The organism is Desulfofundulus thermobenzoicus, assembly GCF_009428905.1.
GTDB classification, from domain to species: Bacteria; Bacillota; Desulfotomaculia; order Desulfotomaculales; family Desulfovirgulaceae; genus Desulfofundulus_A; species Desulfofundulus_A thermobenzoicus.
In genome coordinates this window covers 57,672-113,588 of record NZ_WHYR01000002.1, presented here as the reverse complement: position 1 = coordinate 113,588, position 55,917 = coordinate 57,672, and the positions used below count along the sequence as shown (strand labels likewise).

66 protein-coding genes and 5 tRNA genes (2 of these 71 running past the window's edge) are annotated in these 55,917 nt (G+C 57.1%); 7 read left to right on the top strand and 64 right to left on the bottom strand.

Annotation, left to right across the window (positions count from 1 at the left end; genetic code table 11):
* Positions 1-4,436, bottom strand: the 5' portion of a protein-coding gene (locus tag GFC01_RS01445) for a 5'-nucleotidase C-terminal domain-containing protein (protein ID WP_152944855.1). The gene continues 7,246 nt to the left of window position 1, outside the view; only the first 4,436 of its 11,682 coding nucleotides appear in the window; its start codon is at positions 4,434-4,436; its stop codon lies off the left edge, out of view.
* A gap of 669 nt (positions 4,437-5,105) precedes the next feature.
* Here GFC01_RS01445 and GFC01_RS01440 point away from each other — a divergent pair.
* From GFC01_RS01440 to GFC01_RS18670, 3 genes are all read left to right on the top strand, one after another.
* On the top strand, positions 5,106-6,677 hold the full coding sequence (locus GFC01_RS01440; protein WP_207707566.1) for an SLC13 family permease: 1,572 nt from the start codon (positions 5,106-5,108) through the stop codon (positions 6,675-6,677).
* Positions 6,678-6,816: 139 nt separating this feature from the next.
* Positions 6,817-7,305, top strand: a complete 489-nt coding sequence (locus tag GFC01_RS01435) for a DUF1640 domain-containing protein (protein ID WP_152944854.1) — start codon at positions 6,817-6,819, stop codon at positions 7,303-7,305.
* Positions 7,306-7,446: 141 nt separating this feature from the next.
* Positions 7,447-7,614: a hypothetical protein gene (locus GFC01_RS18670; RefSeq protein ID WP_194174741.1), complete on the top strand. Its 168-nt coding sequence runs from the start codon at positions 7,447-7,449 to the stop codon at positions 7,612-7,614.
* Positions 7,615-7,699: 85 nt separating this feature from the next.
* Here GFC01_RS18670 and rpsI read toward each other — a convergent pair whose 3' ends face one another.
* From rpsI to GFC01_RS01150, 57 genes are all read right to left on the bottom strand, one after another.
* Positions 7,700-8,092 (bottom strand): 30S ribosomal protein S9, encoded by a 393-nt coding sequence (gene rpsI, locus GFC01_RS01430; protein WP_152944853.1) that lies wholly within the window; start codon positions 8,090-8,092, stop codon positions 7,700-7,702.
* A 20-nt stretch (positions 8,093-8,112) separates the two neighbouring features.
* A complete protein-coding gene (gene rplM / locus GFC01_RS01425) occupies positions 8,113-8,544 on the bottom strand; it encodes a 50S ribosomal protein L13 (protein ID WP_152944852.1) in 432 nt (143 codons plus the stop codon).
* A gap of 304 nt (positions 8,545-8,848) precedes the next feature.
* Positions 8,849-9,595 carry a tRNA pseudouridine(38-40) synthase TruA gene (gene truA / locus GFC01_RS01420; RefSeq protein ID WP_152944851.1) on the bottom strand — a complete coding sequence of 249 codons (747 nt, stop codon included), beginning with the start codon at positions 9,593-9,595 and terminating at the stop codon, positions 8,849-8,851.
* A 78-nt stretch (positions 9,596-9,673) separates the two neighbouring features.
* A complete protein-coding gene (locus GFC01_RS01415; protein ID WP_152944850.1) occupies positions 9,674-10,474 on the bottom strand; it encodes an energy-coupling factor transporter transmembrane component T family protein in 801 nt (266 codons plus the stop codon).
* A gap of 194 nt (positions 10,475-10,668) precedes the next feature.
* Positions 10,669-11,622: an energy-coupling factor transporter ATPase gene (locus GFC01_RS01410; protein ID WP_152944849.1), complete on the bottom strand. Its 954-nt coding sequence runs from the start codon at positions 11,620-11,622 to the stop codon at positions 10,669-10,671.
* Between the two features lie 136 nt (positions 11,623-11,758).
* Positions 11,759-12,607, bottom strand: a complete 849-nt coding sequence (locus GFC01_RS01405) for an energy-coupling factor transporter ATPase (RefSeq protein WP_152944848.1) — start codon at positions 12,605-12,607, stop codon at positions 11,759-11,761.
* Positions 12,600-12,938: a 50S ribosomal protein L17 gene (gene rplQ, locus GFC01_RS01400; protein WP_152944847.1), complete on the bottom strand. Its 339-nt coding sequence runs from the start codon at positions 12,936-12,938 to the stop codon at positions 12,600-12,602. The genes GFC01_RS01405 and rplQ overlap by 8 nt, the downstream gene beginning before the upstream one ends.
* 12 nt (positions 12,939-12,950) lie before the next feature.
* A complete protein-coding gene (locus GFC01_RS01395; RefSeq protein ID WP_152944846.1) occupies positions 12,951-13,901 on the bottom strand; it encodes a DNA-directed RNA polymerase subunit alpha in 951 nt (316 codons plus the stop codon).
* Between the two features lie 58 nt (positions 13,902-13,959).
* A complete protein-coding gene (rpsD, locus tag GFC01_RS01390; RefSeq protein WP_152944845.1) occupies positions 13,960-14,586 on the bottom strand; it encodes a 30S ribosomal protein S4 in 627 nt (208 codons plus the stop codon).
* Positions 14,587-14,604: 18 nt separating this feature from the next.
* On the bottom strand, positions 14,605-14,994 hold the full coding sequence (gene rpsK / locus GFC01_RS01385; RefSeq protein WP_152944844.1) for a 30S ribosomal protein S11: 390 nt from the start codon (positions 14,992-14,994) through the stop codon (positions 14,605-14,607).
* A 17-nt stretch (positions 14,995-15,011) separates the two neighbouring features.
* Entirely contained in the window at positions 15,012-15,383 is a 372-nt protein-coding gene (gene rpsM / locus GFC01_RS01380; protein WP_152944843.1) for a 30S ribosomal protein S13, read from the bottom strand.
* Between the two features lie 118 nt (positions 15,384-15,501).
* On the bottom strand, positions 15,502-15,615 hold the full coding sequence (gene rpmJ, locus GFC01_RS01375) for a 50S ribosomal protein L36 (protein ID WP_073164650.1): 114 nt from the start codon (positions 15,613-15,615) through the stop codon (positions 15,502-15,504).
* A gap of 242 nt (positions 15,616-15,857) precedes the next feature.
* Entirely contained in the window at positions 15,858-16,076 is a 219-nt protein-coding gene (gene infA / locus GFC01_RS01370; protein ID WP_152944841.1) for a translation initiation factor IF-1, read from the bottom strand.
* 11 nt (positions 16,077-16,087) lie between these two features.
* Positions 16,088-16,450: a KOW domain-containing RNA-binding protein gene (locus GFC01_RS01365; RefSeq protein WP_194174740.1), complete on the bottom strand. Its 363-nt coding sequence runs from the start codon at positions 16,448-16,450 to the stop codon at positions 16,088-16,090.
* Between the two features lie 15 nt (positions 16,451-16,465).
* A complete protein-coding gene (gene map, locus GFC01_RS01360; RefSeq protein WP_152944840.1) occupies positions 16,466-17,212 on the bottom strand; it encodes a type I methionyl aminopeptidase in 747 nt (248 codons plus the stop codon).
* A 15-nt stretch (positions 17,213-17,227) separates the two neighbouring features.
* Positions 17,228-18,493, bottom strand: a complete 1,266-nt coding sequence (gene secY, locus GFC01_RS01355) for a preprotein translocase subunit SecY (protein ID WP_341473691.1) — start codon at positions 18,491-18,493, stop codon at positions 17,228-17,230.
* Positions 18,494-18,937, bottom strand: coding sequence for a 50S ribosomal protein L15 (gene rplO / locus GFC01_RS01350; protein WP_341473690.1), 444 nt, complete (start codon positions 18,935-18,937; stop codon positions 18,494-18,496).
* 194 nt (positions 18,938-19,131) lie between these two features.
* Positions 19,132-19,311, bottom strand: coding sequence for a 50S ribosomal protein L30 (rpmD, locus tag GFC01_RS01345; RefSeq protein WP_341473689.1), 180 nt, complete (start codon positions 19,309-19,311; stop codon positions 19,132-19,134).
* 29 nt (positions 19,312-19,340) lie between these two features.
* The gene (rpsE, locus tag GFC01_RS01340) at positions 19,341-19,841 is read right to left on the bottom strand and encodes a 30S ribosomal protein S5 (RefSeq protein ID WP_341473688.1); all 501 of its coding nucleotides are present in this window, start codon (positions 19,839-19,841) and stop codon (positions 19,341-19,343) included.
* A gap of 18 nt (positions 19,842-19,859) precedes the next feature.
* Positions 19,860-20,228, bottom strand: a complete 369-nt coding sequence (gene rplR / locus GFC01_RS01335) for a 50S ribosomal protein L18 (protein ID WP_152944838.1) — start codon at positions 20,226-20,228, stop codon at positions 19,860-19,862.
* 17 nt (positions 20,229-20,245) lie between these two features.
* The gene (gene rplF / locus GFC01_RS01330) at positions 20,246-20,794 is read right to left on the bottom strand and encodes a 50S ribosomal protein L6 (protein WP_152944837.1); all 549 of its coding nucleotides are present in this window, start codon (positions 20,792-20,794) and stop codon (positions 20,246-20,248) included.
* A 13-nt stretch (positions 20,795-20,807) separates the two neighbouring features.
* A complete protein-coding gene (gene rpsH, locus GFC01_RS01325) occupies positions 20,808-21,206 on the bottom strand; it encodes a 30S ribosomal protein S8 (RefSeq protein WP_152944836.1) in 399 nt (132 codons plus the stop codon).
* Positions 21,207-21,225: 19 nt separating this feature from the next.
* On the bottom strand, positions 21,226-21,411 hold the full coding sequence (locus tag GFC01_RS01320; RefSeq protein ID WP_341473687.1) for a type Z 30S ribosomal protein S14: 186 nt from the start codon (positions 21,409-21,411) through the stop codon (positions 21,226-21,228).
* 31 nt (positions 21,412-21,442) lie between these two features.
* A complete protein-coding gene (gene rplE, locus GFC01_RS01315) occupies positions 21,443-21,985 on the bottom strand; it encodes a 50S ribosomal protein L5 (RefSeq protein ID WP_152944835.1) in 543 nt (180 codons plus the stop codon).
* A gap of 18 nt (positions 21,986-22,003) precedes the next feature.
* Entirely contained in the window at positions 22,004-22,324 is a 321-nt protein-coding gene (gene rplX, locus GFC01_RS01310; RefSeq protein WP_152944834.1) for a 50S ribosomal protein L24, read from the bottom strand.
* A gap of 25 nt (positions 22,325-22,349) precedes the next feature.
* A complete protein-coding gene (gene rplN / locus GFC01_RS01305; RefSeq protein WP_152944833.1) occupies positions 22,350-22,718 on the bottom strand; it encodes a 50S ribosomal protein L14 in 369 nt (122 codons plus the stop codon).
* A gap of 36 nt (positions 22,719-22,754) precedes the next feature.
* On the bottom strand, positions 22,755-23,018 hold the full coding sequence (rpsQ, locus tag GFC01_RS01300) for a 30S ribosomal protein S17 (RefSeq protein ID WP_341473686.1): 264 nt from the start codon (positions 23,016-23,018) through the stop codon (positions 22,755-22,757).
* 27 nt (positions 23,019-23,045) lie between these two features.
* Positions 23,046-23,249, bottom strand: coding sequence for a 50S ribosomal protein L29 (gene rpmC / locus GFC01_RS01295; RefSeq protein ID WP_152944832.1), 204 nt, complete (start codon positions 23,247-23,249; stop codon positions 23,046-23,048).
* Positions 23,239-23,673, bottom strand: a complete 435-nt coding sequence (gene rplP, locus GFC01_RS01290; protein ID WP_152944831.1) for a 50S ribosomal protein L16 — start codon at positions 23,671-23,673, stop codon at positions 23,239-23,241. Before rplP ends, rpmC begins: the two co-directional genes overlap by 11 nt.
* A 5-nt stretch (positions 23,674-23,678) precedes the next feature.
* A complete protein-coding gene (gene rpsC, locus GFC01_RS01285; RefSeq protein ID WP_341473685.1) occupies positions 23,679-24,341 on the bottom strand; it encodes a 30S ribosomal protein S3 in 663 nt (220 codons plus the stop codon).
* A 12-nt stretch (positions 24,342-24,353) separates the two neighbouring features.
* Complete coding sequence (rplV, locus tag GFC01_RS01280; RefSeq protein WP_152944830.1) at positions 24,354-24,692, bottom strand: 50S ribosomal protein L22; 339 nt, start codon at positions 24,690-24,692, stop codon at positions 24,354-24,356.
* A gap of 70 nt (positions 24,693-24,762) precedes the next feature.
* On the bottom strand, positions 24,763-25,047 hold the full coding sequence (gene rpsS, locus GFC01_RS01275) for a 30S ribosomal protein S19 (RefSeq protein WP_152944829.1): 285 nt from the start codon (positions 25,045-25,047) through the stop codon (positions 24,763-24,765).
* A gap of 104 nt (positions 25,048-25,151) precedes the next feature.
* The gene (gene rplB / locus GFC01_RS01270) at positions 25,152-25,976 is read right to left on the bottom strand and encodes a 50S ribosomal protein L2 (protein WP_152944828.1); all 825 of its coding nucleotides are present in this window, start codon (positions 25,974-25,976) and stop codon (positions 25,152-25,154) included.
* 37 nt (positions 25,977-26,013) lie between these two features.
* A complete protein-coding gene (gene rplW / locus GFC01_RS01265) occupies positions 26,014-26,301 on the bottom strand; it encodes a 50S ribosomal protein L23 (RefSeq protein WP_341473684.1) in 288 nt (95 codons plus the stop codon).
* The gene (rplD, locus tag GFC01_RS01260) at positions 26,298-26,924 is read right to left on the bottom strand and encodes a 50S ribosomal protein L4 (protein ID WP_152944827.1); all 627 of its coding nucleotides are present in this window, start codon (positions 26,922-26,924) and stop codon (positions 26,298-26,300) included. The genes rplW and rplD overlap by 4 nt, the downstream gene beginning before the upstream one ends.
* A 25-nt stretch (positions 26,925-26,949) precedes the next feature.
* A complete protein-coding gene (rplC, locus tag GFC01_RS01255) occupies positions 26,950-27,588 on the bottom strand; it encodes a 50S ribosomal protein L3 (protein ID WP_152944826.1) in 639 nt (212 codons plus the stop codon).
* Positions 27,589-27,622: 34 nt separating this feature from the next.
* Positions 27,623-27,931, bottom strand: a complete 309-nt coding sequence (gene rpsJ / locus GFC01_RS01250; protein WP_152944825.1) for a 30S ribosomal protein S10 — start codon at positions 27,929-27,931, stop codon at positions 27,623-27,625.
* Positions 27,932-28,247: 316 nt separating this feature from the next.
* Entirely contained in the window at positions 28,248-29,450 is a 1,203-nt protein-coding gene (gene tuf, locus GFC01_RS01245; RefSeq protein ID WP_152944815.1) for an elongation factor Tu, read from the bottom strand.
* A gap of 53 nt (positions 29,451-29,503) precedes the next feature.
* On the bottom strand, positions 29,504-31,579 hold the full coding sequence (gene fusA, locus GFC01_RS01240) for an elongation factor G (RefSeq protein WP_152944824.1): 2,076 nt from the start codon (positions 31,577-31,579) through the stop codon (positions 29,504-29,506).
* 15 nt (positions 31,580-31,594) lie between these two features.
* Positions 31,595-32,065, bottom strand: a complete 471-nt coding sequence (gene rpsG / locus GFC01_RS01235; RefSeq protein WP_152944823.1) for a 30S ribosomal protein S7 — start codon at positions 32,063-32,065, stop codon at positions 31,595-31,597.
* A gap of 82 nt (positions 32,066-32,147) precedes the next feature.
* Entirely contained in the window at positions 32,148-32,522 is a 375-nt protein-coding gene (rpsL, locus tag GFC01_RS01230; RefSeq protein WP_341473683.1) for a 30S ribosomal protein S12, read from the bottom strand.
* Positions 32,523-32,713: 191 nt separating this feature from the next.
* On the bottom strand, positions 32,714-32,965 hold the full coding sequence (locus tag GFC01_RS01225) for a L7Ae/L30e/S12e/Gadd45 family ribosomal protein (RefSeq protein WP_152944822.1): 252 nt from the start codon (positions 32,963-32,965) through the stop codon (positions 32,714-32,716).
* 44 nt (positions 32,966-33,009) lie between these two features.
* Positions 33,010-36,534, bottom strand: a complete 3,525-nt coding sequence (rpoC, locus tag GFC01_RS01220; protein ID WP_279233416.1) for a DNA-directed RNA polymerase subunit beta' — start codon at positions 36,532-36,534, stop codon at positions 33,010-33,012.
* 32 nt (positions 36,535-36,566) lie between these two features.
* Positions 36,567-40,040, bottom strand: coding sequence for a DNA-directed RNA polymerase subunit beta (gene rpoB, locus GFC01_RS01215; RefSeq protein WP_152944880.1), 3,474 nt, complete (start codon positions 40,038-40,040; stop codon positions 36,567-36,569).
* A 311-nt stretch (positions 40,041-40,351) separates the two neighbouring features.
* Positions 40,352-40,741, bottom strand: a complete 390-nt coding sequence (gene rplL, locus GFC01_RS01210) for a 50S ribosomal protein L7/L12 (RefSeq protein ID WP_152944821.1) — start codon at positions 40,739-40,741, stop codon at positions 40,352-40,354.
* A gap of 139 nt (positions 40,742-40,880) precedes the next feature.
* Entirely contained in the window at positions 40,881-41,414 is a 534-nt protein-coding gene (gene rplJ / locus GFC01_RS01205) for a 50S ribosomal protein L10 (RefSeq protein ID WP_341473681.1), read from the bottom strand.
* A gap of 364 nt (positions 41,415-41,778) precedes the next feature.
* Positions 41,779-42,477: a 50S ribosomal protein L1 gene (rplA, locus tag GFC01_RS01200; RefSeq protein WP_152944820.1), complete on the bottom strand. Its 699-nt coding sequence runs from the start codon at positions 42,475-42,477 to the stop codon at positions 41,779-41,781.
* Positions 42,478-42,528: 51 nt separating this feature from the next.
* On the bottom strand, positions 42,529-42,957 hold the full coding sequence (gene rplK / locus GFC01_RS01195) for a 50S ribosomal protein L11 (RefSeq protein ID WP_152944819.1): 429 nt from the start codon (positions 42,955-42,957) through the stop codon (positions 42,529-42,531).
* Positions 42,958-42,979: 22 nt separating this feature from the next.
* Complete coding sequence (nusG, locus tag GFC01_RS01190; protein ID WP_152944818.1) at positions 42,980-43,510, bottom strand: transcription termination/antitermination protein NusG; 531 nt, start codon at positions 43,508-43,510, stop codon at positions 42,980-42,982.
* A 50-nt stretch (positions 43,511-43,560) separates the two neighbouring features.
* Positions 43,561-43,890, bottom strand: coding sequence for a preprotein translocase subunit SecE (gene secE / locus GFC01_RS01185; protein ID WP_152944817.1), 330 nt, complete (start codon positions 43,888-43,890; stop codon positions 43,561-43,563).
* A gap of 93 nt (positions 43,891-43,983) precedes the next feature.
* A complete protein-coding gene (rpmG, locus tag GFC01_RS01180) occupies positions 43,984-44,133 on the bottom strand; it encodes a 50S ribosomal protein L33 (RefSeq protein ID WP_152944816.1) in 150 nt (49 codons plus the stop codon).
* Positions 44,134-44,390: 257 nt separating this feature from the next.
* On the bottom strand, positions 44,391-45,593 hold the full coding sequence (tuf, locus tag GFC01_RS01175; protein WP_152944815.1) for an elongation factor Tu: 1,203 nt from the start codon (positions 45,591-45,593) through the stop codon (positions 44,391-44,393).
* 179 nt (positions 45,594-45,772) lie between these two features.
* Positions 45,773-45,849, bottom strand: a tRNA-Met gene (locus GFC01_RS01170).
* Positions 45,850-45,965: 116 nt separating this feature from the next.
* Positions 45,966-46,041 (bottom strand) — tRNA-Thr (locus tag GFC01_RS01165).
* A 1-nt stretch (position 46,042) separates the two neighbouring features.
* Positions 46,043-46,118, bottom strand: a tRNA-Met gene (locus GFC01_RS01160).
* 54 nt (positions 46,119-46,172) lie between these two features.
* A tRNA-Tyr gene (locus tag GFC01_RS01155) sits at positions 46,173-46,258 on the bottom strand.
* 19 nt (positions 46,259-46,277) lie between these two features.
* A tRNA-Thr gene (locus GFC01_RS01150) sits at positions 46,278-46,353 on the bottom strand.
* Positions 46,354-46,903: 550 nt separating this feature from the next.
* Here GFC01_RS01150 and pdaA point away from each other — a divergent pair.
* The 4 genes from pdaA (at position 46,904) to GFC01_RS01130 (ending at position 51,340) form a co-directional block, all read left to right on the top strand.
* The gene (gene pdaA / locus GFC01_RS01145; protein WP_152944814.1) at positions 46,904-47,839 is read left to right on the top strand and encodes a delta-lactam-biosynthetic de-N-acetylase; all 936 of its coding nucleotides are present in this window, start codon (positions 46,904-46,906) and stop codon (positions 47,837-47,839) included.
* A gap of 345 nt (positions 47,840-48,184) precedes the next feature.
* Positions 48,185-48,634, top strand: a complete 450-nt coding sequence (locus GFC01_RS01140; protein ID WP_152944813.1) for an RrF2 family transcriptional regulator — start codon at positions 48,185-48,187, stop codon at positions 48,632-48,634.
* A gap of 220 nt (positions 48,635-48,854) precedes the next feature.
* Complete coding sequence (locus GFC01_RS01135) at positions 48,855-50,264, top strand: MFS transporter (protein ID WP_152944812.1); 1,410 nt, start codon at positions 48,855-48,857, stop codon at positions 50,262-50,264.
* A gap of 293 nt (positions 50,265-50,557) precedes the next feature.
* Positions 50,558-51,340, top strand: coding sequence for a DUF169 domain-containing protein (locus GFC01_RS01130; protein WP_194174739.1), 783 nt, complete (start codon positions 50,558-50,560; stop codon positions 51,338-51,340).
* Here GFC01_RS01130 and GFC01_RS01125 read toward each other — a convergent pair.
* The 6 genes from GFC01_RS01125 to GFC01_RS01105 form a co-directional block, all read right to left on the bottom strand.
* On the bottom strand, positions 51,333-51,533 hold the full coding sequence (locus GFC01_RS01125) for a 3-keto-5-aminohexanoate cleavage protein (protein WP_279233417.1): 201 nt from the start codon (positions 51,531-51,533) through the stop codon (positions 51,333-51,335). The two genes, GFC01_RS01130 and GFC01_RS01125, sit on opposite strands and share 8 nt — an antisense overlap.
* 98 nt (positions 51,534-51,631) lie before the next feature.
* On the bottom strand, positions 51,632-53,035 hold the full coding sequence (locus tag GFC01_RS01120) for an MFS transporter (protein ID WP_152944809.1): 1,404 nt from the start codon (positions 53,033-53,035) through the stop codon (positions 51,632-51,634).
* Positions 53,036-53,323: 288 nt separating this feature from the next.
* A complete protein-coding gene (locus GFC01_RS01115; protein WP_152944808.1) occupies positions 53,324-53,680 on the bottom strand; it encodes a DUF5320 domain-containing protein in 357 nt (118 codons plus the stop codon).
* A gap of 150 nt (positions 53,681-53,830) precedes the next feature.
* A complete protein-coding gene (locus GFC01_RS20110; protein WP_194174738.1) occupies positions 53,831-54,037 on the bottom strand; it encodes a DUF5320 domain-containing protein in 207 nt (68 codons plus the stop codon).
* 15 nt (positions 54,038-54,052) lie between these two features.
* Positions 54,053-54,433: a NifB/NifX family molybdenum-iron cluster-binding protein gene (locus GFC01_RS01110; RefSeq protein ID WP_152944807.1), complete on the bottom strand. Its 381-nt coding sequence runs from the start codon at positions 54,431-54,433 to the stop codon at positions 54,053-54,055.
* Positions 54,434-54,709: 276 nt separating this feature from the next.
* A protein-coding gene (locus GFC01_RS01105) for a sigma-54 interaction domain-containing protein (RefSeq protein WP_152944806.1) crosses the window boundary here: on the bottom strand, positions 54,710-55,917 show its 3' portion. 160 nt of this gene lie beyond the right edge of the window; 1,208 of the gene's 1,368 nt are visible here — the last part of the coding sequence; its start codon lies off the right edge, out of view; the stop codon is at positions 54,710-54,712.

Genomic DNA, 55,917 nt, shown 5'->3' with positions numbered 1-55,917 from the left:
GCCACCACCAGCCGGCCGGAGCCGATATTTTCTTTCGCAATTAGCGGTATTTGATCACCGTTGGGGCCGGCGGTCTGGCTGGGGTCGTTTTCGTCGCCAATGGCACTGTTATAGGTGTAATAACCCGGCTGCACATTGAAATTATAGGATGTCTTGTTCCCGGCCACCAGGACCTCCAGACCGCTGGCCGGGTCGTTGGTCAGGGCCTGCAGGTTCTCGTCCACCAGGGAGCAGCCGCTGAAGTAGCGGATGGCCTCCAGGTTGGCGTTCAAGCCGCCGGGCGCCGGCGGTATGGTGCGGGCGTAGACCGACCATTTCATGCCGCCGCTGTAGTTTTTGGAACTGTTGGGTTCGTAAACGTTATCGTTGTTGAACCGGATGCCCGAGCCCAGCCTGGCCAGCAGGGGGTTGAGCATGGTGCAGCCGTCATTGTAATTATTCCCGGCCGTTCCTGCAAACTGGTAGTTGGACTTGCTGGCCAGGAGCAGGGATCCTCCGTTCTTCACCCAGGCGGCCACGGCATCCATCTCGGCTTCCGTCAGATTTTTGCTGTAATCGGTGGGTGTATTGAGAATCAGCACATCCACGCCGTTCAGCAGGTCCGCGGTAATTGGCTGCGTATTAAATGAAGCTTCATAACCATAGCGCCGCAGCAGTTCCATCAGGTTGTTGTGGGTGCCGGGCACCTCGGCATTGCCGTGACCCTGGTCAATGAGCACCTTTTTGCTGTTGGAAGATACCACCTTCACCGCTTTGGACAGTTCGGTGACGGTGGTCACACCGGGAATGGGCGTCAATACGGCATATATGCGGGTCTGGCCGGCCGCCGCAGGCCGCCAGGTTACCTCCACATCCTGCTTGCCCCCGGCCGCCAGGTGGGCAATGCTGCCGCTGCCGATGAGATTGCCGTCGCTGACACTGTCATGATAAAATTTCACTTCCAGGTTATCCACCGGCCGCACGCCCATATTGGACACCGCGGCGGTCAGTTTCGTGGCATATCCCGGCAGGGTGGGCTCGGGATTGATCTTCAGCTCCACCAGCTTGACATCGTTTTCCCCGCCGGCCACAAAGATGGGGCTGGAAAAGCCCAGTTTACCCGTCTTATGGTAAACCTTCACCACATACCAGTGGGAGCCGGAACCGGGGGTGACGCTGGGGTTCCAGGTCACACTGGCCTGGCCGCTGCCGGGCTGGCTGGCGATCACTTTGCCCCCGTTGGTGACCAGTTCCAGCTTGTCTATGGGCTGGGCATCATCACTGGCGGTGATTGCAAAGTTCAACCTGCCGTCCGGGAGATCCTGCGGATCCAGGACGCTGCCCATCCAGTAGCCATTGGCCTTGACGGTCAGCTCCAGGGTACGGGTTTCGGTGGAGTACACCCGCCGCTCCCGCAGGGCTTCAATGAATTCGTCTTTAGTTAACTGATCGGCCACCACAACGGTCAGGTTGTCCGGATCGCCCCAGTTCCAGGAGTGGTTGTCCTGGGCGTTTACCGCCCCCACATGCCAGCCGTTGTCCAGGGCACGATAATACCACTCCTCGGCCCGGGTGTAACTGTAAGGCGGTGACCCGTTGCCCACTTCAATCAGGTTGACGATGCGGTCCACTTCCGGCACATAGGCCAGGTTGTTGAAGGAGTCGCTGGGCCAGTTGGGGTGGTTGAACTCGGCCACGGCGTTGGGCTGCTTCTCCAGCCACTGATAGAACTCGGAAAGGGCCGTCATGGTCTTTTTGGCTTCCACATACTTATCCGTGTTGTGGACGTTGATGTGGCCCCAGTCGCCGGAAGTCATCTCAAAGCCCCGCAGGGCCAGGAACTTGCCCGGGTGCTGCCGGTTGAACTCTTCGGCCATTTCATTGGTCCTGGTCCACTCGGAGCCGGGCTGGGCCAGGAACTCTCTGGTCGACTCCAGGTACTGATCCCCTTCGAGCCAGTTGGAGTGGTCGGTGACCACCAGGAAGTCCAGCCCCTTTTCAAAGGCGTGCCGGTAGGCGTCCGCCGGGGTACCCTGGCCGTCGGAGAAGGAAGTGTGGGAGTGGGGCACACCGAAGTAGAAGTGGGGCGTGGCCACACCGTCGTCCACCACGAAATACCAGGCGTACTCCTTTGTTTTATAGGCGGCGTCGGTCACCGAAACCTTCACGTCGTGCTCGCCGAAGGCCAGGTTCTGCGCCGGGGTGTAGGTTACGGTGCCCCTCTGCGTTACAGCGTCAAAGTATACGGCTGCATTCACGGTGACATCCTGGTTGTCCAGGTAAATCTTTACGCTTAACGGATCGATGTCCGCCCCGCCCTTTTCAAAGGAAGCGGAGATGACCGGCTTCCGGTTGTAGGTAAAGGCCATGTTCGCCGGGTGGGCATTGTAGACCACCGGTGCATCGTCTGCCACAGCCTGCTTTTCCACAATGTCGGTAGCGGCGCGGGGGAAGATCTGGTAGCCGCTGGTGTACGGGCTGGTACTATCGTACTGGCCCACAATGCCGGTGATGATGCAGGTCTTGCCCACCTGTAAAGCGCTGGCCGGATCAATGCCGGTGGTGGTCATCACCCGCAGGATGATCTCATTGCCGCCATTGGCGTCGGTAATCTTTACATTATACCCGCCGCCGCTGTCCGGACTGGAAGGGATACTGCTCACTTTGGCCTCTACCCTCACCAGGGTTCCTTCCAGGGGCTCGGCGGTATCAAAGGCGGCTAATTTGGAAAGGGCTGTATCCCGGGCGGGCGGTAACGCATTGCCATTGCTGACAATAGTAAGGTAGTTTGGATTGCTGCCGGGGCTCAGTTCGGTCAGACCTTTGTAAAAGGCCACCTTCCCGGTCACCCGCACCCGGTCGCCCTGGGCCACGTCCGGCAGGCCGCCGGCGGCATAAATGGCAATGCCGCCCGTTTCATCCTGGACGTAGATGGTCCTGCCGGCATCCAGCACTCCTTTGCCCACCAGGGCAATTCCTTCGATAGTAATATTATCTTCATTTAACCGAATGGGCTGGCCGCTGGCGTCAACCGCATCCACCTGGTTGATGGGCGTAACCCCCGGGGCGGGACTGCCGTCGCCGGTGGTGAAGCTCCAGGTAATATCACCGGTCGTCTCGTTCCCGGCGGCGTCCTTCACCGCCCCGGCCGGTACGGTCACGGTGTACTTGGTGCCGGGGGCAAAATCAGGGTGGTTGATGATCAGCTTCGCCCCGCTGACGGCATAGGTCACACCGCTGACCGACTGGTTGCTGGCGTCTTTGATGGTGACGGACCCGGCATTACTGCCCGCAAAAATACTTTCATTAAAGGTTATGCTCACTTCGGCGTTAAGGGCCACACCGGTGGCATTTTCAGCCGGGCTTAGACTCTGCTTTTCAGGTGGCGTGGTATCAGAACCGCCGGCAACAGTGTCGTTTGTCACGGCCTGATCGCTGAAGGGTGGCGCGTCGTTACCGGCCACATCCTGGAGGGGTTTTTCCGCCGGCACCGCATAGCTGACGGTTACCACATTGTCCGCATTAACGGCCGCCGTCAGGGTGAGGGTTACCTGGGTGCCGGAAATGGAAACGTTGGTGGGAGCGGCCTGGGGCTGGCCGTTCACCTTTACGGTGAAATAGACCGCTGAGGGCACGGAAGCAGTATCCAGGGCTTCGTTGTAATTGAGTACCAGCTGATCGCCGTTGACGGTGGCCGAGATAAGAGCCGGGGGTTTTGTGTCGCCACCGCCACCACTCGAGCGCAGGCTGTTGATCCAGCTGGTATTGGCGTCATTGTTACCGGCTCCAGGGGTAGTTGCCGGATTGGCCCCATCGTCAATAATGCTCCAGTTGCCAGCGGTATTCACCCCGGCAGCATCACCGCCGTTATAACGGGCTGCTTTGGTTGAGCCAACAAGGCTTAATTGAGGTGTCTGGGTTGTATCGGAGCCATAAGAAATGCCGTCCACTACCCGATCCGCCGCATCCCTTAAAACCACCGCATCCCCGCCGGAATTATTCAAGCTACCCCAGTTACCGGAGAAAAGGGTGGAATTATTATGAGGGATTACCGCGTTGAAATCGCCATTCCCAAAATCCAGATCGTCTGCCGGGAAGTTAGGTATCTTGCCGGTAACATTATTATAAATGACAATTATAGTGCCGGCAGGAACGGCAGACCATTTGTCGTCATTGGTGAAAGAAAGATCTCCAGGCGAGTTGTCGCCCAGGTCCCAGCCCCGCATGTCCACCGTGGAACCCGGGCCGGAGCCCACAACCACCAGCTCCACCCACTCAAAGGAATTGCCGCTGGTACCCTGGCCGAATTCATTGATGATTACCTGGCCTGTTTCGGCCGCCTCCGCCTTCCCCGCCCCCATGGGCCCAATGGGCAAAATCCCGGCCACCATGATCAGGGCCAGGAGGACGGCTACAAGAGCATTCAGGCGACTGTGTCCCTTCCGGACACGTACCATGGTTTCAACCTCCTTTGTTTAAAGCTTGTCCCAAACATGCCTCCAGGCCTGAACAGGCCCGCATTCCGCGAGCCCGTCCCTCCACAAATCCGCGGGCACATTTTACCAGAGAAATGTTAAAATTAAGCGGTACCAGCGTTAGATTGCTGTTAGATGTATGTAAAAGTTTTATTATGGGAAGGCGCCTGTTTTTCTGTTCAAAATAAAGCTTTACTACTTCCGTACCATAAATGTACCCCACAGGAAGCGCTTCTTTAATTTGCCAAACAAGATATACACGAAATAGACATAAAGAACAATATGTTCACAAACTTGTTAGCAAACTGAATAAAGCATTATAATATTCAAAAAGTCGGGAAGTATCTGCAAGTAGCGCTGGATAGCGGCGGACAGGTTATCCGAATGAAAGGAGGTTGATTATCCAGAGCAAATGAAAAAGAGAAGCTGAAGTGACAGAATTATCATGTATTTTTGTCTTCTATGAAAATGACAAAAAACTTTTTAATGTATTTTAATATTAGGTCCGGACAAGCACCGTGCAATTCACTGAATATAATCCTGGGACTCCATCTGAAACTGTGCTAATCAATATCATAATTATCTTTTTAGCAACAATTTATCCACTACTCTTAAAAGCGCAACTTTTAAAAACCGCAAGGAGTGATTGGTATGGCTTCAGTAAAGGTAGATACCCTGGGCCGGCCTCAGATGCCGGAAACGCAACCGGTCCGGGAAACCATTTCCGAAGCGGAAGAGCGTTTCGAGCGCATCCGGCGCACCACCGGCCTTTTTCTGGCTCCGGCATTATTTCTGCTCATTTATTTCTGGCCCATGCCCGGGCTGAAACCCCAGGCCCATACCCTGGCGGCGGTGATGGCCTTTACCATCACCTGCTGGATCACCGAGTGCATTCCCATCCCGGTAGCTTCGTTGCTCGGGCCGACCCTGGCCGTGGCTTTTGGAGTGGCCGGCGCTAAAGAAGCCTACACCGCCATGGCCGATCCCACCGTGCTCCTTTTCCTGGGTGGCTTTGTCCTGGCCAAGGCCATGGAGGTGCACGGCCTGGATAGGCGGTTTGCCTTACGCATCCTTTCCCTGGGTTCAGTTTCCCGCACCAGCACCATGATCCTGCTGGGCGTGGGCGGAGTGACCTGCTTTTTATCCATGTGGTTGAGCAACACCGCCACAGCAGCCATGATGTTCCCCATTACCATGGGTGTGCTCCTGGCCCTGAACAGAATCATTGCCTCCATGCACGGACGGGAAGTCAACAACAGCAAATACCAGACCGGCATGCTTTTGATGATTGCCTACGCCGCTTCCATCGGCGGCATGGGTACACCCATCGGTACGCCACCGAACATGATTACCATCGGCCTGATTGAAAAGGCCACCGGACTGCGTATAGCCTTTTTCCAGTGGATGATGCTGGCCGTACCCATCATGTTGCTCATGTTCCTGGTTATGTGGGTTTACTTTAACTGGCGCTGCCCGTCGATACAAAAGGACTTAAAGGGCGCCGCCGACTTCATAGCCACTGAACGAAAAGCCCTGGGCACCTGGAAGAGGGGTGAAGCAAATGCCCTGATTGCCTTCCTGGTGGCCGTGGCCCTCTGGGTCACCCCGGGGGTAATCGCCCTGGTCAGCGGCACCACTTCACCCCTGTTTAAAGCCTATAACAACATCTTCCCGGAAGCCAGTGTGGCTTTAATTGCCGCATCTTTGCTCTTCTTCCTGCCGGTGAATTTTCAGCAGCGGGAATTCACCCTCTCCTGGAAGCAGGCGGTGAACATTGACTGGGGTACGCTGTTGCTCTTCGGTGGCGGTCTTTCTCTGGGTGAAATGATGTTCAAGACCGGCCTGGCCGAGGCCATGGGCAAGGGGCTGGTATCCATGACCGGTGCTCACACCCTGCTGGCCATTACCGCATTGGGACAGCTGGTGGCCATTCTGCTGACGGAAACCACTTCCAATACCGCTGCGGCCACCATGGTGGTGCCCGTGGTCATCGGCATCGCCAGTGCCGCCGGAGTAAATCCCATTCCCCCTGCTGTGGCCGCCGGCCTGGGGGCGAGCATGGCTTTCGTGTTGCCCGTATCCACACCACCCAACGCCATTATCTACGGCTCGGGCATGGTGCCCATCACCCAGATGGTGAAGTACGGTTTTCTGCTGGATGTTATCGGTTACTTCCTGGTCCTGGCCGGGGTGCTTATTCTCACTCCACTGGTGGGGCTATAATAAAGAAACGAACCGGGTACCTTAACCAATTTACCCGCACGGGTCCGGCAGGACCCGTTTTTCGTTTCCTCTAAAAATTTATGCTTGCTGTAACCAGCTTTCCCTGATATGCTGGAAGCAGAGGGTGGTGATTCGTCTTATGGAAGAAGTTAAAAAAGAGATTGCCGCCACTTCCGATGAGCAGGATTACCGCCGGGAAGGACAGATGTTTTTCCTGGGAAGCTGGGTACAGGGTGAAATACGGGATTTGCGCAATGAAATCCGCGAATTGCGCAAGGAAATGGCGGAAAAAGAAACCGGGCTAAGACAGGAGATAAACACCGGAAATAGTTTACTTCGTCAAGAAATTAAAACCGTAGAAAACAACCTGCGGCAGGAAATTGCCGACCTGCGGCAGGAAATGAAAACAATAGAAAATAACCTGCGCCAGGAAATGAAAACAATAGAAAATAACCTGCGGCAGGAAATTGCCGACCTGCGGCAGGAAACCAAATCTCTGGAAAACAACCTGCGCCAGGAAATTGCCGACCTGGCCCATGGAATCAAAGGTTTATTCTGGGCCACCATCGGCATCGCCGTGGCTGCCCTGGCTGTAACCATCAGTGTAGCCATTAAGGTATGGCGGTGACTGATGCAAGTTAACCTTGTCCCCGCAAAACCACCCCAGGAACTGCGTGGTTTTTTGAAGGTAGGGACATTCTGGCGGGAGGAAGATGATCGTGCTTGATTATTACCGATTATTCCCTTGGGTGGAAAGTGGCGGGCAGCGATGAGGAGCAAGAGCTTTTTCCCCATGATGCTTACCGTGGTTGCGGCCGTAGGGGTTTATTATTTCTGGTCGGTGATCCTGGGGTTGAATGATAACACCGGCATGATCCTGGGGGTGGGCACGGCCGTACTGTTATCGGCCCTCTTCACCCGCCTGCGCCGGCGTTGAACAATATTTATTAAAGTTACCCACCATCCCATCACATTTAAAGAGGAAGGGACTGTGCCCTTCCTCTTTGTTTCCCGGGTTTTCTTTAACGTTTGGAGTATTGCGGTGCCCGGCGGGCCTTTTTCAAGCCGTATTTTCTTCTTTCCTTCATCCGTGGATCCCGGGTAAGAAAGCCGGCCTTTTTCAGTGCCGGTCGCAGGTTGGGGTCGGCCTGCACCAGCGCCCGGGCAATGCCCATGCGCAGCGCTCCGGCCTGGCCGCTGACGCCGCCGCCGTGGACCCGGGCCTGCACATCAAAGCGCCCTTCCGTTCCGGTCAGTTCCATGGGCTGGCGCACCAGCACCTGCAGAATCTTGCGGCCGAAGTACGTTTCCACCGGCCGGTTGTTGATCAGCATCCGGCCCTCACCGGGGACCAGGTATACCCGGGCCACGGCATTTTTCCGCCGCCCCGTACCGTAAAATTTAATGGGAGCCATCCTCTGCCTCCTTCCTTGTCTTACATGGACCAGACTTCCGGTTTCTGAGCCTGGTGGGGGTGCTCCTCTCCGCGATAGACCTTCAGCTTTTTGGCCATTCGGGCGCCCAGCCGGTTATGGGGCAGCATACCGGTAATGGCCTTTTCCACGGCCAGTTCCGGCCTGGTGGCCAGCAACTGGTCGTAACCCATAACCTTTAATCCCCCGGGGTAGCCGGAATGACGGATGTACTTTTTCTTTTTCAGCTTGTTACCGGTCAAAATAACCTTACCGGCATTGATCACAATAACATGATCCCCCGTATCCACATGGGGGGTAAACTGGGGACGGTGTTTACCCCGCAATATGCGGGCCGCCTCGGCGGCCAGTCTACCCAAGGGTTTATCCGTAGCATCCAGGATATACCACTTGCGTTCTATTTCTCCCGGCTTAGCCATATAGGTTTTGCTCATGCCGGCAAACCTCCTTAAAACAATCGTCAGTCGTCGGATGTCAGAAATCGCAAAAACTACTTCCCATCCACAAATTCTGTAGCCGTTCATTCCCACCCCGGGGCTCAAAAGGGTGGGAGGAAAACCCACATGAAAGTATTTTAACCTGGCAGTCCCCCGGTGTCAAGCTAATTGCACATAAAAACCACCGCGTAAGCCCTGCCATACAGTACGCCGGCCGGCGGGTGAAAGTGGGTACCGGCTTCCCGGTTAACACTCCCGTTCATCCATCAATTGTTCTCAAGGAAGTCAAGTGTCTGCCGTTTCAATACTCCACCCTCTCCAGGCACAGACCCTGAGGCGGTACGGTAGGACCGGCCAGAACGCGGTTCCGGGCCGCCAGAATGGTGGTCACCTCCACCGGATCCCGTTTATGTAAGCCCACTTCCACCAGAGTACCTACCATAATGCGCACCATATTGTAAAGGAAGCCATCTCCCCGGAACACCAGGTGAATCACTTCCTCCCCCTCCCGCTCCACCGCGGCCTCAAAAAGGGTGCGCACGGTGTCTTTTACCGGCGACCCGGCGGCCTGAAAGGAAGCGAAATCGTGCCGCCCCACCAGGTGGGCGGCGGCCTGTTTCATGGCCGCCACATCCAGGGGGCGTGGTACGAAGTAGCTGTATAGCCGCCAGAAGGGCGAGGGAATGCGGCTGTTGTAAATGGTATAGCGGTAAGTCTTGGTCCGGGCAGAAAAACGGGCATGAAAGCCCGGCGGGACCTCTTCCGCATGCAGGGCGGCCATGTCCGGCGGCAGGACTCCGTTCAGGGCCAGGACTATCTTCCCGGCGGGTATGCCCCAACCTGCAGCGTCAAAATTCACCACCTGCCCCCGGGCATGGACCCCGGCGTCGGTCCGCCCGGCACCAATAACCCGCACCGGTCGCCCGGCCAGTCGCGAAAGACATTTTTCCAGCACCTCCTGGATGGTCACCAGGCCGGTGCCCCTTTGCTCCTGAAAACCATGGTAGTTGGTGCCGTCGTAGGCAATGGTCAGCTTGATATTGCGCAACAGGCCTCCCCACTTTAAAAAACGGCGCCGGGTGACAGCGCCCTTTGAGCTTCAAGATACGGCCGGGTTGATTAAAGGTTACCCCCACCACCGCAGGGCCAGGATCACTGCCAGGGTCAGGCAGGCCAGCAGCAGAACCAGCCAGTCATTCCGGGAAAACTTTAGCTGATGCATCCTGGTGCGGTTGGCTCCCCCCCGGTAGCAGCGGATTTCCATGGCCGTGGTCAGGTCCTCGGCCCTTCTAAAGGCACCGGCAAACAGGGGCACCAGCAGGGGGATCACCCCCTGTAAACGCCGCACCGGTCCCCCGCGGGTAAAGGCCGCTCCCCGGGACTGCTGCGCCCTGTACACCTGCCCCGCTTCTTCCAGAAGGGTGGGGACAAAACGCAGGGCAATGGTCATCATCATGGCCAGTTCGTGGGCGGGCACTCCAAACCTTTGCAAAGGAGTCAAGAGGCTTTCCAGACCGGCCGTCAGTTTTACTGGCGAAGTGGTCAGGGTGAGCAGGGAGCTGATAACCACCAGGAGAGTTAAGCGCCATAAAATAACCGCTCCCAGTTCCAGTCCCTCCCGGCTGACGGCCAGGGGGCCCAGGGCCAACAGCGCTTCTCCCGGTGTGAAAAATACCTGCAATATAAAGGTAACGGCCAGGATCACCCGGAACGGGCGCAGTGTACCGGCCACCAGGCGCAGGGACAGGCCCGACAACCCGGTGAACAGCAGGGTCAGCAGAGTCAATAAAATAATCGCTACCGGCCGGTTGGCCACCAGCACGGCCAGCATGGCCAGGAAGGCGCAGAGGATTTTGGTGCGGGGGTCCAGACGGTGGATAAATGACTGTCCGGGCACATATTGCCCCAGGGTAATACCTTCAAACATTTCCCGTTCCCCGCCTTGCAGCAGCTGTATATACGTTTGGCCTGCGGGCTTTACACCTGTAAACGATTCAACACAAACCAAATGACCCACGCCAGGTCCGGGGTTTCCGGCACACCTGCAAACCGTACGGCTGCCCCCATACTGGGATAACCGGCAACAAAGGGATTTTCTCCGGACGAACCGAAAACCGGTTTTTAAGTCCCGGCGGCCTTTAAACCCGCGGCCGGCATCCCGGGGCCGGTGACCTTCTTCAATTCCTCTTCGACCTCGTCCAGGGTGAGCACATCGCTGCGGACTGCCACACCCTTTTGTCTCAACCGGTAAGCCAGCCGGCAGGGCACGGGCACATCCAGTCCCACTGCCCTTAAGCCTTCCGGGTCGCTGAAAATGCCGCGGGGGGTTCCTTCCCGCCAGATCCGCCCCCGGTGCAAAACCACCATCCAGTCGGCGTAACGGGCTGCGTCTTCCATGTAATGGGTGATCAGGACTACCGTGGTGCCTTCCTTTTCCTGCAGATCCTTGAGGGAATGCATGAGCTGTTCCCTGCCGGCGGGATCCAGCCCGGCCGCCGGTTCGTCCAGCACCAGCACCCGGGGCCCCATGGCCAGAATGCCGGCCAGGGCCACCCGGCGGCGCTGCCCGCCGCTCAAGGCAAAAGGCGACATGTGTTCGTACTCGGCCGGGTCCAGGCCCACCATTTCCAGGGCCGCCCGCACGCGCCCTTTCACCGTAATTTCATCCAGGCCCATGTTCCGCGGTCCGAAGGCCACTTCGGCAAAAACGCTCTCTTCAAACAGTTGCTGCTCGGGGTATTGAAAAAGCAAACCCACCTTCTGCCATAAGTTCCGGCGCACATCTTTATCCCGGGTATCCATTCCCCCCACCCGCACCCGGCCCCGGGTGGGCAGCAACAACCCGTTAAAATGCTGGACCAGGGTGGATTTCCCCGAACCGGTGGCACCGGCGATAACCACGAAAGAACCTTCGGCAATGTGCAGGTCGATATCCTGCAGGGATGTGACGGCCAGAGGTGTACCCGGCAGATAGATATGGGTCAGTTGCTCCACCACAATCACCGGTACCCCCACCCCAAAACATGTAGCAATTTCACCCTCGCCCCAAATAGCCACAGCCGCAAAGGTTACCATTCATTCGCTCTTTGTATATAATCCCCATGCTGACCTTTCGGGCAAAAAAGACCTCTCTTTTTTGCCCCGGAACGGTGCCGGCACGTTCAGGCAGACGTGAGCTGCCGGATTAAGATAAAACCTGTTCCACCGGTTATCATTGTTTCTTCCTTACCAGGAAGTTAACCAGCTGATCCAGGGTGACCACTTCTGCCGGCACGGGCCACCCCGCCTGCCGCAAACGCCAGGCCAGCTCGGCCGCTCCGGGAAGGGTCAGACCCATGTCCTTCAACTCCCCCCGGTGGCTGAAAACCTTCGCCGGGCTTCCCGACAGGACCAGCCTGCCCCCATGCAGCACCCAGATGCGGTCCGCCAGGGCCGCTTCTTCCATGAAGTGGGTGACCAGGATCACCGTCATGCCCCGTTCCCGGTTCAACTGCCGGAGGGTACCCAGCACCTCCCGCCGGCCGGCCGGATCCAGCATGGCCGTGGGCTCGTCCAGAACCAGGCACTCGGGTTCCATGGCCAGCGCCCCGGCAATGGCCAGCCGCTGCTTCTGCCCGCCGGACAAAAGGTGGGGCGGGCGCAGGCGCTGTTCCGCCAGGCCTACCGCAGCCAGTGCCCCGTCCACCCGCCGCCTGACCTCCTCCGGCGGCAGTCCCAGGTTTTCCGGGCCAAAGGCCACATCTTCCTCCACCACGGCGGCCACCAGCTGATTATCCGGATTTTGCAACACCATACCCACCCGGCGCCTGATTTCCCAGAGATTGGCCGGATCGGCGGTGGATAAACCGTCCACGGCAACCGTCCCGGCGGTGGGCAGTAAAAGGGCGTTCAAATGACGGGCCAGGGTGGACTTGCCCGAACCGTTGGGTCCGATGATCACCAGAAACTCGCCCCGGTAAACATCCCCGCTGATCCCTTTTAAAGCCTCCCTTTCCCCCGCCCCGCCCTGCCGGTATACATGGGTCAAATCCCGGATGGCAATCTGTACCGGGCTAGACAAGTTCCAGGATCACCATTTGGGCGGCGTCCCCCCGGCGGTAGCCCGCCTTGACAATGCGGGTATAACCGCCCGGGCGCTCGGCATATTTGGGACCCAGGTCGTTAAACAACTTCCGGACCACCCGTTCGTCGTAGATATATTCCAGCGCCTGGCGCCGCGCGGCCAGGTCGCCCCTCTTGGCCAGGGTGACCATTTTATCGGCTATGCTTTTTACTTCCCTGGCCCGGGGCTCGGTGGTTTGAATGCGATCATCGCGGAACAGGGAAGTAACCAGGTTCCGCAGCATGGCTTTGCGATGACCGGTATTCCGCCCCAGCTTCTGGTAAGCCATCCTTATCCCCCCTTACTCATCGCTCTTGCGCAGGGACAGCCCCAGTTCGTGCAGCTTGTTGATTACTTCTTCCAGGGACTTTTTGCCCAGGTTGCGCACCTTCATCATATCGTCTTCATTGCGCTGAATCAGTTCCTGCACCGTGTTGATCCCCGCGCGCTTGAGGCAATTGTAGGAACGCACGGAAAGATCCAGTTCCTCGATGCTCATTTCCAGGAGCTTATCTTTTTGTTCCTCTTCCTTTTCCACCATTATTTCCACATCTTTTACCGTTTCCGTCAGACCGATGAACAGCCGCAGGTGTTCACCCATGATTTTGGCTGCCAGGCTGGTGGCCTCGTCGGGCCGGATGCTGCCGTTGGTCCACACCTCCAGGGTCAGCTTGTCGTAGTCGGTCCGCTGCCCCACCCGGGTGTTTTCCACGATGTAGTTCACCTTGCGCACCGGAGTGAAAACGGAATCCACCGGGATCACGCCGATGATGTGATCGCCCTTTTTATTCCGCTCCGCCGGCACGTAACCCCGTCCCCTGGCCACGGTCATTTCCATGAACAGGCGGGCATTACTCCCGGTCAGGGTGGCAATGTGCAGGTCCGGGTTCAAGATCTCCACATCGGGATCGCAAATGATATCTCCGGCCCGTACATCACCCTCCCCTCTGGCCTCCACCCGCAAAATCTTGTCCTCATCGGAATACATCTTCAGGCACAGGCTTTTCAGGTTGAGGATAATGTCGGTAACATCCTCCCGCACCCCGGGAATGGTGGAAAACTCGTGCAGCACGCCCTCGATTTTCACCGAGGTAACCGCCGCCCCGGGCAGGGAAGAAAGCAATATCCGCCTCAAGGAGTTTCCCAGCGTAATGCCGTAGCCCCTTTCCAGCGGTTCCACCACAAAGCGGGCGAAGGTATTGTCCGGGCTGCTTTCCACACACTCAATCCTGGGTTTTTCAATCTCCAGCATATGGTAACCCCCTCCGAAAGCCGTTAACCGGCCCGTAAGAATCTACACGGCCGCCACCTTATCTGGAATACAGCTCCACAATCAGGTGTTCCTGCACGGGCGCATCAATCTGATCCCGGGTTGGAAGGGCCACCACACGGCCGGAAGCATTTGCTGCATTGTATTCCAGCCAGGCCGGGGGCGTCTTATCGGCTGCCCGCTCCATCAGTTCCTTTATCCGCGGCGATTCTTTGCTCCTTTCCCGCACGGCAATCTCATCGCCCGGACGCAACAGGTAAGAAGGGATGTTCACCTTGCGGCCGTTCACGGTAAAATGGCCGTGCCGCACCAGATGCCTGGCTTCCACCCGGGACGTGGCCAGCCCCAGGCGGTAGACCACATTATCCAGGCGCCGCTCCAGAAGGCGCAGCAGGTTTTCACCCGTTACACCCCCCTGGCGCTCCGCCCGTTCAAAGTAATTGCGAAACTGGGTTTCCAGTATACCGTAAATACGCCGGGCCTTTTGCTTTTCCCGCAGCTGCAGGCCGTATTCACTGACCTTTTTGCGGGCCTGCCCGTGGGCCCCCGGCGCATAGGAGCGGCGGTCAATGGCGCATTTACCGGTATAACAGCGATCTCCCTTTAAATACAGTTTGACCCCTTCGCGACGACACAACCGGCAAACAGGACCTGTATATCTGGCCATCTATTTTCTCATACCTCCTTAAACTCTCCGGCGTTTGGGCGGCCGGCAACCGTTGTGTGGAATGGGCGTCACATCTTTAATCAGGCTCACTTCCAGTCCCGCCGCCTGCAGGGAACGGATGGCGGCCTCCCGGCCGGCGCCGGGACCCTTGACCATCACTTCTACTGTTTTCATACCATGTTCCATGGCCTCCCTGGCCGCCGACTCGGCCGCCATCTGGGCGGCAAAGGGCGTGCTCTTCCGGGAGCCCTTAAAACCCACCGTCCCGGCACTGGCCCAGGAAATGGCATTGCCCTTGCTGTCGCTGATGGTCACAATGGTATTGTTAAAGGTGGACCGGATATGAGCCACTCCGTGTTCCACGTTTTTACGTTCCCGCCTCTTGGTCCGCGCTGGTCTTCTGGCCATTTTTGTCTACTCCCCCTTTACTTCTTACGCCGTACGCCCACAGTTTTCCGCGGGCCCTTCCGCGTCCGGGCATTGGTTTTGGTGCGCTGGCCCCGCACCGGTAAACCGCGGCGGTGGCGCAAACCCCGGTAACAGCCAATTTCAATCAACCGTTTAATATTCAGGGCCACTTCCCGGCGCAGGTCGCCCTCCACCCGGTAGTTCTTTTCAATAACGTCCCTTAAACGGTTGACTTCATCTTCCGTGAGGTTGCGCACCCGGGTATCGGGGTTTACCCCCGTTTGGGCCAGGATCTTCTGGGAAGTGGGCCGGCCGATACCATAAATATAGGTCAGGGCTACCTCCACCCGTTTATCCCTGGGCAGGTCAACCCCTGCAATACGTGCCATGCGTGTAAATACACCTCCTGTTGGAATGCGGGAGATGAGAGGTTGAAAGTGAGATTAAGTTGAAACTGGAACAAGCCCGTTTCTAATTCAACCCAACCCGCTCCCACCCGTTTTAACGTTACCCCTGTTTTTGTTTGTGTTTGGGGTTTTCACAGATCACCATCACCTTGCCGTGACGGCGGATGATTTTACATTTTTCACAAATGGGCTTCACCGATGGACGCACTTTCACCGTCAACACTCCCCTAAAAATAGTCGCCGGCCGTCAGCTACTGGCATTGGATTTAAGTTGCTGAGCACTCACCGGTACAAGTTATAAGGTGACTCCGGAGTGCATATTTTACTCCTGTATAAACTGGCTCAAGTAAGAACCAGGGTCAGCCAGTGCCGGCTGGATTAAAAAGTTGCCTTAACCAGTTTGTTTGTGGAGGGTACCGGCGTTCCCGCGGGGAACTCCTTTAAAGAAAGCCGCAGTTACTTATACCGGTAAACGATACGGCCCCGGGTTAAATCATAGGGGGACAGCTCCACCATTACCCGGTCACCGGCCAGAATGCGAATGAAATTCATGCGGATCTTGCCCGACACATGGGCCAGCACCCGGTGACCATTGGCCAGTTCCACCCGGAACATGGCGTTGGGAAGGGGTTCCACCACAGTACCCTCAACTTCTATGACATCTTGCTTTGACATTAGTCCCCAGGTCAACCTCCTTGCTTTAAATTTCCGGAAAGGATGCTGCCAGCGCCATTTTGCTCCATACGGGCGTTCTTTGCATCATTCCGCAGGTAGGAACCGCTGGTAAGCAATTCTTGCAGGGCATTGCGCACATCCAGGTCGGTAACCCGCCGTCCAGAACGTACCTTTTCCGCGATATCCTCCGCAACTAAAGGATAAACCCTCAAGTGCCTGGTGTTTTTCAGTTTCGGTCCACTCACCGGTCGTTCCGCACCATTGACCACCCGCACCCGGTTTTCACCCACCTGGTCCAGGATCAGGTAAAACTTGCCGCTGTCCCGGCCGGCCGTAGAACTGACCAGCCGGCCGGGGGTAAACTGGTTTTGCACCGGGATCACCTCCAGTTACAACCGGGTAAGGATCTCCGGTTCATCGCCGGTAATGGCCACGGTGTGTTCAAAGTGGGCCGACAGCCGGGCATCCCTGGTTACAACCGTCCATTTGTCGGCAAGGGTACGCACTTCGTGGGTGCCCATGTTTACCATCGGTTCAATCGCTAATGTCATTCCCGCCTTAAGCCTGGGACCCCGCCCGGGCTTGCCGAAGTTGGGTACCTGTGGTTCTTCATGCATTTGCCTGCCGATGCCGTGGCCCACATAGTCCCGCACCACCGAATAGCCGTGCTTCTCCACGTAAGCCTGTACGGCATGGGATATGTCGGACAGGCGCCTGCCCTCCCGGGCCCAATTAATGCCCTCATAAAGGGATTGCTCCGTAATGGTGAGCAACCGCCTGGCATCCTCGGAAATCTCCCCCACCGGGAAGGTATAGGCACCGTCCCCGTAATATCCATTTATTTCCGCGCCAACGTCAATACTGATAATATCTCCACTTTCCAGTTTTCTTAAACCGGGGATGCCGTGCACCACCTGTTCATTAACCGAAGTGCAGATGGAGGCCGGAAAACCGTACAGGCCCTTGAATGCCGGCCTGGCTCCCCGGGCCAGGATGAAATCCTCCGCCAGCCGGTCCAGTTCCCCGGTGGTCACTCCCGGCTTAATGGCCCTGGCCAGTTCATCCAGGACGCCTGCCACGATTTGCCCGGCGTCACGCATGTAACGCAGCTCCCTCTGGGATTTAACCGTAATCATAGGGTCATCTCCATCCTACTTGATAAACCCCTGATAGCTGCGCATCAGCAGATGGGACTCCACCTGTTTCATGGTGTCCAGGGCCACCCCCACCACAATGAGCAGGGCCGTACCCCCAAAGTAGATGTTCGGGATACGGGTGGCCAATAGAACGAAGTTGGGCAGTATGGCAATCAGGGCCAGGAAAATGGCCCCCGCCAGGGTCACGCGGCTCATCACCCGGCTGATATACTCCGCCGTGGGCCGTCCGGGACGGATCCCCGGAATAAACCCGCCATACTTTTTGATATTGTCGGCAATATCCACCGGATTCATGATCACCGCCGTGTAAAAATAGGTAAAGCCGATTACCAGGAGGGCATAAATAATGGTGTGGGCGGCCGAACCCCAGTGAAACCAGGACATATACCAGCTGCCAAACCAGGTGTTGCTGAACCAGCTGGCCACCTGTTCCGGGAAGATCATTATGGACGAAGCAAAGATCACCGGTATAACGCCGGCCTGGTTGACCCTTAAGGGCAGATGGGTGGTTTGCCCGCCGTACACCCGGCGCCCCACCACACGCTTGGCATACTGCACCGGAATGCGCCGCTGTCCCTCCTGCACGGCTACAATGGCCGCTATGACCACCCCGCCGATCACCAGCAGCAGGAGCAGGCTCAGGAAATTGATGGTCCCGGCCTGCAGGTATTCCGTCACCCGCACCGCACCGGCCGGCACCCGGGAAACGATACCGGCGAAGATCAACAGGGAAATGCCGTTGCCAATCCCTTTTTCGGTAATCTGCTCACCAATCCACATCAGGAAGGCGGTGCCGGCAGTCAGGGTGAGGGCTACCAGAATATAATTCCACACCGTGGGAACGATGAGCACGTTCTGGTGGCGCAGGGCCACACTCACCCCGATGGCCTGGATAAAGGCCAGCACCACGGTGAGGTAACGGGTATACTGGGTTATTTTCCTGCGCCCCTCGTCCCCTTCCTTGGCCAGCTTTTCCAGGTGGGGAATGACCACCGTTAAAAGCTGCATGATGATGGAAGCGTTGATATAGGGAGTGATGCTCATGGCAAAAACGGAAAAGTTTTTAAAGGCCCCGCCGGAAATGACGTCAAAAAACCCGAAAAGGGCGCCGCTGTTCACCAGTTCGGCAAAAACCCTGGTGTTTACCCCCGGCACGGGAATGTGAGCGCCAATGCGAAAGACAAAGAGCATGGCCAGGGTAAAAAGCAGTTTATTGCGCAGTTCGTCGATTTTAATGGCGCTCCGCAGGCTGTTGAGCACCTAAATCACCTCGGCTTTACCGCCGGCAGCGGCGATTTTTTCGGCTGCCGATCTGCTGAAAGCATGGGCCCGGACAGTTAAAGCCCTTTCCAGTTGCCCGTCGCCGAGAATTTTTACCCCGTCGCCAATTTTTTTGATAACCCCCGATTCCAGCAAAGTTTCCGGCGTTACCACGGCTCCGTTTTCAAAACGGTTTAACTGTTCCAGATTTACGGCTATTATTTGCTTCTTGAAGGGGGCGTTGGTAAAACCCCGCTTGGGCATGCGCCGCTGCAGGGGCATTTGCCCGCCTTCGAAACCGGGTCGCACTCCGCCGCCGGAACGGGCTTTTTGCCCCTTGTGCCCCCGGCCGGCGGTTTTGCCCAACCCGGAGCCAATGCCCTGCCCCTTACGGGTGGGTTTTGTCCGCGCCCCCCTGTTGGGACGCAGGTCGTGCAGCTGCACTGCATTTACACCTCCCGAATAGTCGTCAGTCGTCAGTCGTCAGAATCAGAATACGGTCTCCGATTACGGTCCCTGATAGAGATTCTTTATTTCCAGGGCAGTAGTTTCGTCAGTAACCAGTATTTTTAAGAGGGGGACTTGCCCCGGGATAAAATCCCTGTTTTTCTGACGTCCGACGACAGACGTCCCACAGCCTAAACCTGTTCCACCTTCACCAGGTGAGATATCTTGTTGATCATGCCCCGGATCTGGGGAGTGTCTTCCTGAATCACCGAACCGTGCACCTTGCGCAGGCCCAGGGTACGCACGGTGACCCGCTGGTCTTCCGGGCGACCGATGAGGCTGCGCACCAGGGTAATCTTTAACTTGGCCACAGATCACACCCCTCGTATACTCATTGCTTTTAAGCAAACAGTTCTTCCACCGGTTTGCCCCGCAGCCTGGCCACTTCCGCCGGGGTCTTTAAGCTCTTCAAGGCAGCCATGGTGGCGTGAACCATGTTATTGGCATTGTTGGAACCCAGGGATTTGGTCAGGATATCCCGCACACCGGCCAGTTCCAGAATGGCCCGCACGGGGCCACCGGCAATTACCCCGGTACCGGGCGCCGCCGGCTTTAACAGCACCTTGCCGGCACCAAATTCACCAATCACCTCGTGGGGAATGGTGGTACCGGACAGGGGCACCTGGATCATATTTTTCTTGGCATCCTCAATACCCTTGCGGATGGCCTCGGGCACTTCACCGGCCTTACCCAAACCGGCACCAACCTGCCCGTTACCGTCGCCGACCACCACCAGGGCTGAAAAACTGAAACGGCGTCCGCCTTTAACCACCTTGGCCACCCGGTTGATATGCACTACTTTCTCCGCCAGTTCCTGTTTATTGGCATCCACTTTTGACACCTGTTCCCCTCCTTCCGGTTAAAATTCCAGACCGGCTTCCCGGGCCGCTTCGGCCAGGGCCTTTACCCGTCCGTGATACAGGTAACCGGCCCGGTCAAAAACCACCTGGCGGATACCCTTTTCCAGCGCCTTTTGGGCCACCAGACGACCAACGGCCTCCGCCGCCTCCTTATTGCCGCCCCGGGAGAGCTGCCCCCTTAACTCGGGTGACAGGGAAGAAGCGCTGATCAGGGTTGTTCCCTGTTCATCGTCAATGATCTGGGCGTAAATGTGGTTCAAACTGCGAAAAACATTGAGTCTGGGACGCTGGGCGGTACCGGCAATTTTTTTACGCACCCTCCTGTGCCGTTTGGCCCTTAACACCTTGCGATCCGGTTTCTTAATCAATTTTCTACTCTACCTCCCTACTTCTTGCCCTTGCCGCCGGCCTTGCCTGCTTTGCGCCGGATCTGTTCCCCTTCGTACTTAATACCCTTGCCCTTGTAAGGTTCCGGTTCGCGTACGGAGCGGATATTGGCCGCCAGGGCACCTACCCGTTCCTTATCCATACCCCTGACCACAATTTTGGTGGGCGCGGGCACTTCTATTTCCAGGCCGTCGGGGGGAACAATCTCCACCGGGTGGGAATAGCCCACCGACAGCACCAGCTTGTTGCCCTGTTTGGTGGCCCGGTAACCCACACCGACCAGTTCCAGATTTTTCTCAAAACCGCTGGTCACCCCCACCACCATGTTATGCAAAAGGGTGCGGGTCAAACCGTGCAGGGACCGGTGCTGTTTGTCGTCGGAGGGACGTTCCACCACCAGGCGATTATCTTCCATGCGGATGCGCATATCACGATGGAACTCCCTTTCCAGCTGCCCTTTGGGTCCTTTTACGCGCACGGTGTTGCCTTCTATGTGCACTTCCACCCCCTGGGGCAGGTTGATGGGTTGCTTGCCAATTCTGGACATAAGCCAGACCTCCTTACCACACGTAACAAATTACCTCGCCGCCGACACCCAGCTTACGGGCCTGTTTATCGGTCATGATGCCCCGGGAAGTGGATAATATGGCGATACCCAGCCCGCCCAGCACCCGGGGAACGGAATCCTTGCGGGCATACACCCTCAACCCCGGACGGCTGATTCGCTTTAAACCGGTAATTACCCTTTGCTTTTCCGGGCCGTATTTTAGATAAAGGCGAATGACGCCCTGTTTGCCGTCTTCCACCACTTCGTAATCCTTGATCAAGCCCTCTTCCTTCAAGATGGCGGCAATGGCCTTTTTCATCCGGGAAGCAGGGACTTCCACCTTCTCATGATAAACCGTATTGGCATTGCGAATACGGGTTAAGAAATCGGCGATGGGATCGGTCATCACCATCGGTGCTGCTACCTCCTCTCTACCAGCTGGCCTTGCGGACTCCGGGAATTTCACCGCGGTAGGAGAGTTCCCGGAAACAGATGCGGCAGATGCCGAACTTGCGCATATAGGCATGGGGCCGCCCGCACAGCTTGCACCGGTTATACTTGCGCACTTTGAACTTGGGTTCGCGCATCGCCTTGTTGATCATGGACTTTTTGGCCACCACTTTCCCCCCTTTACGCCGCCCGTTTTACCTACGCCGCCCGGAAGGGCATGCCCAGAAGGCGCAGCAATTCCCGGGCCTCTTCATCGGTTTTGGCCGTGGTGACGAAGATGACGTCCATTCCCCGCACCTTGTCGACCTTATCGTACTCGATTTCCGGAAAGATCAGCTGTTCCCGGATACCCAGGCTGTAATTGCCCCGGCCGTCGAAGGCCTTGGGTGAGACCCCCCGGAAGTCGCGTACCCGGGGCAGGGCCACGTTAAAGAGTTTATCCACAAATTCGTACATGCGGTCACCCCTCAAGGTAACCTTGCAGCCCACGGTCATGCCCTGGCGCACCTTGAAGGCGGCGATGGACTTCTTGGCCCGGGTAACCACCGGGCGCTGGCCGGTGATGGTGGCCAGGTCGTTCACAGCGGCATCCATGGCCTTGCTGTTGTGAATGGCCTCCCCCACGCCCATATTGATAACCACTTTTTCCAGTTTGGGTACCTGCATGATGTTTTTATAGCCGAATTTACTCATCATGGCCCGGACCACTTCGTCTTTATATTTATCCTTCAGTCGCGGCATCCTTCTCACCCCTTTTCTCTAGCCCAGCTCTTCCCCGCATTTCCGGCAGACCCGCACCTTGCGCCCGTCGTCCAAAAACTTTTTGGCCACGCGGGTGGGGCTGTTGCATTTGGAGCAGAACAGCATCACATTGGAAGCGTGAATGGGGGCCTCCTTTTCCATAATACCTCCCCGGGGATTGCGCTGGGTGGGTCTGGTATGACGCTTGACTTTGTTCACGCCTTCCACAATCACCCGGCCCTTTTCCGGCAGGCAGGACAGGATTTTCCCCCTCTTCCCGGCGTCCTTGCCGGTGATCACCAGCACCGTATCGCCCTTACGCACGTGTAGTTTGGGCATCTTTTGCTACCTCCAGTTCCCCCGGCTATATTACCTCCGGAGCCAGGGAGATGATCTTCATAAAATCCCGGTCCCGCAACTCCCGGGCCACCGGTCCGAAAATACGGGTACCCCGGGGACTTTTATCATCTTTTATAATCACGGCTGCATTTTCATCGAACTTGATGTAGGAGCCGTCGGGACGGCGCACCTCCTTATTGGTGCGCACCACCACCGCCCGCACCACATCACCCTTCTTAACCACGCCGCCGGGCGTGGCTTCTTTCACGGAACAAATAATTTCATCGCCCAGGCTGGCATAACGGCGGAAGCTGCCGCCCAGCACACGGATGCACATCAACCGCCGGGCACCGGTATTATCGGCCACCTGGAGTATGGACTGCACCTGGATCAACGCTTGCTACCTCCCTTCCCCAAACCCGGTCGGAAGTTAAATTTGTTCGGCCCGTTCCAGGATCTCCACTACCCGCCACCGCTTTTCCCTGGACAGGGGCCTGGTTTCCATTATACGTACCTTATCGCCGATGCGGCAGGAGTTTTCTTCGTCATGGGCTTTAAATTTCCTGGTTTTGCGGACGGTACGCTGGTAAAGGGGATGCCTTTCCAGTGTTTCCACCGCCACCACCACCGTTTTGTCCATTTTGTCGCTTACCACACGACCCGTACGAACCTTGCGCTGCTTACGCTCTTCCACCTTTTACCCCCCTTTGCTCATCCACATTCATGCCCGGTGAATACCCAGTTCCCGCTCCCGGATGATGGTCTTAAGGCGGGCGATATTCCGGCGCACTTCTTTGATCTTCATGGGGTTATCCAGCTGGTTGGTGGCCAGTTGAAACCGGAGCTTGAAAAGCTCATCCTTGGTATCGATCAGCTTTTTGGACAGCTCCTCGTCGGTCATCTCCCGCAGATCTTTAGCCTTCATTAGCCTCACCCACTTCCCCACGTTTCACAAACTTCGTTTTGATGGGCAACTTGTGAGACGCCAGGCGCATAGCTTCCCGGGCCACTTCTTCACTGATACCGGCCAGCTCAAACATAATCCGCCCCGGTTTGACCACGGCCACCCAGTATTCCGGCGCACCCTTGCCGCTGCCCATACGGGTTTCCGCCGGTTTGGCGGTAACCGGCCTGTCCGGGAAGATACGGATCCACACCTTACCACCCCGTTTAATGTAACGGGTCATGGCAATACGGGCGGCCTCAATCTGCCGGTTGGTAATCCAGGCCGGTTCCAGGGCCATGAGGCCGTAATCGCCGAAATGCACTTCCGTGCCGCCCTTGGCCCGGCCGCTCAAGTTTCTGACCCGGTGCTGTTTACGATATTTCACCCTCTTGGGAATAAGCATGGACCCTACTCGCCTCCTTGACCGGCAGCACGATTAACCTCCGGTAAAACTTCACCCTTGTAAATCCAAACTTTGATGCCTATTTTGCCGTAAGTGGTCATGGCTTCGGCAAAACCGTAGTCGATGTCCGCCCGCAAGGTATGCAGGGGCACTTTGCCCTCGCTGTACCATTCGGTGCGGGCAATTTCCGCGCCGGCCAGGCGGCCGCTGGCTGAAATCTTCACACCCTTGCCGCCCATTTTCATCACCCGGGAAACGGCCTGTTTCATGGCCCGGCGGAAGGCCACCCGCTTTTCAATCTGTGCGGCCACACTTTCGGCCACCAGCTGGGCGTCCAGTTCGGGCACTTTAATCTCCACAATATTGATGTGCACCTGTTTGCCGGACATCTTCTCCAGCTCTTTGCGCAGGTTTTCCACTTCCCCGCCGCCCCGGCCGATGACAATACCCGGCTTGGCAGTGTGAATGCTGATGCGGATGCGGTTGGCCGCCCGCTCGATCTGAATGCGGGAAACACCGGCGGCATAAAGCTTTTGTTTGATATATCTACGCAGCTTAACGTCCTCCAGCAACATGCTGGAGAAATTCTTCTTGTCGGAAAACCATTTGGCGTCCCAGTCTTTAATAATACCGATACGCAGTCCCTTGGGGTGAACTTTCTGGCCCACACTACCCCTCCTTTACTTTCCTTTTTCTTTAACCACAACGGTTATATGGCTGGTCCTGCGGCGCATCAGATCGGCCCGGCCCATGGCCCGGGGCAGGTAGCGCTTTAAAGTGGGGCCCTGATCCACGTAGGCCGCCGCAATATACAGGTTATCCCGGTCCATTTCATAATTATGCTCGGCGTTGGCCGCCGCCGATTTTACCACCTTGGCCACGGGAAGGGAGGCCCGTTTGGGTGTGAACCGCAAAATGGCCAGCGCCTCTGTAACATCCTTGCCCCGGATCAGATCCACCACCTGGCGCACCTTGCGGGGAGAGATGCGGATGTACCTGGCCACTGCTCTGGCTTCCATGTGCTTACCTCCTTACTTTTTCTTTCCTTCCCTGCAGATTCCCGGCCCTATTTAATCCCGGGAGACAAGTTTACTTCAGTGCCGTGGATCTTTCCGTGTGGGCACCGTGACCCCGGAACAACCGGGTGGGAGCAAACTCACCCAGTTTGTGGCCCACCATATCCTCGGTAATATACACCGGTACATGTTTACGGCCGTCGTGTACGGCCAGGGTATGGCCGATCATCTGGGGGAAAATGGTGGAACGGCGGGACCAGGTCTTGATCACCCGCTTTTCCCCTTTGGCGTTCATCTCTTCTATTTTTTTCAACAGCTTGGGTTCACAGTAGGGTCCCTTTTTCAGGGAGCGACCCATAATGTCTCACCTGCCTTTTTGGTCGTTGGAGATTGCTCGCCGTCGCCGGCCTTTGGCCTGCCCCTTTGACCGGCAAACCAGGACTGGCGACTAACGACCCACGGCTATTTCGTCCTGCGCTTGACGATGAGGCGATCGCTGGGCTTTTTCCGCCGCGTGCGGGCGCCCAGGGCCGGTTTGCCCCAGGGAGTGACCGGGTTGCGGCCAATGGGGGAGCGGCCTTCGCCACCGCCGTGGGGGTGATCCACCGGGTTCATCACCACGCCCCGCACCGTGGGCCTGATGCCCAGCCAGCGGGAGCGACCGGCTTTACCAATGGTAATGTTTTCGTGCTCCACATTGCCCACCTGACCGATGGTGGCCCGGCATTCCTGCAGCAAAAGACGCATTTCACCCGAAGGCATACGTATGTGGGCGTATTTGCCCTCCTTGGCCATTACCTGGGCCGCCGCCCCGGCTGAACGCACCAGCTTGCCGCCGCCCCCGGGAAAGACCTCCAGATTGTGCACCATGGTGCCCAGGGGTATGTTTTTCAAGGGCAGGGCATTGCCCACCTTGATATCGGCATCGGGGCCGGAAACCACGGTCATGCCCACCTCCAGCCCCAGGGGAGCCAGGATGTAGCGCTTTTCCCCGTCGGCGTAATGCAAAAGGGCAATGCGGGCCGAACGGTTGGGGTCGTATTCAATGGCCGCCACTTTGGCCGGGATACCGTCCTTGTTCCGCTTGAAATCAATAATCCGGTACATGCGTTTATGCCCGCCGCCCCGGTGCCGCACGGTGATCCGTCCCTGGGCATTCCGGCCGCCGTTTTTTTTCAGCGGGGCCAGCAGGGATTTTTCCGGTTCGGTTTTGGTTATTTCATCGAATGTGGAAACGGTAACAAACCGCCGACCGGGAGACGTGGGCTTGAACTTTTTAATGCCCAACTGGTTTCCCTCCTTACCAAAACAGTCGCCTGTCGGATCAGACGCCCTCAAAGAGTTCGATCTTATTTCCTTCCTTAAGGGTGACAATGGCTTTCTTCACATCGGGGCGCCGGCCGACGATATTGCGCACCCGCTTGACCTTGCCCTTCACCCGCATGGTATTCACCTTTTCCACTTTCACGTTGAAAAGTTCTTCCACTGCCTTTTTAATTTCGATTTTGTTGGCGGCCGGGTCCACAATAAAGGTATATTTGTTATCCCCCACCAGGGACATGCTCTTTTCCGAAACCACCGGGCGTTTCAAGATATCCCGCGGATCTTTCACCGGGTCAGCACCTCCTCAACCCTGGTCACCGCATCCCTGGTAATCACCAGCGTATTGTGGGCCAGCAGGTCATAAACATTCAGCCCGTCCGCCGGCAGGGGCTTCACCCCGGGAATGTTCCGGGCCGACTTGAAAACCGTCTCCTCCCGGTCCGCCGTCACCACCAGCGCCTTGTCGTCCACTTTCAAGTTGCCCAGGATGCGCACCATATCCTTTGTGCGGGGCTGCGGCAACTTCAATTCGTCCAGAACCAGTATTTTCCCGTCTTCCACCTTGGCAGAAAGGGCCGATTTCAAAGCCAGGCGCCGCACCTTGCGGGGCAGGCGGTAGCTGTAATCCCGGGGGTGGGGACCAAACACGGTGCCGCCCTTGCGCCAGATGGGCGAGCGAATGCTGCCGTGCCGGGCGCGGCCGGTGCCCTTTTGACGCCAGGGCTTGCGCCCGCCGCCCCGCACCTCGCCCCTGGTTTTGGTGTCGTGGGTACCCAGGCGGCGTCCGGCCAGGTAATGCACCACGGCATCATGCAACACGGACCGGTGTACGGGAACGCCGAAAACCTGGTCGTTGAGCTGGATTTCCCCCACCTGTTCCCCGCTGGTGTTATATAAAGCTACTGTGGGCATTGTACTTCCTCCTTTAGGTGCCTGTTCAATTCCTGGTGGCCTTCTTGACGGTTTCCTTCACCAGCAAAAGTCCACCCCGGGGACCGGGAACAGCACCCTTTACAGCCAGCAAATTGCGCTCGGGATCCACCTTGACCACTTCCAGGTTTTGCACGGTGACCCGTTCCACGCCGTAATGGCCGGGGAGTTTTCTTCCCTTGAACACCCGGGCCGGACCCTTGGCCCCCAGGGAACCTGGCCGGCGGTGATACTTGGAACCGTGGGCCATGGGCCCCCGGTGGAATCCGTGGCGTTTGATGCCGCCGGCAAAACCCCGTCCTTTGGACGTACCGACCACATCCACCCGCTCACCGGCCGTGAATACGTCAGCCTTAATCTCCTGGCCTACCTGATACTGGCCCGCATCTTCCACCCGCAGTTCCCGCAAAAAGCGCAACGGCCTGACGCCGGCTTTGGCAAAATGTCCCTTCAGGGGCTTGTTCACCAGCCGCTCCCGTTTTTCACCAAAACCCAGCTGAATGGCACTGTACCCGTCCCGCTCCGGCGTCCTGGTCTGGACCACCAGGCAGGGGCCGGCTTCAATCACGGTAACGGGGACGGCCTGCCCCTCATTGTTGAATATCTGAGTCATACCTACTTTTCGCCCGAGAATGCCTTTAGGCATTATTCCTGCACACCTCCAAAGCCAGAGGACCTGGCTATAGCTTGATTTCAATATCCACCCCGGCCGGCAGATCCAGGCGCATGAGAGCATCTACGGTTTTGGGCGTGGGTTCCAGAATATCAATCAACCGTTTGTGGGTGCGCATTTCAAATTGCTCCCTGGAGTCCTTATTCACATGGGGCGAACGTAAAATGGTATAAATGTTTTTTTCCGTGGGCAAGGGGATGGGACCGGCCACGCTGGCCCCCGTCCGCCGGGCGGTTTCCACAATTTTCTGGGCCGACTGATCCAGTATATGATGATCATAGGCTTTCAGCCTGATACGGATTTTCTGGCTCTTCAAAGGTCTACCTCCTTTCCGCAGGGAGGGGGCCGTACCGTCCCCTCCTCCTTATAACCTGCTCCAGGCCGGATAAACACCTCTACACTCCGGAGCAAAGCCGGCAATGCCCAATGCCGGTGCCGGCCGCCGGGGGGATATTAAGTCCCATATTTATTGCCGGCCGCTGGTGACGCCGGCCCGGAGCTGCGCCGCTGTGTAAGGAACGGCCGCGTCTTCGATCATTTACGACATTTACGGTTTTTGACGGACCATCTTTAAAGATAGAAGTGAGATGGGCAGCCATGTTTTTTACCCGCTCTCACTTCTTCCATACAGGCTACTCGATAATGGAGGTGACCACCCCGGCACCCACGGTGCGGCCCCCTTCCCGGATGGCGAAGCGCAGCCCCTCCTCAATGGCAATGGGGGTAATCAGCTTGATTTCCAACCGGATGTTGTCCCCCGGCATGACCATCTCCACCCCTTCCGGCAGGGTGATCACTCCCGTCACGTCGGTGGTCCGGAAGTAGAACTGCGGCCGGTAGCCGTTGAAGAAGGGTGTGTGCCGCCCCCCTTCTTCCTTGGTCAGCACGTATACCTCGGCGTTGAAGTGGGTGTGCGGTTTGATGCTCCCCGGCTTGGCCAGCACCTGCCCCCGTTCCACTTCTTTCCGGTCTATCCCCCGCAGCAGGCAGCCGATGTTGTCCCCCGCTTCCCCACGGTCCAGGATCTTCCGGAACATTTCCACCCCGGTGACCACCGTCTTGCGCGGTTTGTCCATCAATCCCACTATCTCCACTTCATCACCCACTTTGACGGTGCCCCGTTCCACCCGGCCCGTGGCCACCGTCCCCCGCCCGGTGATGGAGAATACGTCTTCCACCGGCATCAGGAATGGTTTGTCTATGTCCCGCTTCGGCGTGGGAATGTAGCTGTCCACCGCGTCCATCAGTTCCCAGATGGATTTGCACCATTCGCAGTCCCGCTTCCCACAGCCGCATTCCAGCGCCTTTAAGGCCGAACCGGTGATGATGGGTATGTCGTCCCCGGGAAAATCATAGGTGGAGAGCAGTTCCCGCACTTCCATGTCCACCAGTTCCAGCAGTTCCGGGTCGTCCACCATGTCCGCCTTGTTCAGGTAGACCACGATGTAGGGCACGCCCACCTGCCGGGCCAGCAAAATGTGCTCCCGGGTCTGGGGCATGGGCCCGTCCGCCGCCGATACCACCAGAATGGCCCCGTCCATCTGCGCCGCACCGGTGATCATGTTCTTCACGTAGTCGGCGTGGCCCGGGCAGTCCACGTGGGCGTAGTGCCGGTTTTCCGTTTCGTATTCCACGTGGGCGGTGTTGATGGTGATGCCCCGCTCCCGCTCTTCCGGGGCGTTGTCGATTTCTTCGTATTTCTTTACCTGCGCCTTGCCCACCGTGGCCAGCACCACCGTGATGGCCGCCGTCAGGGTGGTCTTCCCGTGGTCCACGTGCCCGATGGTTCCAATGTTTACGTGGGGTTTGGTCCGCTCAAATTTGGCCTTGGCCATGACGAAAACTCCTCCTTAAACTTAGCATATATGGTTTGGATTAACCGGCAGTCTTACCCCCGCCGCCGGCTAATAATTCCTTCGGCAATCTGCCGGGGCACCTCTTCGTAATGGCTGAACTGCATGGTATAGGTGCCGCGCCCCTGGGTACGGGAACGCAAATCGGTGGCATAGCCGAACATCTCGGCCAGGGGGACATAACCATGAATTACCTGGGCGTTGCCCCGGCGTTCCATTTCTTCAATGCGGCCCCGCCGGGAGTTCAGATCGCCGATAACGTCCCCCATATACTCCTCCATGACCACCACTTCCACCTTCATGACCGGTTCCAGCAAGACCGGTTCGGCTTTACTGGCCCCGTTTTTCAAAGCCATGGAACCGGCAATCTTAAAGGCCATTTCCGAAGAGTCCACTTCGTGGTAAGAACCGTCCACCAGGGTAACCTGTATGTCAATCATGGGGTACCCGGCCAGCACACCATTTTCCATGGCTTCCCTGACGCCGCTGTCCACCGCCGGAATGTATTCCCTGGGCACCACGCCGCCCACGATTTTATTGACAAATGCGTACCCGCTGCCCGGCTCCCGGGGCTCAATTTCCACCACCACATGGCCGTACTGCCCGCGGCCGCCGCTCTGCCGCACAAACCTGCCCTCGGCTTTGACCTTCCGGCGAATGGTTTCCTTATAGGCCACCTGGGGACGGCCCACATTGGCCTCCACCTTGAACTCCCGCAGCAGCCGGTCCACAATAATCTCCAGGTGCAGTTCACCCATACCGGCAATGATGGTCTGCCCCGTTTCCGGATCGGTGTGCATGCGGAAGGTGGGGTCCTCTTCGGCCAGCCGGGACAGGGCCAGGCCCATCTTATCCTGGTCGGCCTTGGTTTTGGGCTCGATGGCCACGGAAATCACCGGCTCGGGGAATTCCATGGACTCCAGCACGATGGGATGCTTCTCATCACACAGGGTATCCCCGGTGGTGGTATCCTTCAGCCCCACCGCGGCCACAATGTCCCCGGCAAAGGCTTCGCTCACTTCTTCCCGGTGGTTGGCATGCATGCGTAAAATGCGCCCGATGCGTTCCCGCCGGTTTTTGGTGGAGTTAAACACATAGGAACCGGAAGTTAGCTTGCCCGAATATACCCTAAAAAATGTCAATTTACCCACATAGGGATCGGCCATAATCTTAAAGGCCAGGGCCGAAAAGGGCTGGTCATCCCCGGCCACCCGCTGGTCCTCGTCCCCCGTTTCGGGATTCAGACCCCGGACGGCCGGAATATCCGTGGGCGCCGGGAGGAAGTCCACTATGGCATCCAGAAGGGGCTGCACGCCCTTGTTTTTAAAGGAAGAGCCGCACAGGACCGGTATCATTTTCACCGCCAGGGTAGCCTTGCGGATGCCCCGCTTGATCTCTTCCTCGGTGAGCTCTTCCCCTTCCAGGTACTTGATCATCAGTTCCTCGTCGGCTTCCGCCACTGCTTCCAGAAGCTTTTCCCGGTATTCGGCCACCAGCTCACGCATATCCTCCGGAATGGCCGTTTCCTTGCTCCTGGTGCCCAGATCGTCAATATAAATAATGGCTTTATTGCGGATCAGGTCCACCACACCGGAAAAATTCTCTTCAGCGCCAATGGGCAGCTGAATGGCCACCGGGTTGGCCGCCAGCCGCTCCCGGATCATGGAAAGCCCCCGGAAGAAGTCCGCCCCTACCCGGTCCATTTTGTTGATGTAGGCGATCCGGGGCACGCCGTACTTGTCGGCCTGGCGCCATACCGTCTCGGACTGGGGCTCCACCCCGCCGACGGAACAGAAAATGGCCACCGCCCCGTCCAGCACCCGCAGGGAGCGCTCCACTTCCACGGTAAAGTCCACGTGCCCTGGCGTGTCGATAATGTTTATACAATGATTGCGCCACTGGCAGGAGGTGGCGGCAGAAGTAATGGTTATCCCCCGCTCCTGCTCCTGCACCATCCAGTCCATGGTGGCCGCACCGTCATGCACTTCACCCATTTTGTGCACGCGGCCCGTGTAAAACAAAATGCGCTCAGTGGTAGTGGTTTTGCCGGCATCGATATGAGCCATGATTCCTATATTGCGTGTTTTTTCCAGCGGAAATTGCCGTGCCATATCCATTCCTCCCCCCTACCACCGGTAATGGGCAAAGGCCTTGTTTGCTTCCGCCATTTTATGGGTATCTTCTTTCTTTTTGAAAGCTCCGCCGGTGCCGTTGGCCGCATCCATGATTTCCGCCGCCAGCTTTTCTTCCATGCTCTTGCCGCCCCGTTCCCGGGCATATCTGGTGATCCAGCGGATGCCCAGGGTTTGCCTGCGCTCTGGGCGCACCTCCACGGGCACCTGATAGTTGGCCCCGCCCACCCGCCGGGCTTTGACCTCCAGAACGGGCATGACGTTTTTCATGGCCTGCTCGAAAACTTCCACCGGGTTCTTACCGGTTTTTTCGCGAATTATATCAAAGGCGTTGTAACAAATTTTTTCGGCGATACTTTTCTTGCCCTTCAGCATGACCTGATTGATCAGCTTGGTAACCACCTTGCTACCATAAATTGAATCAGGCGGTACATCCCGCTTGCCTATGGTTCCCCTCCGTGGCATTTATTTCCCCCCTTTGTCCCAAATTATACCCTTTCGGGGTGGTCCTTAAAACCGCCGGTCCCCGCCGGAACCGGCGATGGATTTATTTTTTCGGACGCTTGGTCCCGTACTTGGAGCGGCCCCGGTTGCGGTTCTGCACCCCGGCCGAGTCCAGAGCGCCCCGCACAATGTGGTACCGGACACCGGGCAGATCCTTCACCCGTCCCCCCCGGACCAGAACCACCGAGTGCTCCTGCAGGTTATGTCCGATTCCCGGGATGTAGGAGGTCACTTCAATCCCGTTGGTCAGCCTCACCCGTGCTACTTTACGCAGGGCGGAGTTGGGTTTTTTGGGAGTGGTGGTATAAACCCTGGTGCATACCCCCCGTTTTTGCGGGCATTCCTTCAGAGCGGGGGCAGCCGATTTGGTGACCACCTGTTCCCGGCCCTTGCGGATCAGCTGGCTGATGGTTGGCACGCGCTACACCTCCTTCAAAAAAGTCGTCGGTCGTCAGACGCCGGCCGTCGTCCTGGATAGATTAAACCTGCTTTATCCCTTTTCCCTGTACCACGGGAATTCCTGCGGCCGGGGGCCCCCCTGCCGGTGGTCGTCCCTTAAGGACCACCGCCGGCAGGGCTCTGTCAGGTCCGGACATACCATTTCTCACTTCAATCTTCAATAATCGCCGCCGAGGCACAGCCCACTTCAATACCGCAGGCCCTGCCCAGCATTAACATGGTTTCCACCTGCACCACAGGCACTTTTTTCATTAAACAGGCCTCCTGTATGGGGTCGGTAACCTTTTTTTCCGCATTCAACGCCAGGTAAACCACTTTGGCCTGCCCCCGCTGAATGGCCTTCAGGGTTTGCTTGGAACCCACGGTTTTTTTCCGCGCCCGGTACAACCGCGTCAAGGGCATGATACTCCCCCCCCCAGAGAAGCCAGACACACTTTTACATCATATCACCAGTTACGAACGTTGTCAATATACTCTTGGCCCCCGGGCAGGGGAGGCAGATCATAGCCTGCGTCCACCTGCCCCCCTTCATCCCTTTCCTCGCCTTCCACCAGCTCAATGTTCCGGTAGCGGCTCATGCCCGTGCCGGCCGGAATCAGTTTGCCGATAATCACGTTCTCCTTCAATCCCATCAGGGGGTCCGTTTTACCCTTGATGGCCGCCTCGGTAAGCACCCGGGTGGTCTCCTGGAAGGAAGCCGCCGACAGGAAGGAGTCGGTGGCCAAAGAGGCCTTGGTGATACCCAGCAATACGGGCCGTCCGGTGGCTTCCTGACCACCCTTCTCCCGAATACGGCGGTTTTCGTCCTCCAGCTCAAAGACATCGATTAATCCGCCGGGGAGCAGGTCCGTGTCCCCCGGATCCTCCACTTTTACTTTCCGGAGCATCTGCCGGATCATCACTTCGATATGCTTGTCGTTGATATCCACGCCCTGCAGCCGGTAGACCCGCTGCACTTCGTGGAGAAGATAAACCTGCACACCGGGTAGGCCCTTGATCTTGAGCAAATCGTGGGGGTTGATGGAACCCTCGGTCAGCTCATCACCGGCCGTCACCCGGTCCCCGTTCTGCACCTTCAGACGGGCGCCATAGGGTATTTGATAGGTGAATTTTTCACCGTCGTCGGTGGTAACTTCCACTTCCTTGCGTCCCTTGACCTCCCGCACCTCCACCAGACCGCCGGCTTCGGCAATCACCGCCTGGCCCTTGGGCCGGCGGGCTTCAAAGAGTTCCTCCACCCGGGGCAGACCCTGGGTAATATCGTCCCCCGCCACACCGCCGGTATGGAAGGTGCGCATGGTCAGCTGGGTACCCGGCTCGCCAATGGATTGGGCGGCAATAATGCCCACCGCCTCGCCGATGTCCACCATCCTGCCGGTGGCCAGGTTGCGGCCGTAACATTTTGCACAGACACCGAAGCGGGTCCGGCAGGTAATCACCGACCGGATCTTCACTTTTTTGATACCGGCCTCCACTATCCGGCGGGCCGTCCCATCGTCGATCTCCACGTTGGCCCGGGCCAGCACTTCCCCCGTTTCGGGGTGCACCACATCTTCGACGGCCACCCGGCCTTCCAGGCGATCCTCCAGCTTCTCAATCACTTCGGTGCCGTCCTTGATCTCTTCCACCAGGATACCGTCACTGGTGCCGCAATCCTCTTCCCGGACAATTACATCCTGGGCCACATCCACCAGCCGGCGGGTGAGGTAACCCGAGTCGGCCGTACGCAGGGCCGTATCGGCCAGACCCTTGCGGGCGCCGTGGGTGGAAATGAAGTATTCCAGCACGGTCAAACCTTCCCGGAAGTTGGCTCTGATGGGCAGGTCGATAATCCGGCCCGAGGGATCGGCCATCAGGCCGCGCATGCCGGCCAGCTGGCGGATCTGCTGGATGTTACCCCGGGCGCCGGAGTTGGCCATCATGTACACCGGGTTGAATTTATCCAGGGAATCAACCAGCGCTTTGGTTACCCTGCTGGTGGCGTCGTTCCAGATGCCGATAACTTTGCGGTAACGTTCCTCCTCGGTAATCAGTCCCCGGCGGTACTGGGTCTGCACCGTCTCCACCTGCTGGTCGGCCTCATGCAGGATATCCTTTTTCTCTTCGGGAATGATAATATCGGAAACGCCGATGGTTATGCCGGCCCGGGTGGCAAACTGGAACCCCACTTTTTTGATGCCGTCCAGCAGGGCCGCCGTGGCCGAATAACCCAGTTTGCGGTAACAGTCGTCCACCAGTTTGCCCAGGCTTTTCTTATCCATCACGTGATTGATATAACCCAGCTCGTCGGGCACCACCTCATTAAATATGATGCGGCCCACCGTGGTTTCCCGCAATTCCCCGCCGGGCTGGCGCACCTTTACCCGGGCCTGCAGGCTGACGGCCCCGTTATAGTAGGCCATGACGGCTTCATCTTCGTCCCTGAAAGCCTTCCCTTCCCCGGGGGCGCCGGGCTTTTCCATGGTCAGGTAATAGCTGCCCAGCACCATATCCTGGGTGGGAATGGCCACCGGGCGGCCATCCTTGGGGTTCAGAATATTATGGGCCGAAAGCATTAACAACCTGGCTTCCGCCTGGGCTTCGGCGGACAGGGGCACGTGTACGGCCATCTGGTCACCGTCAAAGTCGGCGTTATAGGCGGTACAGACCATGGGGTGGATTTGAATGGCCCGTCCTTCCACCAGAACCGGCTCAAAGGCCTGAATGCCCAGCCGGTGCAGGGTGGGTGCCCGGTTCAGCAGCACGGGATGTTCCCGGATCACTTCTTCCAGTACATCCCATACTTCCGGACGCACCCGCTCCACCATGCGTTTGGCGCTTTTAATATTATGGGCGTAGCCCTCGTTGACCAGGCGCTTCATCACAAAGGGCTTGAACAGCTCCAGGGCCATCTCCTTGGGCAGCCCGCACTGGTGCAGCTTGAGGGTGGGGCCCACCACGATGACCGACCGGCCGGAGTAGTCCACCCGCTTGCCCAGCAGGTTCTGGCGGAAGCGGCCCTGCTTGCCCTTGAGCATGTCGCTCAGGGATTTCAGCGGGCGGTTGCCCGGCCCGGTGACCGGACGGCCCCGGCGGCCGTTATCGATCAGGGCGTCCACCGCCTCCTGGAGCATGCGTTTTTCATTGCGCACAATGATATCCGGGGCGCCCAGATCCAGAAGGCGTTTCAAACGATTGTTGCGGTTAATCACCCGCCGGTACAGGTCGTTTAAGTCCGAAGTGGCAAAGCGCCCCCCGTCCAGCTGCACCATGGGACGCAACTCGGGCGGAATGACCGGAATCACGTCCAGGATCATCCATTCCGGCCGGTTGCCGGATTTACGGAAGGCCTCCACCACTTCCAGGCGGCGGATGGCCCGGATGCGGCGCTGACCGCTGACTTCCTTTAATTCCTGGCGCAGTTCCCGGCTCATTTCATCCAGGTCGATTTCGGCCAGCAGTTCCTTAATGGCTTCCGCCCCCATGGCCGCCTTGAAGGCATTGCCGTATTTCTCCCGGTAGTCCCGGTACTCGGTTTCCGTAAGCAGCTGCTTTTTAATCAGAGGGGTATCTCCCGGATCAATAACAATATATGAAACAAAGTAGAGGACCTTTTCCAGCGCCCGGGGGGACATATCCAGCAAAAGACCCATACGGCTGGGAATGCCCTTGAAGTACCAGATATGGGAAACGGGTGCGGCCAGTTCGATGTGGCCCAGGCGTTCGCGGCGCACCTTGGAACGGGTAACTTCCACGCCGCAACGATCACAGACCACCCCTTTGTAACGTACCCGCTTGTATTTACCGCAGTGGCACTCCCAATCCCGGGTGGGACCGAAAATGCGCTCGCAAAACAGACCGTCCCGTTCAGGCTTCAGGGTGCGGTAGTTGATGGTCTCCGGTTTTTTTACTTCACCGCTGGACCACTGGCGGATCTGATCGGGGGACGCCAATCCAATGCGGATACGGTCAAAGTTGTTCAAGCCCAGCAAAGGACCTCTCTCCCTTCCGTATTAATCGGTACCTAACTGCCCGTTTCCTCATCATCCAGATCCAGGTCATCCACCATCAGGTCACCCTGGAACTCATCCATATCCACATCCACATCCCCATCCCCATCCTCTTCCTCTTCCCGCTCCTCGTCCTCCATTTCCGGTTCATAACCCCTCCGGCCGTTCTCCGGCATATCATCGGCGTGAATGTCCAGGCCTAAATCTTTGGCCGTTTCATGTACGTCATCTTCCACTTCCTTAATTTCGATTTCCTGGTCGTCCTCTGAAAGAACCTTCACATCCAGCCCCAGGCTCTGCACTTCTTTAATCAATACCTTGAACGCTTCGGGCACACCCGGCTCCGGAACGTTCTCGCCCTTGACTATGGCTTCATAGGTCTTCACCCGGCCCACCACGTCATCGGACTTCACGGTGAGGATTTCCTGCAGGGTGTAGGCCGCACCGTAGGCCTCCAGCGCCCACACTTCCATTTCACCGAAACGCTGGCCGCCGAACTGGGCCTTGCCGCCCAGGGGCTGCTGGGTAACCAGGGAATAGGGGCCGGTGGAACGGGCGTGAATCTTGTCATCCACCAGGTGGGCCAGTTTTAACATGTAGATATAGCCCACCGTAATGGGGTTATCAAAGGGCTCCCCGGTGCGTCCGTCGTAAAGGGTTATTTTACCGTTCTCCGGCAAACCGGCCTTTTTCAGGAAATCCAAAATATCTTCTTCCGATGCGCCGTTGAATACCGGTGTGGCCACGTGATAGCCCAGGGCGTGGGCGGCCCAGCCCAGGTGGGTTTCCAGCACCTGCCCGATGTTCATCCGGGAAGGCACGCCCAGGGGATTCAGGACAATTTCCACCGGTGTGCCGTCGGGCAGGAAGGGCATATCCTCTTCCGGCAGGATGCGGGCAATAACCCCCTTGTTCCCGTGCCGGCCGGCCATTTTGTCCCCTTCGGAAATCTTGCGCTTCTGGGCAATGTAGACCCGCACCAGCTGGTTGACCCCGGGCGGCAGCTCATCGCCCTTGTCCCGGGAGAAAACTTTTACATCCACCACTTTGCCCGCTTCCCCGTGGGGAACCCTTAAGGAAGTATCCCGCACCTCCCGGGCCTTTTCCCCGAAGATGGCCCGCAGCAGGCGCTCTTCCGCCGTCAGCTCCGTTTCACCCTTGGGGGTGACCTTGCCCACCAGGATATCACCGGGGCGCACTTCGGCCCCCACCCGGATAATTCCCCGCTCGTCCAGATCCTTTAAAATCTCTTCACCCACGTTGGGAATATCCCGGGTAATTTCTTCGGGACCCAGCTTCGTATCCCGGGCATCGCATTCGTATTCTTCTATGTGAATGGAGGTAAAATAGTCTTCCTTCACCGCCTTCTCGCTGACCAGTATGGCATCCTCGTAGTTGTAGCCCTCCCAGGGCATAAAGGCCACCAGTATGTTGCGGCCCAGGGCCAGTTCCCCGTGGTCGGTGGAAGGGCCGTCGGCAATTACCTGCCCGGCCTCCACCCGCTCCCCTTTATGAACAATGGGCTTCTGGTTGATGCAGGTACCCTGGTTGGAGCGGGCAAATTTAAGCAGCTTGTAAACGTCAATGGTGCCCTGGTCGGTGCGGATCAGAATATCATTGGCCGTCACCCGCTCCACCACCCCGCTGTTGCGGGCGATGACCACCACTCCCGAATCCCGGGCCGCCTTGTATTCAATACCCGTACCCACCAGGGGTGCCTGGGCCCTGATCAGGGGCACGGCCTGGCGCTGCATGTTGGCCCCCATCAACGCCCGGTTGGCATCATCGTGCTCCAGGAAGGGAATCAGAGCCGTGGCCACACTGAAAACCTGCTTGGGCGATACGTCCATGTAATCCACCTTGTCGGCCGGCACCTCCAGGATTTCGTGGCCGTGGCGGGCGTTTACCTTTTCTTCAACAAAGTAACCGTTTTCATCCAGGGGGGCGTTGGCCTGGGCAATGATCAAGCCCTCTTCCTCATCGGCCGTCAGGTACTCGATCTCTTCCGTAACCCGCTTTTCTTCCTTATTAACTTTACGGTATGGTGTTTCAATAAAACCGAAGTTGTTGATCCGGGCATAGCAGGACAGGGAACCGATCAGGCCGATGTTCGGACCTTCCGGTGTCTCAATGGGACACATGCGGCCGTAGTGGGAATGGTGCACGTCCCGCACCTCGAAGCCGGCCCTTTCCCGGCTCAACCCCCCGGGACCCAGGGCGGATAAACGCCGTTTATGGGTTAACTCCGCCAGGGGGTTGGTCTGGTCCATGAACTGGGACAGCTGGCTGGAGCCAAAGAATTCCTTGATGGCCGCCACCACCGGACGGATGTTGATCAGCACCTGGGGGGTGATCACATCCACATCCTGGATGGTCATCCGCTCCCGCACCACCCTTTCCATGCGGGAAAGACCGATGCGGAACTGGTTTTGCAGCAACTCCCCCACCGAGCGCAGGCGGCGGTTGCCCAGGTGGTCGATATCGTCCACCTGCCCCTCCCCGTCCATCAGCCGGAGCAAATACCTGATGGTTTCGATAATGTCCTGGGGGGTCAGTTCCCGGATGAATTCCCGGTCCACGGGCACTTCCCGCTTTAAATAACGGTCCCATTCGGTGCCGGGCCGCCCGTTTTCTTTAAAACGGTAAAGCACCCCGTGTTTTAACTTTTTCTGGATTTTGTAACGGCCCACATGGGCCAGGTCGTAGCGCTTGGGATCAAAGAAAAGGGAATGCAGCAGTGAACGGGCGCTTTCCACCGTGGGAGGTTCGCCCGGCCGCAACCGTTTATAGATTTCCACCAGCGCTTCTTCTTCGGTGTCGGCGTTGTCCCTGGTCAGGGTTTCCTGGATATGCCTGTTGCCTTCAAACAGGTCCATGATCATTACATTGGAACCGTAACCCAGGGCACGCACCAGAACGGTGGCCGGGATTTTCCTGGTCCGGTCGATGCGCACAAAGATGTGTTCGTTCACATCGGTTTCAAATTCCAGCCAGGCGCCCCGGTTGGGAATAATGGTGGCGGTATATATCTTTTTGCCGCTGGGATCCAGCTGTTCGCCGAAGTAAACCCCCGGGGAACGAACCAGCTGGCTGACAATCACCCGTTCCGCGCCATTAATAATGAAGGTTCCCTTTTCGGTCATCAACGGGAAGTCGCCCATGAAAACTTCCTGCTCCTTGACTTCCCCGGTCTCTTTGTTAATCAGGCGCACTTTTACCCGCAGGGGCGCAGCGTAGGTAACGTCCCTTTCCTTGCACTCTTCCACGGCATATTTGGGTTCGCCCAGGGTGTAATCCAGGAACTCCAGAACCAGATTACCGGTGAAGTCCTGAATTGGCGAGACATCCTGAAATACCTCCCGTAATCCCTCCCGTAAAAACCAGTCGTAGGAGTTACGCTGCACTTCAATCAGGTTGGGCAATTCCAGAACTTCCCGTAGCTTGCCAAAACTCCACCTTACCCTGGTTCCGGCCTTTTCTGCAAACAGAGCCAACACCCCCCAAAATTAAAAAACAACGAAAAGCAAGGTTTTACCCAACCTCGCTTTCCCCGCTTAAAAAACTATGCCAGGATATTATTTCCGTAAATAATTGCCTGCATACATTATGGCAATTGTAACCGTGTTATATCCGTTACCCCGCCGTGCATATAATAGACATTTAGTAATGGTAGCACATATCCATTGGATTGTCAAGGGATGGGTGGAAAAATTTTTTCGTAAAGCGGTGCGGTCATATAATCATTGCGGGCCGCACCGGTTCCCTCAATGCGGCCCGCCTGTTTATTGCCCGGCCGGTATTACTTTACTTCCACCGAAGCACCCTGTTCTTCCAGCTTGGCCTTGATGGCCTGGGCTTCTTCCTTGCTGACCTTTTCCTTAACGGGCTTGGGCGCGTTGTCCACCAATTCCTTGGCCTCTTTCAATCCCAGACCGGTGATCTCCCGCACCACTTTGATCACGTTGATCTTCTTGTCGCCCACGGCGGCCAGGATCACGTCAAACTCGGTCTGCTCTTCTTCGGCCGCCGGTGCCGCCGCGGCGGCCCCGGCCGCTGCCGGTGCGGCGGCCACCGCCACCGGAGCGGCAGCGCTCACCCCAAACTCCTCTTCAAATTTTTTCACCAGTTCGGCCAGCTCCAGCACTGTCAGGCCTTTAACCGCTTCCAGAATTTCAGCCACTTTGGACATTCTAATTTAACCTCCCTCGAAAATAGATTTTCATGCTTTATGTGGGGAACGAATGTTCCCATGGGTAACTCCTTAGAACTTGTGAATATGATTTCCGGACGTCATAACGCTACACCAACTCACTCTCACATCCCACCTCTCAAACAGCCGCTTCGCCGGCCTTTTGCTTGCGCACGGCTTCCAGCACGTAGACCAGATTGCGCAGCAGGCCCTGGAGTGCGGAAGCAAAACCGTACATGGGAGCCTGCATGCCGCCCAGGACTTTGCCCAGCAGGATCTCCCGGGACGGCAGATCCGCCAGCTGGCGCACGCCGCCCACATCGATGACCTTGCCTTCCAGGATGCCGGCCTTTACTTCCAGCTGTTTGAATTCCCTGGCCAGTTCCGACAGTACCTTGGCCGGGGCCACGGGATCTTCATAACCGAAAACCACGGCCGTGGGTCCCTCCAGATACGGTTCCAGGCCTTCCAACCCCACCTCCCTGGCGGCAATGGCCATGAGGGTATTTTTGGCCACCTTGAACTCACTGTTCTTTTCCCGCAAACGGCGGCGTATGCGGGTCATGGCAGCCACATCCAGCCCCCGGTAATTGGTCAGAATGGCCGACTTGCTGGTTTTGAACTTTTCCTTAAGATCGGCCAGCATCACCTGTTTTTCCCTCTTGGTGGGCACTTACATTACACCTCCTTCCGAAAAAACTGGAAATTAAAAGGGCGGGCCCCGGTAGCAAAGACACAGGGGCCCGCCCACAACACGGGCAGGTTCAAAGCAACCCTGGCCTCGGTTGGCGGCAGATGCCATTAAGTCCGCGGACACCAACTGTCTACAGCTGGGGAAACGGGGCCGGAGCGGTGAGAAGGAATCCCCTCCAACTTCCGGCCACAATATTAATATGTTCCCGGCAAAAGCAAGACCGGTTAACAGTCAACCGGCTTTGGCACCGCCCAACGCTTAAAGAAATCCTTTTCCTTACAAAGAAACACAACCCTATGGGCTATTGAGTGCCGGGATCACTCCATTGCTCCGTCTAATGGCTTCAGGCGGTGATCTTCGTATAGTTCACCTTTACTCCCGGGCCCATGGTGGAGCAGACGGTTACTCCCTTGATGTACTGGCCCTTGGCCGCCGCCGGCTTGACCCGGATCAGCTGTTCTATGAGCGTGCGCAGGTTTTCCACCAGCTTTGTGGTATCAAAGGAAACCTTGCCGATGGGCGCATGGATGATACCGGCTTTATCCACCCGGTATTCGATTTTACCGGCCTTCACTTCCCGGACGGCCTGGGCAATGTCAAAGGTCACCGTGCCGGTCTTGGGATTGGGCATCAACCCCCGGGGGCCCAGGATGCGGCCCAGGCGGCCTACCATACCCATCATATCCGGGGTGGCGATGGCCACGTCAAACCCCAGCCACCCTTCCTGCTGGATTTTGGCCACCATATCCTCCGCCCCTACGAAATCGGCGCCGGCTTCCTCGGCCTCTTTAGCCTTTTCGCCCTTGGCAAAAACCAGGACGGTCCGGGTTTTGCCGGTACCATGGGGCAGCACCACCGCGCCCCGCACCTGCTGATCGGCATGGCGGGGATCCACCCCCAGCTTTACCGCCACTTCCACCGTTTCGTCAAACTTCGCCGTAGCCATATCCTTGACCAGGGCCAGGGCCTCGGCCGGATCGTAAGCCACGGTGCGATCTACCTTTTTGAGTGCATCCATAAACTTCTTGCCGTGTTTCGGCATGGATATTCCCTCCCATGTGGTATTAACGGATTGAATCCTCCCACTTCTCAATTATCCTTCCACTATTTCGATACCCATGCTCCGGGCGGTTCCCCGGACCATGCGCACGGCCGCTTCCACGTCATTGGCGTTAAGATCGGGCATTTTCAGCTGGGCAATTTCCCGCACCTTGGAGAGGGGCACTTTAGCCACTTTTTTCTTGTTGGGCTCTCCCGAAGCGGTTTCAATGCCGGCCGCCTTCTTCAACAAGACCGCCGCCGGCGGAGTTTTGCACACAAAGGTGAAACTGCGGTCTTCAAAGACGGTAATTTCCACCGGAATGATCATTCCGGCCTGGGCAGCGGTGCGCTCGTTGAACTCTTTGACAAAGGCCATGATGTTCACCCCGTGCTGCCCCAGGGCGGGACCCACCGGAGGGGCGGGGGTGGCTTTACCGGCCGGACATTGCAGTTTAATTATGGCCGCCACTCTTTTGGCCATTCCGAACACCTCCTTGCTGTCATTAACTTATCTTTTCCACCTGGGAAAAATCCAATTCTACCGGCGTTTCCCGTCCAAACATGGAAATCATTACCTTTAACTTGCCTTTATCGGTATCCACCTCTTCCACAATGCCTTCGAAATTTTCAAAGGGCCCCGCCGTCACCCGCACCCGGTCATCCACGGCCACATCCAGCCGCGGCCGCGGTTCGTCGGAAGCCGTCTGGCTGATGATCTGCATGGCTTCCTCATCGGTCAGTGGAATGGGCTTGGAACCGGAACCCACAAAACCGGTTACCCCGGGCGTATTGCGCACCACATACCAGGAATCGTCGGTTAAAATCATTTCCACCAGCACATAGCCGGGGAATATTTTCTTTTTGGTCACTTTCCGGCGGCCGTCTTTTATTTCGATCTCGTCTTCCATGGGCACGAGGATGCGGAAAATTTTCTCCTCCATGTTCATGGACTCGATCCGCTTTTCCAGGTTGGCCTTTACCTTATTTTCATAACCGGAGTAGGTATGAATGACATACCACTGCTTGTTGCTCATAAATACAAGGGACCTGAAGTAAATTCGAGGTCCCTCACCCCCTCGGTACCTTATTTAATGAGTAACTGCAGAAGCCGGCTCAAAAGCGAATCGAATATCCAGATGAGAATTCCCACCAGGGTTACGGCGACCAGCACCACGCCAGTATATATGGCCACTTCCCGCCGGTTGGGCCAGTGTACTTTTTTCAGCTCCTGGTAAACCCCACGGAAGTACTTGCTGATCTGTTCCAGGCGGTTGGTTTTCTCTTTTTTGACCACAGCCTTTTCCCTCGGCCTGGTAAGTTCCTTTTTTGCCGAAGGATCCCGGCGGAAGAACCGGGTCACGCCACCGGCCACCGCTTCACCGCCGTCCTTTTTCACCTGATTTTTTAATGCCATGCCAGCCACATCCTTAATTTTCTCAGTCCGGTATGGTGCGCACCATCCAGATAAATTCCCCGGCCTTTACAGAAAAATTATTGCCATTGAAAATCAACGGGTTTCCTTATGCAGGGTATGGGTATGGCAAAACTTGCAATATTTTTTCATTTCGATTCTTCCGGAATCGTTTTTCTTATTTTTGGTAGTGGTATAATTCCGGCGTTTGCATTCCGTGCAGGCCAGAGTCACTCCTACCCGCATCCCAGGCCACCTCCCCAAATTAAAAAAAGACTACAAACCACGCAAAGCTCCCAAAATAGCCTTATCCAATTTATCATAATTCCCGGTTAATGTCAATACTAACCCCGCTGTCGCCAGAAATACCAGTGACTCCAGGCCGCAGGAATGGTTTCTTTGCCTGCCAAAGACAAAGAAGGAACCGGCAGGCGGTTCCTGAAAGTCAGATTAGATAAAGTGTAACTATCCAGTAAAACCGGTGCAGGCACGGCGTTGTCCCGCTACTCGATAATGGAGGTGACCACCCCGGCACCCACGGTGCGGCCCCCTTCCCGGATGGCGAAGCGCAGCCCCTCCTCAATGGCAATGGGGGTAATCAGCTTGATTTCCAACCGGATGTTGTCCCCCGGCATGACCATCTCCACCCCTTCCGGCAGGGTGATCACTCCCGTCACGTCGGTGGTCCGGAAGTAGAACTGCGGCCGGTAGCCGTTGAAGAAGGGTGTGTGCCGCCCCCCTTCTTCCTTGGTCAGCACGTATACCTCGGCGTTGAAGTGGGTGTGTGGCTTGATGCTCCCCGGCTTGGCCAGCACCTGCCCCCGTTCCACTTCTTTCCGGTCTATCCCCCGCAGCAGGCAGCCGATGTTGTCCCCCGCTTCCCCACGGTCCAGGATCTTCCGGAACATTTCCACCCCGGTGACCACCGTCTTGCGCGGTTTGTCCATCAATCCCACTATCTCCACTTCATCACCCACTTTGACGGTGCCCCGTTCCACCCGGCCCGTGGCCACCGTCCCCCGCCCGGTGATGGAGAATACGTCTTCCACCGGCATCAGGAATGGTTTGTCTATGTCCCGCTTCGGCGTGGGAATGTAGCTGTCCACCGCGTCCATCAGTTCCCAGATGGATTTGCACCATTCGCAGTCCCGCTTCCCACAGCCGCATTCCAGCGCCTTTAAGGCCGAACCGGTGATGATGGGTATGTCGTCCCCGGGAAAATCATAGGTGGAGAGCAGTTCCCGCACTTCCATGTCCACCAGTTCCAACAGTTCCGGGTCGTCCACCATGTCCGCCTTGTTCAGGTAGACCACGATGTAGGGCACGCCCACCTGCCGGGCCAGCAAAATGTGCTCCCGGGTCTGGGGCATGGGCCCGTCCGCCGCCGATACCACCAGAATGGCCCCGTCCATCTGCGCCGCACCGGTGATCATGTTCTTCACGTAGTCGGCGTGGCCCGGGCAGTCCACGTGGGCGTAGTGCCGGTTTTCCGTTTCGTATTCCACGTGGGCGGTGTTGATGGTGATGCCCCGCTCCCGCTCTTCCGGGGCGTTGTCGATTTCTTCGTATTTCTTTACCTGCGCCTTGCCCACCGTGGCCAGCACCACCGTGATGGCCGCCGTCAGGGTGGTCTTCCCGTGGTCCACGTGCCCGATGGTTCCAATGTTTACGTGGGGTTTGGTCCGCTCAAATTTGGCCTTGGCCATGTCTTCCTCCTCCTCGCAACCCTGAAATTAACACTTTTTAGCACACTTCTAAATTATTACCACTTTGCCTTAAATCATGCGCCGGCAAAACCCCTTTACCAATTCGCTGTAATTCGCTGCCGCGCGGGAAAATCCTTCTGTAAACAAAAAAACCGCCGGCCAAATGCCGGTGGTTTTCCTGGTAGCGGCGCAGGGACTCGAACCCCGGACACTGCGGGTATGAACCGCATGCTCTAACCAGCTGAGCTACGCCGCCATGAACAGAAGTCGGATGTCAGAAGTAAGATGTCAGAACAAGGAATCCCTTTATATATTTCCCGCTGCCAAACAGTTCCTTCCGACCTCAGACCTCCGACTTCTGACCTCAGAAACTGGAGCCACTAACCGGGATTGAACCGGTGACCTCGTCCTTACCAAGGACGCGCTCTACCTACTGAGCTATAGTGGCATGGTTGCGGGGGTAGGATTTGAACCTACGACCTTCGGGTTATGAGCCCGACGAGCTACCGGCTGCTCCACCCCGCGTCGGCAATATTTATTATAACACAGGAAATTAACTTTTTCAAGGGAAGGTTGTTCTGGTGGAGGGGGCAGGATTCGAACCTGCGAAGGCGTTCGCCGGCAGATTTACAGTCTGCTCCCTTTGGCCACTCGGGAACCCCTCCGTATGGGATGTGGGAAAACTGGAGCCGGCGATGGGACTCGAACCCGCAACCTGCTGATTACAAATCAGCTGCTCTGCCAATTGAGCTACGCCGGCACACACCCATCACTGACGGGCGCACATTTTATGTTACCAGAAAACAAAACACCTGTCAATACCCTGAAGCAATGATTGTCGCCGGTCTATGATATTGAGAGGTGGGATGTGAGGGAGGTGAGAGTCTAATATGGGAATGCGGCTGCGCCGAATTCCTTCTATTCCCACTTCTCACCTCTCGCCTCTCACTTCTCAGATTGACAGGCAGGTGAAACGTACCGCCTGTCGAATTTTTTCAGATGGGGAATAAACAGGTGGTGGCCGGTCCAAGCTAACCATTATAAAGGGTCAGACCCCTTTGGGAATGATTTTCCTGCTTTTCCTTTCATCCGCCGGTTGTGATAACAACTACCATAGAGTTACTCGCAGGAACAACTGTTCCCTCGGTAAGTATGAATAACTGGTTTGATCTGCCTGGCGGCACTCACCGGTACCATAATTTATGTATATAAGTCACACCCTCAGAGATGCCCTGAACCGGTGAGCACCGGGGTACTTAAAACAACGACCAAAAACTAACGACCAACGAATATTTCCGGGAGGTAGTAACTTGAAAAAACACATCCGTTTCATTATTGTTGCCGGCCTGGTCGCCGGCGCCCTGCTGGGCCTTTATGCCGGACGGAGTTACCTTTCAAACGGGGATGTTTCCGGCAGCCGGCACGCCTATTCGCCCACCAACGGTTTAACCGAACAGGCACCGGCTGAACCCATTCCCACCACTTCCCCTACCCCAAAGGAACCCCCCCGGAGCGACGGGGGCGAGCAGGGGAACAAAACAACCGTCACCCTCTCCAACACCCGCCACGGGTGGGGCATCAAGCGCAATGACAACCACCAGCAGCCGGAAATGCCCAAAGGAATCCGGGATACCCTGGCCCGCTACGACGCCTTCTGGATCGGCAGCCCCGGCGAAAAGGTCCTCTATCTTACCTTTGACGAGGGTTACGAAAACGGCTACACGCCGAAAATACTGGATATTTTAAAGGCCAATAATGTAAAAGCCGCCTTTTTTGTCACGGGACATTACGTGAAAAGCCAGCCGGATCTGGTGAAGAGAATGGTGGCGGAAGGACATATCGTGGGCAACCACACCATGAACCACCCCAGCCTGCCGGATGTGAGCGACGAGCAGATTAAAAAGGAACTGCAGTCGGTGGAAACCCTCTTCACCAAACTGACCGGGCAGAAGATGCGTTACCTGCGCCCGCCCAAGGGGGAATACAGCGAACGCACCCTGGCCGTTACCAGGCAACTGGGCTATTACAACATCTTCTGGAGCCTGGCCCTGGTGGACTGGGTGCCCATGCCGGGGGGCGCCCAGGAAGCATATCAATCGGTAATGGACAATCTGCATAATGGGGCGTTAATTTTATTGCACGCCGTGTCCAAAGACGATACAGAAGCTTTAGACCGTATTCTCAAAGACGCCAGGGCCCGGGGTTATACCTTTAAAACCCTGGACGACCTGGTGGCCGGGAAATAAACTACCGCCACCATGGGGGCGGATCAGTATCCGCCCTTTTTTTTACCGGGCATCCGGCCGGAAGGCCGGAGCTCCGGCCTTCCGGCCACCCCGCCCACCGTGGTAATTACTCAATTAAACCGGTGCAGGCACGGCGTTGTCCCAGCGCCGGCAGCACCGGCCAGGGGAACACCACCACCGTCACCAATTCCAAACCGGCCAATGCAGAACGAAATAATACCCGTTCGGCAACCCACTGCGGGGTGAATTATCCCGGACAATGAATACCCCTTGACAGCGGGGGATAAAAAGGATATGATACATTAAAATTTACCTTACGAGTATACTTTCAAATGAGGGATAATAATGAGACTCAACCAGGCCACGGACTATGCCTTTCGTGCCGTGCTCTACCTGGCCCAGCTGCCACCCGGGGAAGTGGTGGAGGCACAGGTTATTGCCGGTAACCAGTGCATACCCATGCGTTTTTTGCTCAAAATTTTACGGCTGTTAACCAAAGCCGGCATCGTCGATTCCTACCGGGGGGTGGGCGGCGGCTACGCCCTGGCCAGGGACCCGCAGGAAATAACCCTGCTGGACGTGCTGACGGCAGTGGAAGGACCGGTGCAGATCAACCGCTGCCTTGTGGATCCAGCCTTCTGCAACCGCCAGGCCACATCACACTGCGCCGTGCACCGGGCGCTGGAATCCATCCAGGATACGCTCATCCAGCAGTTTCAAAAATACAATTTCGCCCAGCTGGCCGGAAAAAGATTAAAATGGCCGGCCGCAGAAAAGGAACAGGCCCGCGTATAAGGCGGGCATCTGTTTTGTGGTTTCCCGGCCCTTCGCCGCGCGAATCAAAGAGGTGGAGCCACCCTTCCGCCTGTTTTTTACCTGCGACATACCCCGGAGCGGAAAACGAATATTTTGAAAACCGTCTGCTTCTTGCGCGCAAAATCAACTGCACCCCGGAGAGGAAGGTCCGGGCCGTGGTAGAATAACATAAATAACAACGATAATACGGGCTGATTACATGAACACAAACCGCATCTTCGCCCTGATCAACCTGGCCGTTTTCCTGGATACGGTCCTTTACGGTCTTGTTGTTCCTGTAGTACCCCACTACGCCACCGTCCTGGGCGCCACCCCCACCGGGGTGGGAGTAATCTTTGCCGCCTATTCGGCGGGCCTGTTGCTGGCCAGCGTACCGGCCGGCCTGGCCTGCGACCGGTACGGTTATAAACCGGTCATGCTGCTGGGCATGGCCGGTCTGACCCTGTCCACCCTTATTTTTGCCTTTTCCGGCCACATCTGGCTGCTGGCCGTCAGCCGCCTAGTACAGGGGGTGGCCGGGGCGGCCACCTGGGCGGCCGGTTTGGCCCTGGTGGCTTTCCTCTACCCGCCCCACCTGCGGGGACAGAAGATGGGCATTGTGATGACCAGCACCGGCGCCGGCACCATTACCGGCCCGCTGCTGGGGGGAGCCCTCTACCAGTTCGCCGGTTACAGTTCCCCTTTTCTGATCACGGCCCTGGGCGGGGCGCTGCTGACCGTTCTCCTGTGGTGCAACCCCCTGCCGGGCAGGCCGGCGGCCACTGCTCCCGGCAGCGGCCGGCCGGCCTGCCTACCGGAATTAAGGAAACTTCTGCTGCAAAACCGCAACCTGTTCTGGGGTGTAATGATCACCGTCGTGGGCAGTTTTGGTTTTGGTATAATCGAACCCCTTCTACCCCTGGACCTGCACCGGCGTCTCGGGCTGCCCAGTGCCGGCGTGGGGTTGCTTTTCGCCGCCTTCAGCCTATCCTACGCCCTTTTCCAGCCCCTCTTCGGCACCATCTCCGACCGCCTGGGAAGAAAACCCCTGCTGGTGGGCGGCCTGGTCAGCACGGCGGCCACCATCCCCTGGCTGGCCCTGGCGCCGGATGTAAAAATGGAAACGGCAGTTATGATCCTCCTGGGTGCAACCACCGGCGCCTACTCCACGCCGGCCCTGCCCATGCTGGCCGAATCGGTGGAGCAGAACGGGCAGCCGGCGGCAGTCAAAAGTACCATTAACGGGTGTGGCCATCTGAAAGAAGGGGGACAACTGGATATCAGCCCTGCAGCAGGCGATGCAAACCCCGCTGTGCCCGATGCGCGGCAGACCGGGACAGGAATTACCCGCCCTGTGGCAGACGATAAAAACCGGAAGAGGTGCGCCTCCACCGTTTATGCAGCAGACGGTGAAAATCCTGCCAACGGCCCCTACGGCACCGCCTTTGGCCTCTTTAACTCCGCCTATTCCCTGGGACTGGTGGGCGGACCCCTGATGGGCACCTTTCTGGCCCAGCGGTGGGGGTTGCCGGCAGTCCTGCTCACCTACTCTATCCTACTTTTGCTTACCACCGCCGGTGTGGTGGCCCAGCTAAGAGAAACATTGCAAGGAAAAAGTTTGAGAAATTAAAACCCTCCACACGTAAGGTAAGTTTTTATTTTATCAATTAGATATTATTGTGTCTAATTAACAATCGGCATTTTGATAATTAATTTGTTTGGCATCTAACTGTATGTTAAATTATAACCAACTATATCCCTCCAGTGAAAGGAGATGAAGCGGCGTGAAAGATTCTTTGCAACCATTTGACGGTTATAATCTGCAGCAGCCATTTTATTCTCGCCATGGAGGCAGGAACAACCGAACAGTTGATAGAATATTCACTCTTTAATAATCATTATTCTTCGAAGGAGGCAAACGACGTGACCATCAACCCGAAAGCAGCGGCCGCCGCCATAGAGGAGTATCTTCGACCCGCCACTTTTCCGGTGGCAGTAAAACTGTCCGGAGAGGAAGACATGCCGGAAAAGGCCCGGCGACCCCGGACTTCCCTGGGCCACCCCATTAACATCTGTCAGGGCATTTCCATAACCCGCCATATGGGCTGGACCCTGGCCTTTTTGAAAGAAGATCACGCCTGCGCCCCCTCCTTTGTGATTCTGGGACTAGCCGCCGAACCGCCGGAACTGAATCTGAGCGGAGTAGTACAACCCTTATTTGGTGAAACGGCAGAGGCCTGTACCCTGACCAACGATACCATAACCAGGCTGCCCCTGGGCAAAGTAAAAAGTATCTGGCTGGCCCCCCTGGCCCGCACCGGCTTTGAACCCGATGTGATAATTGTCTACGGCAGCCCGGCCCAGGTGGCCCGTCTTATTCACAGCGCCCTTTACCGCAAAGGAGGAGCCATTACCTCCACCTTTATCGGGCGCAACTCCTGCGCCTGTGAGCTGGCCGCCCCTTTTCTGGAACAAAAGTGCCAGGTAGTGGTGCCCGGTTCCGGCGAAAGAATCTTTGCCCATACCCAGGATCACGAAATGTGTTTCGCCATTCCCTGGAGCCTCATGGAAGAAGTGCTAACCGGCCTGGAAGCCACCCATAAGGCCGGGGCCATGCGCTTCCCCACACCGTTTCTGGGTATGCGCTGCCGGCCATCCTTTCCCCAGAGTTATCGTCCACTGGAGGAAGCCTTTGGAATCAAATAGAACCGGATGTAAGCCCTAAAATCCGCCGGGCCTCGGCGGGGGTGGCCAGGGTGCGGTCCAGTTCGGCCGCCGGGCGGGCCACCCGGGCCACCAGCTGGGCATTGCTCACGGCCAGCTCCCCTTTGCGGTAATATATATTATCTTCGAAGCCCACCCGTACGTGCCCGCCCAGGATAATGGCCAGGGCGGCCAGGGGCAGCTTGTGTCAGGGGACGGTTCCCTGACACACTCGCCGCCCTGTGGGAAACCGGAGCTTCATACCATCGGGTTAAAAGGCGGAAAGACACAAAATCAGGCCGTTTCCCCTTTCCGCACCTTTCCCCGGGCCAGGGAAGCAAACACACCGCCGGCACATAAAAGGGCGAAGACAATAAAGGAAATGCGCATGCTCTTGAGCAGCAGCGGGCTTGCAGCGGCGGTAATGGTCATCCCCTTCAGAAAAAAGGAAAAAAACAGGGTGACCAGGGCCATGCTCAGGGCCTGACCCACCAGGCGCATGGTGCCCAGGGTGGCCGAAGCCACACCGTAATAACGTTTTTCCACGGCGCTCATGACGGCATTGGTATTGGGCGAGGAAAAAAGGGCAAAGCCAATGCCCAGCAGCACCAGGTCCCCCACCGCCACCCACAGGGGAGTGTCCTGGTGGAGAAAGATCAACAGGCAAAGCCCCAGAAAGGTCAAACCCATGCCCAGGGAGGCCAGGATACGGGGCTCCACCCGGTCGGAAAGGCGGCCGGCCCGGGGAGACAGCAGGGCCATCAACACCGGCTGGGACAGGAGGATAAAGCCGGCCGCCTGGGCATCCAGCCCCTTCACCACCTGCAGGTACAGGGAGAGCAAAAAACCCACGGCATAGGTGGAACTGTAGTTGATCAATGCCGCCAGGTTGGAGAAGGCAAAAACCACATTGCGGAACAGGTTAATGTTCAGCAGGGGATAACGGTGACGTATCTCCTGCCGCACAAACCAGGCCAGCAACAGCAATCCCAGCAGCAAAATCCACGGAGCCCGGGGCAGGGTGTTCACCGCGGCCATGCCCACCATGAAAGCAGTCATGCCCAGGCTGTACAGCACCGCCCCCGCCCCGTCGAAACCTTCACCCCGGGCTTCCCGCCATTCCCCCTGCAGTTTATTAAAGGTAATGAAAACCACGATTAAAGCCAGCAAGACATTTAAGTAGAAAATGTACCGCCATCCCAACTGGTGGGTCAGAAAGCCGCCCACCACCGGCCCCAGGGAGAGGCCCGTGTAAACGGCGGCCGCATTCAGGCCCAGCACCCGTCCCCGCTCCGCGGGAGGGTAAACGCTGGTCAGGATGGCCACGCCGGTGCCGAAAACCATGGCGCCCCCGATGCCGTTGAATACCCGGAAAAGAAGCAGGGCTTTCCCGGAAGTGGCCAGGCCGCTGAGCAGGGAGAATGCAGCATAAATAATCATCCCGGCCAGAAAAACCTTCTTGCGCCCGTAGAGGTCCGCCGCCCGGCCGAAGGGCAGCAAAAACACGGCCGAAGCCACCAGGAAGGAAGTGACGATCCAGTTGAGCATTACTGCTTCCAGTTGAAACTCCCGGCCGATGGCCGGTACGGCCAGGTTTATGGCACTGCCCATGAAGGGAGTCAGGAAGGCGGACACGGTGGCCACCAGCAGAGCATACTTTTTTAATTCCCGTGCATCATCCATGGTTAAGTTCTTCATGGCTAAAAACAGCCATGAAGACTACCCACCTCCCGAGCGGTTTCTTTAAATGACTTGACATTTCAACGGATAAAACAAAAATCCTGCCGGATAATAAATAATCCCGGCCCGGCGGCCGGGTATACGGTCATGATTTTATGCGGTAATGCCTATATTCAACAACGGAGGAGGTAAAAATCCTTCCCTCCCCCGCCATCCGGCGCCCCGAAACAGCGTTGCTCCGGAAAAAGACTGCCGGGGCGCAAGGGAAAAAACAGCCGGCGGTTTTAAACCACCGGCACAGTAAAACTAATCCTGTTCCTTTTGACCCTTTTGTTCGCCCTGGATCTGCGTCAGACGCTGTTTTAACCCGGCCAGCATACTTTCCAGGTGAGAAATTTGACTTTCCAGCAGGCCCTTTTCCCTTTGCGGGTCGGGATTGGCCGGAGGATAAGGCTGATACACCGCCGGAGTATAGGCGCCACCCCACCACCAGCCCCGGCCTCCAAAGCGACCCCTGCGGCCCATACCCCGGGCTCCACCCCAGCGCGGCCGCCACCATCCTCCCGGATTGGCATAGCCGGGCATATTAAATCCGGCGCAGTACCCCATTCCCCTGCCGGTCAGCGGTCCCATACCCCAGGGACCGGTTCCATCTCCGCGCATGTTTGATCAACCTCCTCGATTTTTTTAAAAGTATTCGTCAGTGATCACTCAGTGATCTTTAAGCTACCTTGAAGATAGATTTTCCCAGGGCAGCTGGGAAAACAGAGATTCTCCCAGGATAATCCCTGACAATAGTTGCCACACATGGGTTTACGGATTTTGGCTCCGGAAACAATTTTTCTTTCCCCATCCTCCCGGACCCCTCCGACAGGCGTTCCTGCCCCGGCGTACCCCCTGGGCTGCTCCGGCAGTTCCCGGTTGGGGGTTGCCCGGGGTCAAAGGAACGATGCAGTAACCCTGTCCATGGCCGGTCATGGGACCGCCTCCCCGGGGACCGGTACCGTTAAAACCAGGCATATGACTTCACCTCCTTCACCAGCCCCCCCGGCAACGCCGCCGCCACCGGCCGGAGCCGGGCATGGCGAACTTTTTGCCGGATAGTTCATTTTGCCCAAAAGCCTGCAGTACCTCTTCCACTTCGCCCGTTACCCAGGGAATTACCCGTATACCCCGGGCCAGCAGGTGGCGGTAGTAAAAATCGCTTATCCCGCCGCAGATAAGCGTTTCCACGCCCTGATTGACCACCTGCTCGATCCGGGAGAACCAATCCCCTTCAACGAACCGTACCAGCCGGCGGGTGATTGCCTGTCCCCTTTCCACCTCGGCCACCAGCAGTTCCCGGCTCACATCAAACAGGGGAGAAATGGAGTTCTCCCATTTGGCAATGGCCACTTTCACCGCTATACACCCCATTTAATGTTTCCGCCCATTCTATCACCCGGGCGATAAACACTTATGCAATAAATATGCCAGCGAAGATTTACTCAACCAAACAGGACGTCATCGGGGAGTTATTTGACTTTTGCATTGGGCAAACCCAAAATGCCTCTTCCCGTGTGTTGCACTATGCAATCATACCGGCAGGCAGCCGCTGCAAAATGCAATCATGGTTAACGGCAGTTCCACAGCGTTCCAAACGGCCCGGCCAAAGGCCGGCAACAGCACCATCGCCGGCTACGCACCTCCCGGTTAGCCGACTGTTTGTCCGTGATTATCATCAGGAAATTTAATGCCATAGCGTTTCATTTTCCGCCAGAGAGTGGTCTTATTGATACCCAATTCCCTGGCCGCCCTGGTACGGTTACCCTTGTGACGCACCAGCGCTTCCCGGAGCACACGCTCCTCCATTTCCGCCATGGTCAATCCTCCCGCAGGCCGGCCCTTTTCTTCATTCCCGTTCTGTAAATAAGCAGGCAGGTGTTCCGGCAGTATAAGCCCCCCCCGGCACAGGATGAAGGCATGTTCAATAACGTTTTGCAGTTCACGTATGTTGCCGGGAAAATCATGACCCATTATCAGGGCCATGGCTTCCGGAGAAATCCCTTCTATAACTTTTCCCTGCAACAGGCTCAATTTCTGAATAAAATGCTCCACCAGCAGGGGGATGTCTTCCCTGCGCTCGGCCAGGGAAGGCAGGGTAATGCTAAACACATTGATCCGGTAATACAGGTCCTGGCGGAAGCCGCCTTCGGCCACCATGGCAGCCAGATCCCTGTTGGTGGCTGCCACCACCCGAACATCGGCTTTGACCGGACAGACCGCACCCAGCGGCTCAAACTCCTTTTCCTGTAAAACGCGCAGTAGTTTAACCTGCAGGGCAGGGGAAATATCGCCAATTTCATCCAGGAAAATGGTACCTCCCCGGGCCAGGGCAAAGCGCCCGGGTTTGCTTTTCCGGGCATCGGTAAAGGCTCCCGCCTCATAACCAAACAGTTCCGATTCCAGCAAAGTGTCCGGCAGAGCGGCACAGTTTACCGCTACCAGTGGCTTTTCCCGGCGGGGGCTTAAATTATGAATGGCCCGGGCTAAAAGCTCCTTGCCCGAACCGGTAGGCCCCTGGATTAATACGGTGCTGTTACTCCGGGCTATATCCGGCAAAATGGTAAATATTTGCTGCATACGGCGGTTCCTGCTGATAATATCCATAAATGTATGCCGGCCATACAGCTCCTTGCGCAATTCCTCCACCTGGGAAAGATCGCGGAAGGTTTCCACCCCGCCGAGCATCTTCCCGTGCCTGTCCCTTAAGACACCGGTGCTGATACTGATGGGCAACCTTCTGCCGTCGGCGTTTACAATATAAACGGCTTTGTTTACCACCGGATTGCCGGTTTTTAAAGTTTGTTTCAATGCACATTCCCGCTCACAAATACTCGACCGGAAGACCTCCCAGCAAA

Bases quoted from the DNA above. Each gene is read 5' to 3' on its own strand.
- rplF (WP_152944837.1), bottom strand. From the start codon at position 20,794: ATGTCCAGAATTGGCAAGCAACCCATCAACCTGCCCCAGGGGGTGGAA.
- rpsI (WP_152944853.1), bottom strand. From the start codon at position 8,092: ATGGCTCCCATTAAATTTTACGGTACGGGGCGGCGGAAAAATGCCGTG.
- rpmC (WP_152944832.1), bottom strand. From the start codon at position 23,249: ATGAAGGCTAAAGATCTGCGGGAGATGACCGACGAGGAGCTGTCCAAA.
- rplX (WP_152944834.1), bottom strand. From the start codon at position 22,324: ATGCCCAAACTACACGTGCGTAAGGGCGATACGGTGCTGGTGATCACC.
- rplK (WP_152944819.1), bottom strand. From the start codon at position 42,957: ATGGCCAAAAGAGTGGCGGCCATAATTAAACTGCAATGTCCGGCCGGT.
- rpsH (WP_152944836.1), bottom strand. From the start codon at position 21,206: ATGGTGATGACCGATCCCATCGCCGATTTCTTAACCCGTATTCGCAAT.
- GFC01_RS01415 (WP_152944850.1), bottom strand. From the start codon at position 10,474: ATGTTTGAAGGTATTACCCTGGGGCAATATGTGCCCGGACAGTCATTT.
- tuf (WP_152944815.1), bottom strand. From the start codon at position 29,450: ATGGCCAAGGCCAAATTTGAGCGGACCAAACCCCACGTAAACATTGGA.
- GFC01_RS18670 (WP_194174741.1), top strand. From the start codon at position 7,447: ATGAGGAGCAAGAGCTTTTTCCCCATGATGCTTACCGTGGTTGCGGCC.
- GFC01_RS01395 (WP_152944846.1), bottom strand. From the start codon at position 13,901: ATGCTGGAGATTGAAAAACCCAGGATTGAGTGTGTGGAAAGCAGCCCG.
- rplV (WP_152944830.1), bottom strand. From the start codon at position 24,692: ATGGAAGCCAGAGCAGTGGCCAGGTACATCCGCATCTCTCCCCGCAAG.
- infA (WP_152944841.1), bottom strand. From the start codon at position 16,076: ATGTCAAAGCAAGATGTCATAGAAGTTGAGGGTACTGTGGTGGAACCC.
- GFC01_RS01440 (WP_207707566.1), top strand. From the start codon at position 5,106: ATGGCTTCAGTAAAGGTAGATACCCTGGGCCGGCCTCAGATGCCGGAA.
- rpsM (WP_152944843.1), bottom strand. From the start codon at position 15,383: ATGGCACGTATTGCAGGGGTTGACCTGCCCAGGGATAAACGGGTGGAG.
- GFC01_RS01110 (WP_152944807.1), bottom strand. From the start codon at position 54,433: ATGGGGTGTATAGCGGTGAAAGTGGCCATTGCCAAATGGGAGAACTCC.
- GFC01_RS01135 (WP_152944812.1), top strand. From the start codon at position 48,855: ATGAACACAAACCGCATCTTCGCCCTGATCAACCTGGCCGTTTTCCTG.
- GFC01_RS01410 (WP_152944849.1), bottom strand. From the start codon at position 11,622: ATGGTAACCTTTGCGGCTGTGGCTATTTGGGGCGAGGGTGAAATTGCT.
- rplC (WP_152944826.1), bottom strand. From the start codon at position 27,588: ATGCCTAAAGGCATTCTCGGGCGAAAAGTAGGTATGACTCAGATATTC.
- GFC01_RS01120 (WP_152944809.1), bottom strand. From the start codon at position 53,035: ATGAAGAACTTAACCATGGATGATGCACGGGAATTAAAAAAGTATGCT.
- GFC01_RS01435 (WP_152944854.1), top strand. From the start codon at position 6,817: ATGGAAGAAGTTAAAAAAGAGATTGCCGCCACTTCCGATGAGCAGGAT.
- rpsS (WP_152944829.1), bottom strand. From the start codon at position 25,047: ATGGGTCGCTCCCTGAAAAAGGGACCCTACTGTGAACCCAAGCTGTTG.
- GFC01_RS01140 (WP_152944813.1), top strand. From the start codon at position 48,185: ATGAGACTCAACCAGGCCACGGACTATGCCTTTCGTGCCGTGCTCTAC.
- rpmG (WP_152944816.1), bottom strand. From the start codon at position 44,133: ATGCGGGTAGGAGTGACTCTGGCCTGCACGGAATGCAAACGCCGGAAT.
- GFC01_RS20110 (WP_194174738.1), bottom strand. From the start codon at position 54,037: ATGCCTGGTTTTAACGGTACCGGTCCCCGGGGAGGCGGTCCCATGACC.
- GFC01_RS01115 (WP_152944808.1), bottom strand. From the start codon at position 53,680: ATGCGCGGAGATGGAACCGGTCCCTGGGGTATGGGACCGCTGACCGGC.
- nusG (WP_152944818.1), bottom strand. From the start codon at position 43,510: ATGAGCAACAAGCAGTGGTATGTCATTCATACCTACTCCGGTTATGAA.
- rplD (WP_152944827.1), bottom strand. From the start codon at position 26,924: ATGCCCACAGTAGCTTTATATAACACCAGCGGGGAACAGGTGGGGGAA.
- rplE (WP_152944835.1), bottom strand. From the start codon at position 21,985: ATGCCGCGACTGAAGGATAAATATAAAGACGAAGTGGTCCGGGCCATG.
- rpsD (WP_152944845.1), bottom strand. From the start codon at position 14,586: ATGGCCAGATATACAGGTCCTGTTTGCCGGTTGTGTCGTCGCGAAGGG.
- secE (WP_152944817.1), bottom strand. From the start codon at position 43,890: ATGGCATTAAAAAATCAGGTGAAAAAGGACGGCGGTGAAGCGGTGGCC.
- map (WP_152944840.1), bottom strand. From the start codon at position 17,212: ATGATTACGGTTAAATCCCAGAGGGAGCTGCGTTACATGCGTGACGCC.
- fusA (WP_152944824.1), bottom strand. From the start codon at position 31,579: ATGGCACGGCAATTTCCGCTGGAAAAAACACGCAATATAGGAATCATG.
- rplM (WP_152944852.1), bottom strand. From the start codon at position 8,544: ATGAGCAAAACCTATATGGCTAAGCCGGGAGAAATAGAACGCAAGTGG.
- rplQ (WP_152944847.1), bottom strand. From the start codon at position 12,938: ATGGCTTACCAGAAGCTGGGGCGGAATACCGGTCATCGCAAAGCCATG.
- GFC01_RS01225 (WP_152944822.1), bottom strand. From the start codon at position 32,965: ATGCCCTTGACGCGGTTGTACCGGGCGCGGAAAAAAACCGTGGGTTCC.
- rplP (WP_152944831.1), bottom strand. From the start codon at position 23,673: ATGCTTATTCCCAAGAGGGTGAAATATCGTAAACAGCACCGGGTCAGA.
- rpsG (WP_152944823.1), bottom strand. From the start codon at position 32,065: ATGCCACGGAGGGGAACCATAGGCAAGCGGGATGTACCGCCTGATTCA.
- rplA (WP_152944820.1), bottom strand. From the start codon at position 42,477: ATGCCGAAACACGGCAAGAAGTTTATGGATGCACTCAAAAAGGTAGAT.
- rplL (WP_152944821.1), bottom strand. From the start codon at position 40,741: ATGTCCAAAGTGGCTGAAATTCTGGAAGCGGTTAAAGGCCTGACAGTG.
- rpsK (WP_152944844.1), bottom strand. From the start codon at position 14,994: ATGGCCAGAAGACCAGCGCGGACCAAGAGGCGGGAACGTAAAAACGTG.
- tuf (WP_152944815.1), bottom strand. From the start codon at position 45,593: ATGGCCAAGGCCAAATTTGAGCGGACCAAACCCCACGTAAACATTGGA.